The sequence below is a fragment of the Segatella intestinalis genome, assembly GCF_029348455.1.
GTDB lineage: Bacteria > Bacteroidota > Bacteroidia > Bacteroidales > Bacteroidaceae > Prevotella.
Window position 1 is genome coordinate 115,343 of record NZ_JARJVV010000009.1, and the last position, 42,146, is coordinate 157,488.

Here is a 42,146-nt window from a genome sequence, read left to right on the forward strand (position 1 = left end):
CGATGGCACTCTCGGGCACGGTAACAACATTCAAGGCCTTGGCCAGAACTATCTCTGCATTGGCACTATAGCCAGAGCGAATCTTGCCACCCTTGACAGAACGAACAGCAGCCTTCACCTCAAACTGGTTGGCACCATTGTTCTCTACAGCCTTAGGAGAAATATACTCCAAGTCGGCATCAAACTTAAGATCCTGCATGGCACCAATGGTAATCTTCATCGGCATTCCTATAACAAGATTTCCCACCTCTGTCTCGTCGATGTTGCCACGGAAGATAAGGTCGTTCATATTTGCCACACTGGCTATGGTAGTACCGTCATTGAAGGTATTGGAAAGAATGACCGAGTTGCCCACCTTGACAGGAATATCGAGAATAATACCCGAGATAGTGGAACGTATGAGGGTAGAAGAGGCATTGGCATTACTCTTCGACAAACCATCACGTACAACTTCGAGAGCATCTTCGGCAGCCACCTTTTCCTCGCGTGCCTGCTTGAGAGCCTGCTTTACCTTGTCGAACTCGTCGGCGCTTACCAACTGCTTCTTATACAGGTTGTCCTCACGTCCGAAGTCTACCTGTGCCTGCTTCAGATTGATTTCAGCCAGGCGCACACGAGCCTGAGCGCTGCTAAGCTGTCCCATATCGGGAATCACCTTTACCTTGGCTATCACCTCGCCAGCCTGCACATAGTCGCCAGCCTCCTTGCAAATCTCGGTAATAATACCGCTTATCTGTGGCTTTACGCTTACCTCGTTGCGTGGTTCTATCTTACCTGTTATGACGGTGGTTTTCAACACATCACCCATCTTAGGTACAAACTCGCTATACTCGGTAGCTTTGGGTTGAGATTTCTGATACAGGAAGACGAATGTTCCTACAAAAATCAAGGCGACAATGGCCGCTACAATCAGTTTGGAATACTTTTTCATATCGTTGTTTTTTTATATTTTCATGATGTAACTTATTGAACTTTAGCTGGATAGTTTATTCATCACGCATAGCATCTACGGGTTTGATACTCATGGCTCGCCAGGCGGGTGCCAGTCCTGCCAAACCTCCAAGGAGACTGATGAGCAGGGCAGAGAAGATGGCCGTCCAGAAGTTGACCTGGAAGTGGGCTGCCAAAATACCGTCTGTGGTATTGGCCAATTCTATCAGCTGCAGGATTGCCACACCGAAGATAATGCCACTCATACCTGCTACAAGGGTCAGGATAATACTCTCCGAGATGATTTGTGACAGTATCATCCTGGGAGTGGCGCCGATGGCACGCCGGATTCCTATCTCGGTGGTGCGTTCCTTTACCGTTACCATCATGATGTTGCTCACACCGATAGCTCCGGCCAACAGGGTGCCTATGCCTACCAACCAGATGAGGAAGTTGACTCCATTAAACAGGTTGTCGAGCATCTGGAAGAGTACCTCGGTATTGAACACCATGAGTCCTTTTTCGTCAGTAGGATCAATGGAGTGGGCACGTGCAATGGTTTCGCGCATACGCTGCGACAACTTGCTCATCACAACACCTTTATTGCCCGTTACGGCTATGATATCGACAGCTGTACCACGATTATAGGCTGTACGCAAGACAGACAGGGGTAGGGTGATAGTCTCGTCGGCCTGTCCTCCAAGGTTCACTCCATTGCCCGAACGGTAGTCTACTCCCACTACGGTATAGTAGGTGGAATCCACCCTGACCGTCTTGCCACATGGGTCGCCGCCACCTGGGAAGAGATTCTTATAGATCTGTTTTCCAATGACACATACCTTGCGCTGCTGGCGCACATCCATATCGTTGATGTATCTGCCATAAAACATCTTTGGAACAGAGACTTTTGCATAATCAGAATTGACGCCCTGTGCGCTGCCACTGAAACTCTTGTCGGCAAAGACAACATTTTTTCTTCCTCCGAAGAGGAGCGGGGTGATGACATCGAGTTCAGGCATCCGCTGGCGCAGTCGTTCCAGGTCTTTTTCCTCCATCTGCCAGGAACGTCCTTTATTGAATCCTTTATAAGGTTTGGTGGTATTCTGTGCCCATATTACTGCGGTATTGGTGGCAAATCCAGAGAAGTTAGCTTGCAGCAACTCCTTCAGTCCCTGTCCACCTCCCATCAGGACAATGAGCATGAACACACCCCAGAACACACCGAAACCTGTCAAGAGACTACGGCTCTTGTTTCTCGTGATGGTGTCGAGAATCTCCTTATATGTATCTAAATCGAAACGCATATATTAAAGGTGTAAGCCTAATTAAAAATTAAACACTTCACATTAAACATTAAATGACTATTCCGCTCTCAACGCCTCTATAGGACGTATTTTAGCTGCCTTGATAGCAGGTATGAGTCCGGCAATGGTTCCTGCTATCACGATGGTGATGGTGGCTCCGATACAAGTACCTATACCCACTGTGGGGTTGACAAACATGGCTGCTTTGAAAAGTCCCGTATCTACGGTAGTATGACCTATGGTTTTGTCCATCAGCTCATTGGCTGCCACGCCACACACCATACCTATATATCCAAAGAACGAAGTGATGATGATACTCTCGGTGATGATGAGCTTCAATATTGACCAAGGTTTGGCTCCTATGGCCTTGCGCACACCAAATTCGCGGGTCCGTTCCTTTACGGTGATGAGCATAATGTTGCTCACGCCCACGATGCCGCTCAGTAGGGTAAAGAGTCCTATTATCCAGAGGGCAGACTGGATGATGGCGATACCCTGATTCATCTGTATATTGTCCAAATAGCGGTTCCACAGCCATAGACTTCGCTCGTCATCAGGAGCTGCCTGATGGTTCTTGTTGATGCTGGCACGATAATTTTTCTCAAAGGCCTGATTGTCTTCCTCACTCTTCATATTCTTGAGTGTAAACTCAATGTCGCCAGCCTTGTCGCCCTTGGCATAAATGGTCTTGACGGTATAGAAAGAGGTGAATGCCTCGTTATTCTGTCGCGTCTCATCGTCCTTGTAGATTCCTACCACCTTGAAGGAAAGGTCACCCAACTTGACATTCTTGCCTACAAGCAACCGATAGTCTTTTACCAGTTCCTTGGCCTGACTACGACTCATCACAACCACCTTTCTGCGCTGCTGCATATCTATTTGATTGATGAATCGCCCTTTCAGCATCTCTATTTTGTTGATTTTGGTATGGGAAGGATAAACACCTGTCAGCGTCTGGTCGGCTATATAGTTGTCGCCATAATTGATATTCACACTATATTGCTGCAGCTGTCCGCCCACATCGCCTACCTGATGTGCATAGACATGATCGGTGATGAGCATATCCTTGTCGTTGAGATCGATAGGTCTTCCTTCTTTCAGACCATTATAGGCCTTCGAAGTGTTCTGTCCATATACTACCATTGAGTTGGCCAGAAATCGGTCACTCTGCTGCAACTGGGCGTTGATGAGCCCATTGCCTGCTCCCAAGAGGAAGATGAGCATAAAGATGCCCCATGCCACGGCAAAGCCTGTAAGCGATGTACGAAGCTTGTTGCGCTTCGACGTACTCCATATCTCTGACAGGAGTGAGGAGTGAAAGGTGAAGGATGAAAATTTCATTTGCATTAATTATTTATAAGTTAGTAAAGCCGAAGAACTATACGAGGAAGTCATTAGAATTCTTCTCTCTTTACTCTTTACTCTTCGTTCTTCACTTACTTGACGTAGTCTTTCGACACAAGATGATGATCCCAGTTGTCCTCTATACTTCCTATGAGTCCATCCTTGATATGTATTACCTTGTCGGTCTCGTTGGCCACACCGCTTTCATGAGTCACCACCACAATGGTCATGCCTTCTTTCTGGTGCAGTTCCTTCAGCAGGTCCATCACCTCGACACTTGTCTTGGAATCGAGTGCACCGGTAGGTTCATCGGCAAGGATAATCTGTGGTTTGGTAATGAGGGCACGGGCTATGGCCACACGCTGCTTCTGTCCACCCGACATCTCGTTAGGGTAGTGGTTCGCCCATTGCGCCAAGCCTAACTTGTCGAGATACTGCATAGCCAACTCATGGCGCTTACGGCGACCCACTCCCTGGTAAAATAATGGCAATTCTACATTTTCTACTGCTGTCTTGAACGAGATGAGATTGAACGACTGAAAGATGAATCCTATCATTTTGTTGCGATATTCAGCAGCCCGAGTCTCGCTCAAGTCTTTGATAATCACATCATTCAGACGGTACTCACCCGAATCGTAATTATCGAGTATACCCAATATGTTGAGCAGGGTAGACTTTCCTGAACCCGATGCACCCATGATACTCACAAACTCGCCACGCTCTATGTCGAGACTGATACCTTTCAGCACATGCAGGGGCTGTGCACCCTGATAGGTCTTATTGACGTCTTTTAAGTGAATCATTGTCTTGAATGGTTTAATATTTATTTGAGCACTTTGAGTTGAGTAGTATCAATGTCGGTCGCTCCCTTGTCATTGATACTTATTTGCTTCGTTGTACCCGTTATATCCATATCGGTAGATCCAAACGAATTAACTTTGATGTGGTCACAATCGGCAGTAAGATGTGAGTCGAAACTGCCATAATTGGAAACCTCGAAGTCTCTTCCCTTAAGACCAAAACTGCCGTCAAATGAACCATAATTATTGATAAAGGCAGAACCTGTAATATGCATCATTTTATCAATATCGAAAGAACCATTATTGTTGATATGTACAGAACCTGCTATATTCATGTCGTTATTGATATCCAGTGAACCATAATTGTTGATTCGAAGAGAATCTGTAATCTGCATAGGATTATCAATATCTAAAGAACCATTATTGTCAATAGATACATAGCCAGCCCTCACTGTTCCCTTGTCGTAATCGAACGAACCTTGGTTGGAAATCGCCAAAGACTTACTCTGATTGATGTCGCCATAGAAATCTAAAGCTCCATTGTTGCTGATTTGGTCGATAGAGGGAGCACTGATATAAACTTTAAGACTATAAGAGGAAGTATTGTAGAAATGGGCATATCTGTTCATGATATTCAGTACTCCATCGGTAACCTCAAGTTTGGCCTGTGCTATACATTGCTCGGTGCCTTCCACTGAAACACTATAGGCAGCCGACTGCGTATAGTAAACATCAATACCTATCGCATTGCTGATGGCATGAAAGTTTTTTAAGGCGAACGACTGCTTGATGACTTTCTCGTTATCCAGATTTTTTACTTGTTGTGGAACATTCTGCTTGCCCACAAGATTGACACAACTGGTGAAACTCAGTGTAGCAAACAGTGCTGTTATTATCATTTTTGTTTTCATTTTCTTCATGTATTTATGGGGGTTAAAAAACTTCTATTGCAGCATTACATCTATCTCATCGAGTTTACTCTGCAAGGCTTCCTTCACCTCATCGAGTGAAATGTCGAGCAAAACCATTTGGCGGGCCAACTCGGGCAGGCGTTCTTTCATAAACTCCTGCTTGCGAGTCTTCTTGATCTGTCGCTTGGCTCCTGATGATACGAAATAGCCCAGCCCTCGTTTGTTGTAGATGATGCCTTCTGAAGCCAACTGGTCGTACGATTTGACTGTGGTATTGGTGTTTACCTCGAGCAAGACTGCATATTCACGCACACTTGGCACACGCTCGTCTTCTCGATATTTACCTGCCAGTATCTCGTCGCACAATCGTTCGGCTATCTGTATGTATATCGCCTTGTCGTTGCTGAAATCCATAGTTTGTTTTTTATTGTTTTACAATATGTTAAACCACTTGTTGTTGATAATCTGCATATGAGTGAAGAGCTTGTAGGCTGCCCAGTAATTGAATGCCGACAAAAGCAGAAGAACCATCACCATAAGCCATCCGAAAGTGTTAGGTTCCATGGATTGGACGAGATGACGCAGTACATCTGCATCCACGAAGGAAGATATCAATGCAGTCAGAAACATCAGAATGAAACTGGAGCAAATGGTCAGCAAGGTGGCAGACTTACGGAAAACAGTGCCTCCCAAAGTAAAGAAGGAATGGGTAAAGATCGTCAACGATAACAAAAACGTACCCACAGGGAAAGTCTGTCCCAACACGCTGGTGCCATTGCGCACTACAAAGTGGGAGCTATCGAAATTATTTTTCAAGAACAACTCTTCAAAAACCGTGCCTACGAGAGAACCCTGCATGCCTGGAGTAAGAAAGAGACTGAACACAAACTGAATGATGTCGGCTATTATCCACGAAGCGACAATCATCAAGGATGTTCCTAAAACGGTGTACAGCAAACGGGAAATAAACTTCTCCATATTGGTGGCTGGCAGCATCAAGAACAAAGAGCGGGAAGCCTTGGTCTTCATGTTAATGAAGATTCTTGACCCACAGAAAAAGAAAATAATGAAACTGATAAACATGAACAAACCAGAAACATTTCCCAAGTATAAGTCCTTCACATCATTATATGTAACATAACCATTGCTTCGCCAATTAAACTGATAAAAAATACAGATAAAGGAAAATACAAAAGCCAATCCCAGGGTGCTGCGCACATATTTCTTCCAGTTGGATAATGCGTCCCAACGCAAAACCATTGCCAAACGATGAAAATCTAAAACCTTATTCATAATATTGTCTTTTTTTGAACTTTTGCAAGTTCAGAAGTTATAGTAATTTGAAAATGAAAATAGAAACCTCACTCTTTATTTACAACTTGCCGTTGATGGCTGCATTGAAGAGAAGCTCGAGGTTCATCTGAGTCTCCCGGCTGCCAGCCTTTCGCTTGGCTATCACGGCATTGCCCTGAAGTGTAGGCTCTGCATAGAGCACTGTATCGTCCATTTCGGCAGGTGTGCGGTACTCGAAGGAATAGTCCTCACAAATATCTGCCACCGAGGCATCGAGCAAGAGATTATTCTGATTGAGAATAACAATGTGGTCGAGCAGCGATTCGATGTCATGAACCTGATGAGTAGAGATAATCAACATTCGCTCATCGGTCATATTGTTGGCTATCACCTTGCGGAACTGACTCTTCGATGGGATGTCAAGGCCATTGGTGGGCTCGTCCATGAAAAGGTATTTTGTACCTGTGGCAAGGGCAAAACTCATATAAGCCTTTTTCTTTTGTCCCATCGAGAGTTCGTTCAAATTAAGAGAGAGAGGTAATTCGAAATCCTGCAAACATCTGTCCAACACTTCCTGACTGAAGTTGGGATAGAAGGGACGGTTCATCTTCACATAGACATCGAGAGAAACATTGGGGAGAAAAAACTCCTCAGTCACTATAAAGATGTCACGAAGTACATCTGGGCGACGATCACAAGAAGATATTCCGTCGATAAGAATAGTGCCCTGCTGTTGACGCAGCAAACCACTGATCAGGTAAAGCAGAGTGCTCTTGCCTGTACCATTCTTACCTAAAAGTCCATAGATATTATTCTCCTTAAGAGTCATATTGAAATCGCTGAACACGTTTCTCTTGACTCCTTGATAATGGAAACTCAAATTGTTTACTTGTATCATAATCTAACTGTTTTAGTGTACTACTTTAATATTACACTGCAAAAGTATAACAAAAAGCAATAGCTTCCAAATTTTCGAGCAATTATTTTTTACTTTTAACACAACGTTAACTTTTCCACCTTATTTTATAAAGATAATAATATAAACATTCTCAAGTTCTGAACACTACGAAAGTTTAAATATCTGTCCCACACTGAGATGCAAAACAATAAGACACCTGTTGCCATCATGGTATCCATTTTTTTTAAAACTGATTCTATCAAAATGCCTACTTATGGCACAAATGTGCCCTACGTGGGGCACATTTGTGCTCTTTAAGGAACAATTTTACCACAAAGGAAAATAATATTACCAATTGAGCTTTCGCTGGGCTCAAAAATTATAGAAAATTAGAAACAACAGCTATTGTGGGAATATTTAATGTTTAATTTCAAGTTCACAAAGCTGTTGTCTAACTAACACAACTTCCGTAAATCAGAAAGTTGAGTTAGATATACTTCATCAAAATGTCCCAGACTGCTATGATATGACAGATACTACCAGCCAATACGAAGAAATGGAAGACAGAATGCATATACTTGCGCTTGTTGATACTATAGAACACAGCACCAGTAATATAACAAACGCCCTCGGCAACAATCCAAATGACCGTAGCAGGCGAAACAGAATCAATGAGAGGCTTGAAAGCAACCAACACGGAAAGTCCCATACCGACGAAACAAATGGTTTCCAAATTGCTGTGATCCTTCAGCCGGCAAAAACTCATGACAGTTCCGGCTATTGCACACGCCCAGATGAAACAGAACAGACTCCAGCCCCAATAACCCTGATCGCGCATAGCTATAAGCGTGATGGGAGAGTATGAACCTGCAATATGCCAATAGATGGCAGCATGATCCCATTTACGCAGTCGTTCTTTCCACTTGCTCCATGCCGAGAGAGCATGATACACAGTAGATGCAATATACGACATAAGCATGCCAAAGAGATAAAGTATCACTCCTGCCGTTGCCCAACCGTTGTGATTGGTAAAACACCAATACAGGAAAATAATACCTACTATGACTCCCAAAAGGATGCCACCCGCATGCGACCAGGAATTCCAAAGTTCCTCCTTATGACTGAAATGTATCTTGAGTTTCATATTTCTTTTATAGTACTAAAAAATAGTTAGCCGAATGCAAAGATAATGCCAATGAGCGCAATGAAAGCTTGCTTTCAAATTGCCGAGTGCAGCTTATCTTCTGCAAAGATAGCCCTATTATCCGTAACCGAAGACCATAGTGACGTTAAAAAAAAATAATGAGAACCTCCTCACTCGGAAATTCTCATTACGATGTAAATATAAATTGTATAAGTAAAAGATGATATCTGCGTTTCGCAACGCACCTTGTTTAAAACCAACGCAAAAGTAGTAAAAATTGTTTTTTAACAGGTGACTTTTTTGTCTTTTAGGGGGTAAAAATTATTTTTTGAACTAAAATGAACCAATTTTACCACTCATTTGCTTAAAAACACCAAGCCCTTGAGTGTGAAAAGACACTTTGTAAAAAAAACACCAGATACAATAATACATCTACAAAAAGTACTTAAAGCTAACAAAAACATCATTTAGAGACTTCATTCTGTATTTGTAAATTTAGAAATTAATGAAAATGAAAGAGGAAAAAGCGAACTTTTGAGTCAGTTCAGAGGTTTAAAAAATTAGAGGTTAAAGGTAGGAGAAGTTAAAGAAGTTTGAAAAATTATCACTCCCTTCGGTCGTTAGAAGTTATAGCCAACAGCTTTAAAACTACAGGCAATTTACAAAGCTGTTGCCCTTACAGGGCGCCTTGCCGATAAGCCATTATACCCAGGGCGCTGCCCTGGGCTAAGAGCTTTTGGGCCTTCAGCCCGTACTTAAAAACTTGAGTTATAAGCCCACTTGAAAAAGCCAATTTTACGAAAACCTATTCTTGATTATCAAATTGCAAAGACAAAAAATTCGATTTTCGACTTTTTCAAGTGGACTCAGTAAGATACTTGACTCAGATGAATATATGTTTATCTGAAAATATTAAGAAAGCGAGAGCATCTTCTCGATAGGCTTGACAGCATCGCGTGCGATCGCTTCATCAACCTCTACAGTAGGCCAATCATACTTCAGGGCATTATAAATCTTCTGAAGCGTGTTCATCTTCATATATTCGCACTCATTGCAGCTGCATCCTAATCCACCTTCGCTCACCTCGGGTGGCACAGGATAGAAAGTTACACCAGGACAGTTGCGCTCCAGCTCGTGAAGAATACCAGCCTCCGTGGCGATAATATACTCTTTGATTTCTGGATGCTTCTCGGCATATCGAAGCATTGTGGCAGTAGAACCCTTTACATCAGCTACAGCCAACACAGGAGCCTTGCACTCAAGATGAGCCATCACGACAGCCTCAGGATGCTCGCTCTTCAGCTTTATGATAGCCTCGACAGAGAATTTCTCATGCACATGACAGCCACCATTCCAGAGCAACATATTGCGGCCTGTAACACTATTGATATAATTGCCTAAGTTATAGTCGGGACCAAAGATAATCTTTTCATCTTGTGGAAAACTGTCAATCACCTTCTTGGCATTGCCACTCGTCACCACACAATCGGTAAGCGCCTTGACAGCAGCTGTCGTATTGACATAGCTCACCACCTTGTATCCAGGATGCTCAGCCTTATACTGCTTCAGGTCTTTGGCCTTGCAGCTGTCGGCAAGCGAACAACCAGCATTCAGGTCAGGACAAAGTACTGTCTTGTCAGGACTCAGCAGTTTGCAAGTTTCTGCCATAAAGTGCACACCGCACATCACCATTACCTTGGCATCAGTTTCTGCAGCCTTGCGTGCCAGCGCCAAAGAGTCGCCCACGAAATCGGCAATATCCTGAATATCGCCTACGGTATAGTAATGAGCCAGGATGATAGCATCTTTCTCCTTGCAGAGTCGGCGTATCTCCTGCTTCAAGTCTAAGGTTGCATCAACAGGTTCATCGACAAAACCTTTCTCTATCCATTCTTTTTTCACCATAACATTATTATTATTTTTATTTCTTTATTCTTCTTTTTTATAGGATATAGGAATGATGATATAACGTGGATAAGTGGATAAATATTTGGATGATTTCTTGCCAGTTTTATTATCCACACCCTGATAGTAAGTTATCAATACATCTGTTGCATTTCTTTTTCTTGGTTCTTAATGCTTTAGATGTTTTATCCACATTTTCCTATTTTGGTGCAAAGTTAATAAGTTTATATCTTTTTCCGTTCTAAAATTCCTAAAAACTTCATTAAAACTTAATAATAACTATGTGGATATCCTCATTCCGAGCGGGCTGGAATGTGATTGGTGGATATCTTGAAAGTTATGAATAAGTTATTGGATGGGTTTTCCATTCGTTTTTCCACAGGTTTGTGGATAAAAGTTATATACTATGTTCTGCTGTATTAAATACATAGCCTGTGCAAAATAATATTATTTTTTACCTGTAATAATGGTAGTTAAATAAAAAAATAGTATCTTTGCAGAGCAGATTTAAAAGATAATATTTTTTATAACTGCGGCTTTTCAGAATTGGATAGAACATTAATTCGTCAAGCATTGAGCGTTGCAGTTTCTATTTTTGAATATTGGTGTAATTATGACAAAAATAACTAAGTATATAATATTGATATTTTTATTAGCTTTACAAGTTGTCTATTTAATAGAAATTATAGAAAGGGTTAGTTTAAATAAATGGAGTGATATTTTCTTTCCATGTATTTTTTCTTTATCTATTTGGGATGCTTTCTATTTTTTTCTCAAAAAAGTAAAATAATAAAAGGGATATTTGCAGAGAGCATATATAAATACGCTCTCTACTTAATGTTTTATTTTTGTTTCAAAACAGTTTCTATTCTTTGAATGATATCTTCTGGCTTGATTTGGTTCATGCAAGCCATATCGCCTCGCATACATGGCTTATTGCCATAGATACTGCAAGGGCGGCAGGGTAAGTCTACCTGTACGGCATTGGTAGGATTTTGATTCCATCCCATGAAGCCGGCGTAGGGATGGGTTGCGCCCCATATACTTACCACGGGTGTGTGGACAAGTGATGCCAAGTGCATATTGGCGCTGTCCATGCTGACCATCACCTGCAGATGGCTCATGAGGATGAGTTCTTGCTGCAGACCCTTGAGCTGAGCCGACGCATTACATACTTCGGGCCATGTCTCTGCCCATCGGTTCATGACCTCAGTTTCCTTCTCTCCACCTCCGAAAAGAAATATTCTGCATTGTGGATAAGTGTGGATAACTCCCTGTATAACTCTTTCCATCAGATGCAATGGATATATCTTTCCCTCGTGTGCAGCAAAGGGAGCCAAGCCTATCCAGGGTTTTTCGTCGCTGTGGATATCTCTGTTTACTTCTGTGTTGGCCTTGTTCCACAGCATTTCTGGCAACAGGTTGAGGTCGCCTTTCTCTGAGCCAAAGATAGAAGTGAAATCCAGTTTGACAGGATAACCCAGTTTGGCAAGAACTTCAGCATAGTTTTCAAACGATGTGGGTTGCTGTACGAACTTCTTGTCGTTTTGTGATGTGAGCTGGCGTTTGCCCTTGCGGTGCTTGTCGATATGCGCCACCTTGAAGTTGTCGAGATTAAACCTCATGCGCAGATAGCTGGATCGCAGTACACTGTGCAGGTCGGCTATGGCTGTGAAATGCTTTGCCGAAAGACGACGATAGAGGGCATTGAGTCCCTTGATTCCATGATACTCATTTTTGATGTCGGCTTCCATGAAGCCTACATTAGGAGCTAAATTTTCGAAGAAAGGACGGGCAAACGGGCGGCTGAGCACAGTAATCCTGACGGCAGGATACTGGGTGGCAAGCGAATAAACCACAGGCACAGTCATGGCAACATCGCCCATGGCCGAAAATCGAATGATGAGAATATGCTCAGTCTTCATTTCGTTTATTTTTCTTAGTAATGGACTCTATTTGTTTCAAGTCAAGGGAAGACAAAGAAGAGAAGGAAACTGGGTGTCAATTGTTTCATAGCTTTCTTTTTAGGGGAAAAGATATGAAATACTGTGAATATTGCCGCTAAGTTTCCTTCTTCTGACTTTCCTGTTTTCGATTGTGCTATATATATAATAGGTGTAAACCTTATTATTTTTTGTTGTAGAGTACAGGATTGGTAGAAGGATCGTTGTACATCTTCATCTGTCTGTACACCTTCATATACTTTCTTCCAGCCTCGATATCTTCGAGCAACTGGTCGATGGCAGTACTGAGGTCAACCTGCTGTTCGAGCAGCACATCGAGTTTAGCCTGACATTTAGCCTTGTGTTCTGCAGAAGCCTCAGTACGTTCAGCCTGCTCACGCATGTGGTAAATCTTCAGGGCCAGGATGCTCAGACGGTCGACAGCCCATGCCGGACTCTCTGTGTTGATGCGTGCATCGGGCAACACTTTCACCTTGGCATACAACTCACGGAAGTATGAGTCGATCTGCTCAACGAGGTCGGTGCGGTCCTGGTTGCTCTTGTCGATGCGTCGTTTCAGGATCAAAGCCTCTGCAGGGTCAATCTGTGGGTCGCGGATGATATCCTCGAAATGCCACTGTACGGTATCAATCCAGCATTTCAGATACAAACGGTTCTCAATGGAGCCGTCTTCGTAAGGATTGTTGATAGGAGTATCAATGTTGTCCTTGATATGATAATCGGCAATAGCCTGATTGAAAATTTTGTTTGCTTTTTCTGTAAATGTCATGATGTTAAAAGATTAATTGATAATAATGCACAAAAGTAATTAAAAAAAAGCATATTACCAACAAAAAAGACAAAAAAGCACAAAAAAGGTGCACAGTTTATAGGTATATGTGCATCAATTAGCACTTTTTTCTATAAAATGTTTGTTTATTTGAAAAAAAAAGTGTTCCTTTGCACCCGATTTTTAATTAGAAATTAATTTATAAACATTTTAAAAGTTACAATTATGTCAGAAATTGAAAGCAAAGTAAAGGCTATTATCGTAGACAAACTCGGTGTTGATGAGGCAGAGGTTAAGCCAGAGGCAAGTTTCACAAACGACCTTGGTGCTGACTCTTTGGATACAGTAGAGTTGATCATGGAATTCGAGAAGGAGTTCAACATTTCTATTCCAGACGATAAGGCTGAGAAGATTGCAACTGTTGGTGATGCTATCGCTTACATCGAGGAGAACAGCAAGTAATTAGCAACTTCAATTATTATAAATGGAATTAAAGAGAGTTGTAGTAACAGGTCTCGGCGCCGTAACTCCAGTAGGTAATACTCCTGAGGAAACTTGGGAGAACCTCCTTGCAGGTAAGAGCGGCGCAGCTCCTATTACTCATTTCGATACAACCCTTTTCAAGACCAAGTTTGCTTGCGAGGTAAAGAACCTGAACATCAACGATTGGATTGACCGTAAGGAAGCCCGCAAGTTGGACCGTTACACTCAGTTGGCTCTTATTTCTGCCATGCAGGGTGTAAAGGATGCCGGTATCGATCTTGAGAAGGAAGACTTAAACAATGTAGGCGTTGTTTATGGTGTAGGTATCGGTGGTATCAAGACTTTCCAGGACGAGGTGACTTATTTTGGCACCCATCAGGAGAATGGTCCTAAGTTCAATCCATTCTTCATTCCTAAGATGATCGCTGATATCGCTTCAGGTCAGATTTCTATCCATTTCGGATTCCACGGACCTAACTACACTACTACATCCGCATGTGCTTCTTCAAGCAACGCATTGGCAGATGCTTTCAACCTGATTCGTCTGGGTAAGGCAAACATCATCGTCAGCGGTGGTGCCGAGGCTGCTATCTGCGAATGTGGTGTAGGCGGATTCAACGCTATGCATGCTTTGTCTACTCGTAATGATGACCCTGAGCATGCTTCACGTCCATTCAGCGCAAGCCGCGACGGATTTATCATGGGCGAGGGTGCCGGTTGCTTGGTTCTTGAGGAACTGGAGCACGCCAAGGCTCGTGGTGCGAAGATTTATGCAGAGATGGTAGGCGAAGGCGAGAGTGCCGATGCTTATCACATCACAGCTTCTCATCCTGAAGGTCTCGGTGCAAAACTCGTTATGGAGCGCGCCCTTGAGGATGCCAACTTGAAGCCAGAGGATATTGACTACATCAATGTTCATGGCACATCTACTCACGTAGGTGACATTTCAGAAGCTAAGGCTATCAAGAATGTCTTCGGCGAGTCAGCTTATAAGCTTAACATCAGTTCTACCAAGTCTATGACTGGTCACTTGTTGGGTGCTGCTGGTGCTGTAGAGGCTATGGTCTGCGTACTCAGTGTTAAGAACGACATCGTACCTCCTACCATCAACCATGAGGAAGATGATAAGGACGAAGAGCTCGATTATAACTTGAATTTCACCTTCAACAAAGCTCAGAAGCGTGAGGTTCGTGCTGCATTGAGCAATACCTTCGGTTTCGGTGGTCACAACTGCTGTGTAGTATTCAAGAAATATGCTGAATAATTTTATAGATAGAATAAAGCTCTCTTTCCGAAAGGATAAAGAGCTTTATTTTTCTTTGTATCAGATTTTAGGTTTTTATCCACACGAAATTAGCTATTACAAGATGGCGCTGATGCACAAGAGCATCATGCACCGCAACGCAAAGGGAAAACCCATGAACAATGAGCGACTGGAGTTTCTCGGTGATGCCGTGCTTGATGCTGTAGTGGGTGACATCGTATATAAGCATTTTCCCGGCAAGCGTGAGGGATTTCTTACTAATACCCGAAGCAAGCTGGTACAGCGCGATACGCTCAATAAGCTGGCACAGGAAATGGGCATCAATCAGCTCATTCTGTCGAGTGGCCACAGCTATTCGCACAATAGCTATATGGGAGGAAACGCCTTTGAGGCTCTTGTGGGAGCTGTCTATTTGGACAGAGGTTACAATGTCTGCATGGAGTTTATGCAGAAGCGTATTCTCTCACAGATGATCAACATCGACAAGGTGGCTTACAAGGAGGTCAACTTCAAGAGCAAACTCATAGAGTGGAGCCAGAAGAATCGTGTAAAGCTCGATTTCGTACAGGTGGAACAGGAAAAGGACAAGAACGGAAGTCCTGTATTCACCTACAAGGTGGTTATAGAAGGTATAGAGGGCGGAACAGGCAAGGGCTATTCCAAGAAGGAAAGTCAGCAGATTGCCTCCAAGCTTACTCTGGAACAACTTCGTAAGAAACCTCAGTATATTGACGCCGTCTTTGCTGCCAAGTCCAACCGTACCAAGATGGAGGAAGAACCTGTGCAGAGTGTGCCTGTTACTGAGGTAAAGAGTGACTTCATCATCACAAAAGAATCCGAAACAGAAGAAAAACAGGTAGATGTCTTCTGCGAAAAGGCGTACGAAGAGACTTCCCAGAAGGATACAGAACCTAAAGTAGAAGTGAAAGAAGAAGAGGAGTTCGATCTGAGCGATATTTCTTCCACTCCCAAGGAAATGTCTAAGGAAGACATCATTGCTGCTGCCGAAGCTGCTGCCTTTGAGGAAGAAGGAGAGAAATAAAAAGAGGATAGCAAGGCTATTATCGTTGTAGATTTCAGGCGACTTGTCATGATCCAAAATATACTCACTACAGGCATTGCCCGCTTATCAGCAATGGTTGTAGTGAGTATTTTTTTGCCTATATACTGCCATTTGTATTAAAAATAGTAAAAACTTTCTGTATATTAAAAGTTTAGGTTAATTTTGCAACTTAAAAGATATTAATATCACTTATGAGTTTAACAAAGATAGTCAGTAACGTCTTCAAACCTCGTCAAAAGGAGTTGGAGAAGTACTTGTATGATGCAGAACATCTGCAGCACAATGTACTCATGCACCTTTTAGAGAAAGGAAAAAATACAGAATACGGCGTTAAGCATCTACTAAACAATACCGATTCTTACGAGAAGTTTGCCAACAATATACCTGTCAACACCTACGAGGAGCTGAAAGGTGACATCGACCGTATGCGCCACGGCGAGCAGAATGTGTTGTGGCCAGGAACTGTGAAATGGTACGCCAAGTCGTCGGGAACCACCAACGACAAGAGTAAGTTCATTCCTGTGTCACGCGACGGATTGCATGGCATTCATTATGCAGGAGGCTTCGATGCGGTGGCCTATTATCTGAGAAATCATCCCGAAAGCAAGCTCTTCGATGGAAAGAGCCTTATTCTTGGTGGAAGTCATTCGCCCAACTATAATGTCTCGGGCAGTTTGGTGGGCGACTTGAGTGCCATCCTCATCGAGAATATCAATCCTTTGGCCAACTTGGTGAGAGTGCCCAAGAAGCAGACAGCCTTGTTGAGCGACTTCGAGGTAAAGCGCGACCGTATAGCCCGCGAGACGATGAATAAGAATGTGACCAATATCTCGGGAGTGCCCAGCTGGATGCTCAGTGTGCTGGTACGTGTTCTCGAACTTACGGGTAAAAAACATTTGGAGGAAGTGTGGCCCAACCTGGAAGTGTTCTTCCATGGCGGTATAGCCTTTACTCCTTATCGCAAACAATACGAGCAACTCATCACTTCGCCAGGCATGAACTATATGGAGACCTATAATGCCAGCGAGGGATTCTTCGGCTTGCAGGACGATCCATCCGACCCGGCCATGTCGCTCATGATCGATTATGATGTGTTCTATGAGTTTATACCTATGGACGAGTTTGGTACCGATCATCCTACGGTGGTTCCTCTTCAGGGCATCGAGGTGGGAAAGAATTACGCCATGGTTATCACTACCTCTTGTGGTTTGTGGCGTTATCTCATCGGCGATACAGTCATGTTTACCAGCAAGAATCCATACAAGTTCGTCATTACCGGACGTACCAAATACTTTATCAATGCCTTTGGTGAGGAACTCATCATGGACAATGCCGAAAAGGGATTGAAGTATGCCTGCGAGAAAACAGGAGCGCAGGTGGCAGAATATACAGCAGCTCCTGTCTTTATGGACAGTAATGCCAAGTGCCGCCACCAGTGGCTCATCGAGTTCTCCAAGGAGCCGGCAAGCCTTGACGAGTTTGCATCCTTGCTCGACAAGCATCTGCAGGAAATCAACAGCGACTATGAGGCCAAGCGTTTCCACGACGTCACACTTCAGCATTTGGAGATAGTGAAGGCCCGTCCTAACCTCTTCAACGACTGGCTCAAGAGCAAGGGTAAGTTGGGCGGACAGCACAAGGTGCCCCGACTGAGCAACAGCCGAAAGAATATCGACGAGATGCTCGAACTCAACAAACTATAATATGCGCAAAAAGGTAGATACACGAGAATAATGATGATAAACAAGATAGACAAATGGATTAAGACGCATAAGAAGGCAAGTGCTATGTATTTGCCCTTCTATGTCCTTGCCATTTTGTTTTTGGCTTCGTGTGCCAAGATGGGACAGCCTGATGGAGGATGGTTCGATGAGACACCGCCCAAGGTGATAGGTGCCAGTCCTGAGGACAAAGGAGTGAATGTGACATCAAAGAAAATAAACATTTACTTCGATGAATATGTCAAGATTGACAATCCTACCGAGAAAGTCGTCGTGTCGCCTCCTCAGATAGAAGTGCCCGAAATCAAGACGGCAGGCAAGAAGATTCAGGTATCGCTGGTCGACTCGCTGAAGCCCAATACCACGTACACGATAGACTTCTCTGATGCCATCAGCGACAATAATGAGAACAATCCTATGGGAAACTATACCTACAGTTTCTCCACAGGAGAGAAGATAGATACGATGGAGGTGTCGGGCTATGTGCTCGAATCAGAAAACTTGGAGCCCATCAAGGGCATTCTTGTAGGTCTGTACAGCGACACCGCCGATTCGGCTTTCCGTACCAAGCCCATGCTTCGTGTGAGCCGTACCGACAGCCGTGGCCGCTTCGTTATCAAGGGTGTGGCACCAGGCTCTTACCGCATCTATGCCCTTCAGGATATGGATGGCAACTATATGTTCAGTCAGAAGAGCGAGAAGATAGCCTTCTCTCACGACATCATCGTGCCATCTTTCAAGCCTGATACCCGTCAGGATACAACGTGGGTCGACTCTCTGCATATCAAGTCTATCGACCGGGTGGCGTATACTCATTTCCTGCCCGATGATATTGTGTTGAGAGCTTTCACAGAGTCACTTACCGACCGCTACTTCCTCAAGGCTGAGCGCAAGGATGCCAACAATTTCTCACTCTTCTTCAGCTATGGCGATTCTATCATGCCTTCGGTCAGAGGATTGAACTTTGATGCAGAAAACGCCTTCCTTATCGAGTCTTCTTTACAGCAGGACACACTTACCTATTGGCTTCGCGATACTGCCTTGGTCAATCAGGATACGCTGCAAATAGAACTGAGTTATCGTATGACCGACAGTACAGGTGTGCTTGTCTCACGTACCGATACCCTCGATGTACTCGCCAAGGAATCGTATGCCAAACGACAGAAACGACTCAACAAAGAGTTGGAAGAATGGACCAAGAAGCAGGAGAAGCGCAAGAAGAAAGGCGAACCCTACGACTCGGTCATGGCTCCCAAGCCTTTGGAGGTAAAGATAGGAGTGGCTTCACAGCTGGATCCCGACAAGAACATCAGTTTCTCGTTCCCTACACCTCTTGCCCATGCCGATACGGCAGGCATTCATCTTTATGCCAAGCACGACACATTGTGGTACAGAGCTCCTTTCGAGTTTGAGGATATGGGCAACCGAAACTATAAGCTGCGGGGCGAGTGGCGACCCGACATCGAATACAGTCTTGAGATAGATTCGGCTGCATTTGTCGATATCTACGGGCTGGCTTCCAAGCCTGTAAAGCAAGGCTTCAAGGTTTCTTCGCTCGACGAATACAGCACCTTGCTGGTCAACATAACAAGTCTTGAAAACGAGCACCTGCTGGTACAACTGCTCAACGGGCAAGACCAGGTGGTGAAGGAAACCAAGGCTGTCAACGGAGTGGCGGAGTTCTATTATCTCAAGCCCGAGAAATATTATCTGCGCCTGATAGTTGACCGCAATAATAATGGCAAATGGGATACTGGTGATTACGATAAAGACCAGCAGGCAGAAGAGGTGTATTACTATCCTGAGGTCATAGAGTGCAAGGCCAAATGGGACATTACCGAGAGTTGGAACCCTACGGAACGGCCTCTCGACCGACAGAAGCCTGGTGTCATTACCAAGCAGAAGCCAGACAAGGAGAAAAAAGTGAAAAATCAGAACGCTGATCGTGCTAAGAAATTAGGCATTCAGTATGTTCCTAAAATGTAAGAGATATGATGAAATTTCTTAAAAAATCAGTACTGACAGCTATCTTGCTGTTTATGGTCAGCACTACGGTGTCTGCCCAGTGTACATTCCGTAACACGGCATTCAAGTCGGGTGAGTACCTGGCCTACAACCTCTACTACAACTGGAAGTTTGTATGGGTTAAGGCTGGTACAGCCAGTATGTCAACCATCCAGACCACTTATAAGGGCAAACCCGCCTATCGTGGTTCGTTGGTGACACGTGGCAACAAGCGAGTAGACGATTTCTTTGTACTTCGCGACACCTTGCTTTGTTATAGCAGCACCGACCTTGCTCCGCTCTATTTCCGTAAGGGAGCCCGTGAAGGCAAGCGCTATACGGTAGATGAGGATTTTTACAGCTATGCCAACGGAAAATGTCATGTTCGTATGCATCGTCAGCGCCATGATGGTACTCATCACTGGAAAAATGCAGCTTACGAAGACTGCGTTTTCGATATGATGAACATCTTCCTGCGTGCCCGCAGTTTCGACCCTGCCAACTGGAAGAAGGGTTATGTGGTGAAGTTCCCTATTGTGGATGGAAACGGCCGTACACCTGCCCAGATCAAGTTTTTGGGCAAGGAAACCATCAAGGCCGACAATGGTTTGAAGTATCGCTGTCTGCGCTTGGCTTACATGGAGTTAGAAGACGGCAAGTACAAGAGAATAGTCGATTTCTATGTGACCGATGACGAGAACCACGTGCCAATACGTCTTGACATGTTCTTGAAGTTTGGCAGCGCCAAGGCTTTCCTCGTTGGTATGAAAGGAACAAGAAATCCCATCACTTCCAGAGTAAAGTGACAAACAAGACAGGTCAAGCTCAACAGCTTCACAGCTTGAGCTTGACCTTTTAAGAGAGATTTCTATTATTTGATTTTTATCGTTTGTATGGTTGTACTGCTTTTCCGATACATGGTTCAAGCCAAAGAGTATCGTAAAGAGTATGATGACGAATGATTTAGCCATAGTTGTATCGTTTCTTTTCTTTATTGTTTACGATGCAAAGATACGGCTATTGTTGTAAATGTTGTGTTATCAGATGGTTATCTTTAAGTTAACGTTTTTCTAATCATGCCTGGCGTGCCTCTCTGTTGATGAGTTGTGTCCCTGTAACTTGTTTTTTCTCCATCTTATTGCTTGTCTGAAACTTTAGGCAGGGCGATGGTAAACTCCGTCCACTTGTCTTTCTCGCTCTTCAGACTTATCTTTCCGCCATGGGCATGGATGACCTGGAACACATAGTTCAGGCCTATGCCAAATCCTTTTCGGGTCTTGTTGCCATTTTTCTCGTGTTCGGCAGCACGCTCAAAGCGATTGAATACCGATTTCTGTTCGCTCTTCGATATGCCTATTCCCTCGTCGTACACCTTAATATATATATAGTGGTTGTCCTCGAGGGTAGAAATGCGGATGTTGATCTTTTCTTTCGAGTATTTGGTGGCGTTGTCTATCAGGTTGCTGATAGCTTCCTTCAGATATTCCTCGTCTGCAGCCACAGTCGTTACCTTCAGCTGGGTGGCTATATGAATGGGCTTGGCCGACTTGGCTTTGTATTTCTCGGTCACATCCTCTATCATGGGCTCCAGTTTTACTACAGTCTTTTGAATATTCAACTTGCCATGTTCCAGTTTCGAGATGGTGAGCAGTCGGTTGATGAGTGCTAAGAGATGCTGTGCCTCGTCTTCTACGATGGTGAAATATTTCTCTTTTATTTCTGGCTTCTTCTCCAGCACACCGCTGTGCAGGTATTTCGTACCCATGATGATAGAGGTGAGGGGCGACTTCATGTCGTGAACCATGGCATACGAGAAATCCTCGCGCAGGAGGCGAACACGTTCCTGCTCGTTGATATAGTTTATCTGGTCGATAATACTCAGGATGATGACGATGGAAATAAGGATAGAGATGAGGAGCAGCACCCAGTTATGACTGAAGATGTAGATACTTCCGTTGGTGATAGTCATCTGGAAGCCTACGCTGTAGTCCAGTCTTACAGGCAGAATGTTGGTTTTCACTTCCTCCAGGAAGGGGAAAATATTGCTGTTGATATTTTTGCCTTCCATCACCTTTCCTGTTTTTATGTTCACCTTGTTGATGGCAATGCGGAAAGGCGACTTCTTTGCTTTGATTATGGAGTCGGCAATAATTGTTAAGGTATCGATGTTGGCATCTTGATGCGATTTTTTGTAGATGGCATCATAAAGGGATAGTGTAGAATTATAGATATTACTGTTAGCAACGGTATCTCCCGACTCAAAAAAAGAATCGCACCTATTTGTTTTATCCAACTCTAAGGCGATGGCTTCCTCCAATATCTCATCACATTCCTTTCCTAATTGTCTTGCGTTGATGTTATAGGTGTTCCACATCCAGAACATTTGGATAAGGAGAATGGCTATCAGGGCAGCGGTGCTGAGTATCTTGGTGCGGTTGGCATTCATATCATCTTCTCCTTTCTTCTTTATTCATCCAAGAGGTATTCGGTTTCTCTGCCTTCCTTCTTTGCTACTAAATAATTGCTGATGCTGCTTGCTGTCAATGTGGATCCAAAGCATCCCATGGCAGTACACAGAGGAATACTGGAAATATCGGTAGGAATCAGATTACAGATGATACAGGCCACAAATGTCACGATGGTGCTCCTTGTGGTTTTGTAGATATAAAAGAGGAGCGATGTCTGCACGATGCTCCATATCATCATCATGATAATCCATGTCAATGACTGGCCCAGGGTTGTGGCAATGAATGGTATGATGCTGAATACAAGAACGGTAAGGTAAGAAACCCATGTCTTCTTGCCGCATTTGATCAGTTCTTCGTATATCGCGCCGAAGATAATATAGGCTGAGATAAAAGAGCCTATAAGAATCATCGGAAGCATTCCTATATAGTCAAAAGGCATGATTTCCTTGTTGTATATTTTGATGTCCAACAAATTGAAGAGGGCGATAAACATCAAGGTAATTCCAAACAGGGGAAGGGTGTACCAGAACATAGCCTTCCACTTGTAGGCAGGATTCACTCTGCCCAGCGTAAACTTGGAAAACTTTGCCTTGCTGAAGGTGAACCATAATATAAGTATAGCAAGAATGCAGAAAACATAAATAATGGGAGTTCCTGCCTTGAGTAAGGAAGCCTGGTCGTTGGCATTTACCTCTTCCAGTTTTCCTGAGACAGCAAGGTAGATGCCTATCACTATACCACCAACAAACATGGTGCTACAGAATTCCGCTATCATTAATATATAGTAAAGTATCGACTTAAACATAATGCTTTATTTTTATTGTTGTTTTTTTCTCTGTATAATGTTTTTATGCAAAGGTCTTCATACCGATGCTTCGACAACGGGCTTGCAGTTATTCTACAATGAGTTTGAAGCCTACGCCCCGGATGGTCCTTAACTCTACACTTGGCTCGTCTTCGATGGCAGTGCGAATTTTCTTGATGAAAACATCAAGGCTTCTCGATGCAAAATAGTCTTTGTCTTCCACGTCCCAGAAACGACTCAGTACAGCGTCACGGCGCACCACTTCGTTCTTGTTCACTGCCAAGAGTTCCAAAATCTTTGCCTCACGTGCCGTAAGCATCTTCTCGCTGTGGTCCTCCTGGTTTTTCAGCGTGGCATGGTTGGCATCAAGGATATATTTGCCCAGTTTTACGAGCTGGCTGTTGTTCTTGCTGCGTTTGCCTTCCTTCAGTCGCATCAGGCTCTGTATGTGTGCATCCAGCTCTTCGGGTATGAAAGGCTTCTTCACATAGTTGTTGGCTCCGGCAGCATAGCCTGCCTTCAGGTCTTTGGGCGATGTAAGGCCAGTGGTAAAGAGGATGATGGTATCGCCATCTACCTCACGTATTTTCCTCACCATCTCCAGACCGTCCATGATAGGCATGTCTATATCCGAAACGATGACATCGGGCTGAAAGGTTTTCCATTCCTCCAGTCCTTGCCTGCCATTGACGGCAGTCTTCACCTCATATCCTTCGATGATATCTTCGAAGCAGCTTTTCTCCATATAGGCGAGGTTTTCGTCGTCTTCTACCAAGAGTAATTTGATGTCAGCCATAACTCTTCTTGTGTTTTAAAGATTATATTCTCTTACCCAATTTTCGCTGGGTTCCGTTCTCATGTGCAAAGATAGTTATTTTGTTGATAAGTTCCAAGTTTTCCACATTACTTAACCTAAAGATAACCCAAAGTCTTAGGCTCCAGAGAGATTGTTTATCCACAAATTTTAATTTGTCTAAATAGATGTCACTAATCTCAAAAAATCATTTATTTTTAACCGATTATCACGATAAAATTTTATATTTGTAGCATTAAATGGTTTTAGAATTATGGCAAAGAAAAATATAGACTTAGCAGTAGTCCTTCATGATGATTGCGACTACAAGGACTGGCTTGTGGAACTCAAGGAACGATTCTACAGCCATCGCCTCAAAGCGTCATGTGCCACCAATGGCTACTTGTTGGACTTCTATTGGAAGTTGGGACGAGACATTGAAGCTAAGCAATATACTAATACTTATGGCTCTGGATTTTACAAAAATCTCAGTCAGGATTTGAAGAACGAAATGCCAGGGGTGAAGGGATTCTCACCAACTAACTTGAAGTACATGAGCTACTTTTATAAGCTCTATGCACCATTACAGGCAAATTGTCCGCAGCTTGCGGACAATTTTATAGAGGACTTGTATATTGCAGATATTCAGCGAGTTGTAGCACAAAATGAAAATCGTCCGCAAACTGCGGACGATTTCAAATTGCTTTTTCTTATTCCTTGGGACCACCATCGTCGTATCATAGATAAGTGCAAGGGCAATATGGATAAGGCTTTGTTCTTTGTAAGAAAGACTTGGGAGAACAATTGGGGGCGTGACGTTCTGCTCAACTGGCTTGACACAGACCTTTATGAGCGTGACGGCAAGGCTATCACCAACTTCCAGGCTACGCTTCCTGCTGTACAAAGCGACTTGGCGCAACAGATAACCAAAGACCCTTATCAGTTGGACTTCCTTAACTTAAGGGAGAAATATGACGAGCATGACATTGAGGAAGAATTGGTGAACAATGTAACACGTTTTCTTTTGGAACTAGGAAAGGGATTCTCTTATATGGGCAGACAGTTTCGTTTGGAGGTAGGTCAGCAGGAGTTCTTCCCAGACTTGCTGTTTTACAATGCCCACCTCCATGCCTATGTGGTCATTGAGCTAAAAGCCCAGTCGTTCCATCCATCATTCTTGGGGCAACTAAGTTTCTATGTGTCAGCCATCAACCATCAGTTCAAGACCGACATCGACAACCCTACCATCGGTTTGCTCATCTGCAAGGACAAAGACAATGTGGTGGCAAAATACGCCTTGGATTCATACAAAGAACCAATGGGTATATCAGAATATCAACTGTCAAAGCTCTTCCCGAAAGATTTCAAATCTTCCATGCCGACTATAGAGGAATTGGAAAAAGGATTGAAAGATAATCGAGAATAACGAGCCAAGATGCTTAATTCTCTGATACTATACCATTGGGATTCTTTGTTTCCATATTCTTCTTTGATGCCCCTATCCGTTCTAATATAGACAAAGTTTCCCGTTATGGCATGCTTATCACGATATGGCTATATCCAATTTACTTATACCCTTTGTTGAGAATCATGTTTCGATTTTCAGAGAAATTAAAGGTCACTTGGCTTTATTATATTAGTCCGATTGTACCAATAGTGGTATTTTGGCTATTTTACTCTATCTGTACTATAAGTACTCCAATGTCTTAGGCTCCAGAGAGACTGTTAAACCACTGACAATCTCTCCTGAGCCAAAATGTACATGGAGTGTATATTTTCACCTGTTATACGGAAAAGACAGAGAGACAGGATTAACAGAACGGAAGGTATCCCTGCTTGCTTCTCCAAGGACATTCTGCAGAGCAGATGGCCAAGCCCAAACCAAAAAGTGAAATTAAATTCGTTCTCAATGAACTTTTAACACTTAATATGTTGAACAACTCAAAAAAAATGCTTAATTTTGCATTTATAATAGTTATTCTTTAAATCGTTGTTTTATTGTTGTTTAGCGATTACAAAGATACAACTTTTTATTGAGAAACTGTTATTCTTACCCCATTAATTGGGGTGGAAAACTTTAGATATTTAATATCTTTGCAATCGGATAGGGTGCATTCCCTTTCCACTGATTTTTGAGATTTAAGAAGCGTTATGCTTATCGAAGTACTGGAAACCTAGGAAATTTCCCGACATACTCTAAGATAGCATAGTGGTTCTCACGCATAGCGTGGGCTGCTATTGTTGCATCTATGAGTATGGGCTTTCCTAGGGCCTCCGGTATTTGAGATGTGGGCATTGCAGTTCACGCTTCTCTGTTTAACAAAAAGACCTAATAGGACTGAAAGGCCAAGAAAAGGGAGTATCTAATGAAGTATTTGAAGATAATCCTAGCGGTATTATTGTTATTGTGTTTACTAGATATGCCTTATGGTTTTTACATATTAATAAGGTATATGTCAACTGTTGTGTTTGGTTATATGGCGTATTCTTATTATCAAAACAATAAAAAGGAATTTGCTGTAGCAAGTGGGGCATTGGCTATATTGTTTCAGCCCTTTGTTAAATTAGCTTTGGGAAGGGGTGTGTGGAATTTTGTAGATATTATAGTAGCTATAGGGTTAATTATAACAGTTTTACTAACTAATCAAGAAAAATAACATGAAAAGTTTAAATAAGAATAAATATACTCTTGCTTGTGTGATTTGTTTGCTAATTGCAATAATATCCATAATCTATGTATCCAATATTGTACCGACCTTGAAGGTTGAGTTGACATTAAAGGAACATAATGAGAAGTTCTTTGTTAATTTTGACAAAGAACAATTTTCTGTGTTGAAGAGCTCGCATTATTTTGACAAAAAAGAAACTAAGGATAATTCTGAGCAACTGAAAGAAATTGGACCAATACCAGAGGGAAAGTTTGTTTCTTCTTTTGATGGAAAAGGAGAGGGAAAATATGGGTATTGGAAACCTTATTTGGCAATGGGGAGTAGAGCTGTTTATTATACAGAAAAAGTTCCTCAGAGATATTTGAGTGGAGAGATTATAAGAGATTATTATGGACGTATAGAATATGAGGAAGTAGAAAAGGTGAAATATGTCAATGAGCCATATTGGGATAGTCGCTATACCACAATTCCTTATGAATATACATATACTTTTTCTGTTATAGACTTGTCAGACTCGATTTCATCAAATGCTTCTGATAGTATTTATTCAATTTGTACTAAACAGTTTGCAAAACAATTAACTTCATATAAAAACTGGAATTTCTCACCAAATCAAGTGAAATGTAGAAGAAATGCAAATTGGGCTAAATTTTATATGTCAGTTCTTCCTAAAAATAAAGTTGCGGTCGTTTTTCAGTCTAAAGACGAAAAAGGAGTCTCTGTAATACGTTCAGTGTATTTTGCAAATAGAAAGGCTTATGTGTTGGATGTGCATAGTCCGTATGAATTGATAGAAAATGCTAATGCAATAATGGAAACCTTTACAACCTTCTATCTTCAAGATTACAATGATATGGTTAGTATGAGGTTATTATTGACCATATTGGGCTGCATTGCGTTTGTGGTATTTGGACTTATCTGTTTATTGACACCAAAAATTGTTTTACGAAATAGAGAAACTGTCCTCCCAAAGCAAGCTAAATACTTGATTCGTTATGCACGTGTCATGTGGCTTGTGAATATTATTTGTGTTTTTGCGGATGTTTACCCTATTTTTACAGGTGAACTTCGTCAAGATAGTTATTGGTGGAATATATTCTTGCTGTTCTTATGCGCAGTTGGGATGAATATATTCACTAATATGTATGTCGTAAATAAGGCGAAAGCTGAAAATGAGTTTGATTATTTGATTCCCAAATGGCTAAAATTTTATTTAATCAAAAGGCATGTAACTGATGCGGAATATAAAAGCGTTGTAGTCTTTTTGCTATATCCATTTTTTATATTGGGTAACTTGCCATTTGGACTTTATGTCTTGGGGTATATATTGCCAGTTGCTATTCTGTCAGTCATATTGATGGAAGTACGTATTTTCTCTAAGTGGACTCATGAAGATACAAATGGTAATAATTCTAATGAGGTTGAAGAATTAGGAGTGTTCAAAGATTATTATTTACTACTGGATATAAATAGGGATGCTTCTGAGATGGATATTGACATTGCTTTTAATAAAGCAATGGCTAAATATAACTCAAGAACAGACGCTAAATTGTACAGTGAAGTTTATAAGCGTAATATACAGGAGGCTTATCGTGTATTGAGTTCAACTAATCGATTAAAGCCTGAATATGATAAAGAATTTGATGCTTATCGTAAATCAAATATGATAAATTATCAATTCTTAGATGTTAATACTCAAAAGGATATAGCAATTATACAAGGAGAAATACATAATGCCAATTCGAATGCAAGTCATTCAAAGAGAAAAGGCAAGGTTCATAATATTATACTTGTGGCATTGTTATCTGTAGTATTGGCAGCTATTATATTTGTATTGTTGCATTTCGGCTCACATAGTTCACGTTATTTGACAAACACAGAGCCTGATGCTCCTCTTATTATGCCTTCAGAAGATTTTTCTGGCATTGGTGGTTCTTTCGACCCAAGGGATGATGACGATTTTGGACAATGATTGAACAGAATAAATAGCAAGTTATGAGACGGATATTGATTTTACTCGGTTTTGTATTAGGTGTCCTTTCGGCTCATGCTGAAAGTAAATCTTATACGATTAATGATATGTTTACTATTTCTGTAGATTCCAAGTTGGAACTCAGAGATAAGAAGGGCTTGTATGAGCAGAAAACAAAGAATAATAACCTTCCCGTAACCAGTGACGAGGTTATAGTTTTTCAACAAACAGGTTTGAATAACGATACAAAAGCTGCTTATCAAAAGTATGCAAGAATTATGATTCAGACAGAAATTAGTAATGAAGGAGATTATTCCTACTATGATGGCTCTCATGAACTATCAGACAATGATGTCGAGTATTTTAATCGCCTTGCCTATCAAGAATTGGCACCCCAAATGCATATGACCATTAAGCCAAGTACAAAAGGCTTCTTTTTTGATAATGAAAATTATTGTATAATGACTTCTTACCAAAGAAGTGGCGTTTATGGTAATGTGGATGTTTGTATCTATTATTTCTTTAATGATAACCAAAGTGCAAAAGTCTTATGTAGTTATAAGGATAGTGAGAAGACATATTGGCAAAAGGTGATGGAAGATGCTGTAGAATCATTTAAATGGATAAATGGAGAATCGCTGAGTGGAGATGCTGAGTTCGTAGATACGACGGAGAATCTCCCTACTTATGGTAAGATTAGTTATGATATACCTTCTAATGAAAAACCTATAAACGATACTCTTGTTGTGGTAGTGTTGACAATAGCTGCGGTATTTGTTTATGTTTGGTTACTAAACACAAATAAGTTGAATTACAAAATGAAATGGGTCATATTTTGTTTGCTTCTTATTGTGTTTGGATTAGTAATTTTGATTATTACGAGGATTAATGATGCTTATGTGTCTAAACTTCCTCCTTTAAATGACCCTGAGTTGGAGTTGGCAGTAAAGGGCGTGAATGAACAGCTTCCTTTAGAAATATCTGATGGAGTTGTGATGAAAAGTCTGGAACTAAAGGATTCTGCTGTGGTAAGTACAATGGAAATAGATGAAACTAAATATCCATTTGAAGATTTTTTGCAGAATAAAGACTTGAAAAAGCGTTTGATGATGGCAAATATCGCAAAAAGTTCTCCTTTTAAGTCCTGTAGCTATGCTGATTTTGCAAATAAGGGATATTCTGCAAAAACGATAATCAAAGGAATTCAGTCACATAGGGAAATAGTGTTAGTAGCAACACCTGAGGAAATTAAAAATGCATCTAAAACGTCTTCTACTCAAAGAGAACAATTGGATTTGTATTTGAATAGTATCAAGGGAAGTCTTCCAAATAAAGTTGACGATGGACTAATTTTTTCAGATGTGGATATAAAGGGAAAACTGTTTGTTATGTTTTATACCATAGATGAAAAAATGTATGATATGAAAGAAGTTGATAAAAATAAGAATAAATTTAAAAATAATGTAGAAAAAGATCTCAAGACAGAAGGTGAGTTGATAAAGTTAGCTTCACTTCTTGTTCCTTTGGATATGTCCCTTAGAGTTAGTTATGTTGGTTCTCTTTCTAAAGAGCAAGTCAATGTTGACATACCATCTTCTTATTTAAAAGAAGTCGTTTTAGATAATCGACTTTCCAATCATTTCAAATAATATAAACATTTTTTAATATACGGTTATGACATTTTTCAATTCAATTAAAATGTGTTACATGAAGTCTTTTGATTTTAAGGGAAGAGCTTCAAAGAGTGAGTATTGGTGGTTCTGGCTGGTTCAGGTCCCTATTACTTTTATAGCATTGGGGACTTGGAACTCCGAAAAGTTTGATATACTGTCTGGAGTGTTTTTAGGAATTACTATAGCCTCTATTCCTGCTAACCTTTCTTCTATGATACGTAGATTTCATGATGCGGGATTAAGTACTAAGCAATGTCTAAAGAAATTGTTTTATGCGGTAGCCCCATTCCTTTTTGCTGTCAATTTAATGACAAAGATCGATCCTTTTTCTTCTTTTGCTGTAGTACTCTTAATAGCATTATTATTTTCGGCAGTCTCATTTTTCCTGTTGTTCATCATATTGATAGGAGACAGTGTATATGAAGATGAAGAAGAGGAATAAGGGATAAAGTCGTTCGCAAGCCTTGCGATTTAAAAATCCAAGGCTTGCAGATACAATTTATCAAATTTTTGATTAATTTTGCTGCCAAAAATGATAGATGTAACTATATGGAAAATAATACAGGAAAAATTAAGGATATTATGCATTGGGGTTGGCGGAGCTGGCACCAATATAAGGGGCTTGTTGAATCGGACTAAAGAATATTTGATACGGACATGAAAGATTTTAAGTTTTTACTATTAGGTCTATCTCTTTTCTTTTTCAATATTTGTTTTGCCAGTTGTCGCAATCAAAAAGCTGAAAAAGTAGAGCAAGGGGATAGAATGGAAGTGGGAGAAGGGAAGAATGATAGCTTGTTGGAAATTCTTCGAGGACATGAATATGTCTATGGTGGTGAAAAGATGTCGATTGATTCTACTTTTTCCATTATGGATACGATGGCGTTTCCTTTTGATGAAAACTTAATAGTTGTAAATGGCAATAGAGATGAACTAGGACCGACTTTTAGTTTTATCATTGATACGGAAACTAAGAAGTCTATATTATTGCCATCTAATCGTGGCTGCATAGGCTTTACATCAGAGGAAGGCCTGCCTATTTGCTTATCTTTCAGACATCATGCTAATGGCGATCCTGGCAGATATTCTGTCGTTTCTGTTTATGATGAAAAAGGAAACCTCGTCAAGGAAATGTCGTTTGAAGATTATAAAAAAGATGAGGAGTTATGACTGTAATAGAATTGATAACCTGTATTCGGCAGCACAAGAAAGCAACTCTTGTAATTTTTGTGTTAGCATTGATAGTGGGAAAAATAGTATCTGTATCTATTGGCATGCACGGTGTTGGGACGTTTGATGGAGAGAAAAATGATATTTTGCGTAGGCGCAACTATTTGATAGGAAAACTGGTGACAACGCCGCAAATAGTAATGGAGGAGATGCCAGGTGGAATGAGTGCGCAGTTCCAAGGAGAATGGGCAATGTACTCTTGTTCTATGTTTGCAGCAGCATTGACAAATATAGCTAAGATTTACCCGAGACAAAAGGAGGTGTCGTTGGGGTATGTTGATAAACTCATAGGGATAGTTATGTCTTCAGAGATACGTGAGTATGATAGAAAAAGATGGTGGGGGGAAGATGCACTTGAGAGCCTTGATGGTGATCATAGCCATGTTTCTTATTTGAGTATTCTTGCTTGGATGATGGGAGAATATAAAGAATTAGGTGGAGACAATAAGTATGATGATTTATATGGTAAAATCTGTTGTACGCTTAATCGAAGAATGCTTGATGCTGAGGCTTTGAATCTTCCTACTTATCCTAATGAACCGATTTATGTTCCTGATATGTTGGTGGCCGTGGTAGCTTTGTCTCATTATGCAGAGTTGAATGATGGGAGGTATCAAGATACTGTGAATAGGTGGATAGAGAAAGCAAAAACTGATTGGTTGGATGCAAAGACAGGTTTATTGGTTTCTTTTTTGGACAATACGGGAGCATATCAGATTGGTGATATACCGGTGAAAGGGTCTTATTCGGCATTGAATTGTTATTATCTTTCGTTTATAGATAAGTCTTTTGCAAAAGAGCAATACGAGCGATTGAAACATTATTTTTATCAAAGTAGTCCAATTTCTGGCCTAAAGGAATATCATGATAGATTTTTTCTTTTTGGTATGGATGCCGATGTAGGTCCGATTATTGCAAATCTAAGTCCTTCAGGTACAGCGTTTATGGTAGGAAGTGCTACTTACTTTGGAGATTTTGATGTAAGAAGAAACCTTTTGAAGACTGCAGAGATTGCTGGCTCTACTTTCTACGGCTTTACAAAGAATCATTATCTTCTTGCCAACTTTGCCTTAGTAGGGGAGGCTGTTATGCTGGCTATGCGGACTAATGTGGAATAAATATTTTATACTTATGAGGAGACTAAAGAAAATATTAGATTCATGGAATGTACTTCGTCATAGAATGAGAAATCAAAATGAGGCGCAAGAGGTAAAGGCGAAACCGTCTTTTCCTACAACAGGCATTATCGGAGCTATAGCAGGCGATTGCTTTGGAGCAGCTTATGAGTTTAATCCTGTGAAAAGCATCTACTTCGACTTATATAAAGCACCTCGTTTTACAGATGACACGGTTATGACCTTAGCTGTCGCAAAATGGTTGACTATCGACCAAGAGCATACTCATGAGAAACTTGTGGAGTGTATGAAAGAGCTTGGAAGAAAGTATATGTTTGTTGGTTATGGGCAGAAATTCTTACGTTGGATTATCAGCAGAAAAACTGAGCCTTACAACAGCTTTGGTAACGGCTCTGCTATGCGAGTTAGTCCATGTGCGTTTTATGCCAAGACATTGGATGAGGCTTTGGAACTTGCCAAGATTTCAGCTGAGGTAACTCATAATCATCCTGAAGGTATCAAGGGAGCTCAAGCCATTGCTGCTTGCATATTCTTAGCTCGACAAGGGAAGAGTAAGAAGCAAATACGAAATTACATAGAAGAAAACTTTGAAGGGTACAATCTGCATCGAACTCTCGATGAGATTCGTCCTGATTATAATTTTTGGGAGATATGTCAGAAAAGTGTGCCAGAGTCAATCATCTCTTATCTAGAGGCTAATTCTTATACTGCGGCAATTCGTAATGCCATTTCTCTTGGTGGGGATGCCGATACGATGGCTTGCATGGCTGGCGGTATTGCTATAGCTACCAAAGGCATGGAAATGCCCGAGGACTTGGCTTACTATATTTACAATCATGTGCTTGACGATTATCTGCGTCAGGTGCTATATGAGTTTAATCAACTGAGCCCACTTTAAAAAGTAAAGCTTGTTTTAAATGTTTATTTCAGTAACTACTCAGTTCACCACAAGGGAAAGCCCCTGTGGTGAACTGAGTAGTTACAATGTAATGCTATTTTTCTTAAAAAAAATCTTAATGATGAGGCTACTATTCGCCAAAAAATACTATCTTTGAAACTGATAATATCTTGTTATTATCTATCGGTTTGTGCAAGAAACAAACAATATATTAGCAATATTGGATAACTATCTCCATGACAATCCCGATGAGATTGCCAAGGAGATGGCGAATGAGTTTAGAAGACGAAGGATAGAGAATAATATGACACGTGAACAAGTGGCGGATAAGTCGGGTGTGGCTGTCAGCAATATCACGCGTTTTGAACAGAAGGGTTTGATTTCGCTCAAAAACTTGATAGGTATCGCCATGGCTTTGGAATATACGTCAGAGATAAGGCATGTCTTCTCGCAACCTAAGTATTCGACGATGGAGGAACTGCAACAGATTAAGCGGAATGCTAACAAGAAAAAGCACATCGGCTATGAAAAGAATAGAATCTTTGATTGTTAAGTATCATCAAGAGACGGTCGGCACTTTGGCATTGAGTGTCGATGGAAAGGTGTGTACTTTTTAGTACGACAAGCAATGGCTTGCTACAGGTTTTAGCATATCTCCATAAAGTTTATAAAAAATATGATTTGCGATTTTTTCAAGTGAACTCAGTTCTTTTATAATTCGGTATCTATTTTCACTGTTGTTACGTTTGTATATCCTGCGGGAATGGCAGCATGTTGTCCCGTTAAGAATATTAGCGGAGCTGCAACAATGGTACCAGCAACGACAGCACCTGACGTATGATTTTTTCTGCTAAAATCAATTTCTCCTTCAAGTGGAACTTTTGTATTATTGTTCGCAACACAATACAACCATTCAACTTTTAATTTACCCTTTGTTCCTGCAATACCAGATTTCTTTGCAACGAGTACTTTTGCGTATGCCTTTGCCCCTTTTGATATTACAATGCTATCACCGACTTTTATATCTTCAGATACATCAAAAGCCACCAAATCTCCTACATTTACATTCTTGGCACGGATTTCCTTTTTGTTCTCAATGGAAATTAGAGAGCCAGCTTTCAGAACAGGCTTTTGGGCATATGTAAACGTGCTGCATAAACAGAGAAATACCAAAATATTTTTTTTCATATTTTTTTAAGTTTAAAATCATGAATAAAAGTTCCCCAAAAAAATATAGGGTAAAAAACAACGGTTTCTCAATAAAAAGTTGCGATCTTTGTAATCGCTAAACAACAATTTAAAGAGTAACTGTTATAGATGCAAAATTAAGCAATTTTTCTGAGTTGTCCACATATTAAGTGTTAAAAGTTCATTGAGAACGAATTTAATGTCACTTTTTACCTGGTTTGGGCTTGGTCACCTGTTCTGTAGAATGTCCTGGAGAAGCAAGCAGGCATTCCTGCCGTTCAGCTAATCCTGTCTCTCTGCCTTTTCCGTATAGCAGGTGAAAGCTATACTCCATGTACAAGAAGTCATAGGCAATTCTCTTTCTACTTGTTAAGATTATGTAATTTAGATTATGCAGTTTGCATAATTTAAAACAAATAATTATATTTGCATGCGGAAATTAAAACATAGAAGAATATGGAGAATCCTTTTATCATAACTGGATACATCAAGCCAAATTACTTCTGCTGCTTTTATTAAGAAACATAATCTTCGTTCAGCAAGTAGTGTACAGAGCGCCATCAAAAAACTGTTGGAATATCACTTGGTTTCTATCTCGCAAGCTACTTATTATATAGATGATCAATTGATGGGGTTGTGGCTGAAAATGTAACTGATGTGCGAAACTTGATTTTTTCTAAAAGTTTCTTAAAGATAGTATTACTTTTTATCAGAAAATACTATCTTTGAAACTGATCCGATGAGATTGCCAAGGAGATGGCGGAAAGCAAATGCCGAGAAATCTATGAGGAAGTGATAGGTGCATTGGGTATTGTCCCTTCAAAAGCAGGAAAAATGTGATGAAGTAATCAAAAACATTAGGATTTTATGACAAAGTAGGGTTTTTCTGCCTCATTTTTGATTTATCTGCCTCATTTGATATCAAAATGAGGCAGATAAATTCATTTTTGGGCAGATAATTGAGAAAATTATCGTAATTTTGCAACCGATAATATAAACCCAATAAATACAATAGGCATGCATCAATTCGATTACAAAGATACCCCCAAGAAGTTGCTGACACCTTCCATCGTCAGCCAAATTGCAGCACTTCACGAATACAAGGGCAAACAAGACCTCTATATTTCGATCCAAGTAGATACTCTTTCAGCCCTGTTAGAGATTGCAAAGATACAAAGTACCAAAGCATCCAATAGTATTGAGGGAATATACACCTCCGATGAACGCCTTCATGCCCTTGTCGTAGAGAAAACTGAACCACGAAATCGCTCAGAGGAAGAAATTGCTGGCTATCGAGAAGTACTCACTACCATCCATGAGAACTATGAGTACATTTCCATTCGCCCCAACAACCTATTGCAACTACATCGTGACCTTTACTCCTTCGGTGGAAAAGAAGTTGGTGGACGTTTCAAGAACACAGATAATATCATCGCAGAAACAGACCGAGAGGGGAAAGAGCATATCAGATTTAAGCCTGTTCCTGCATTCCAAACGCCAGAAGCGATAGAAGATCTCTGCCAGGTATTCAACGAAGCCTTGGACAAAAGTGAGTATGATGCCCTGTTGCTCATACCCATGTTCGTGCTCGACTTTCTTTCCATCCACCCTTTCAATGACGGCAATGGTCGCATGAGTCGCTTGCTCACACTTCTCTTGCTCTATCGTTGTGGGTACATTGTCGGCAAATACATCAGTATAGAAATGTTCATTGAGAAGTCGAAGGAAACCTATTATGAAGCCCTAAAAGCGAGTTCCATAGGATGGCATGAAAGCAAGAATGACTACCAACCCTTTACAAGTTACTACCTTGGTGTCATCTTGAAAGCTTACCAAGAGTTTCAAGACAGAGTAGAGCATCTACATGGTAAAACTCTTTCAAAAGCAGGTCGCATTAAGTCTATCTTCCAAAAGAGAATAGGTAAGATTACCAAGACCGACATTTCCGCCCTTTGCCCAGACATCAGTATCAGTACCATCGAACGAACATTAAAAGAAATGCTGGATGCTGGAGAAATCCAAAAAGTAGGGAAAGGAAGAGGTACAGGATATATTGTCAAATAAAAGATCCTGTCATAATTTATCGACCTCATTTTCGATTTATCTGCCTCATTTGATATCAAAATGAGGCAGATAAATTCATTTTTGGGCAGATAATTGAGAAAATAAACTGTGAGGACAGAGCCATTCTGTTCACTCGCATAGTTCGTGACTTGCTCGGACTAAAGTGCATCTTGATATATTATCCAGTGCATCTCGCCTCGGCCGTTTTTCGCACGCTATCGGCTGCTCCTATACCAACTAAGCCTTCATTACATCACTTGGCAGGAATACGCGCATACCCTTAGCACAATGAGTTGGAGACTCCTTTAAGAATAGCACAAGATGAACTTCCTGCCCTTTCTTAATAAAAGGCAAGTACTTAGCTTTCTGCGCCAAAACATCCATGAGCCTGTTGGCATCTTCATCGTGCGTCCATTTACATTCTCCTACCAAGATATGCTTCTTATCAATAGACTCCGCCACAACATCCAACTCAACCATCTTACCATCCTTATATTCTGGCGGAAATATCTTACCCCACCAACGAGACGCGACATTGTAGGCTAAGCCATCTATAATATTTCCACTAACATATTCACGACAAAGTAATTCCCAGCATTGACCTATAAATTGTGGAAGTTGAGCTTGAACCACTTGCATCACCATATCCATTCTTCCCAATTCCAAAATAGAACGATAAGGCACAATAAACTGATAGTGAAAACGTAAAAGAGAATCATTGATATGATAAATTCCCTTCTTGCTTTTCTTAGGACTCTCACCAAAAGGAACCTCTCGGCTAACATAGCCAAGTTCTCGCAACTTGCTTAAAGGTTCAGAAATCGTGCTACTGTCTTTACCTGCCCTCGTTGCAATTTCAGACAATTTTCTCTATGAAGGGCTTCATTCATTCGCTCTAATTCGGCCCCTCTATCTATGAGTTTCTTAAATTCTATAAGTTTAGCATTAGAAATATCTTGCACAAAGATAATCTTTTTCAAAGATATTTCTAAATGTCTGATAATTAGGGCGATATTTATTATTGAACTTTAACTAAACTTACTTGCTTGGGGAATTATCTTCGTTTGCATAACGAATAAAATATTTAAGAAATATGGGAAATGCGTCATAAGAAAAATTGCAGATTTCTTGGTCGTCTCAAGAAATAATCGTATTTTTGCTGCGGATTGCAGTTCTATGTTGAACTTGCGGTATATATTCAAAACAAGATCGGAGAATTTGCAAATAATTTCTTCTATCTGATGAACAAAACAGTATCTGTCACATGTATTCCCAATATCAAATATCGGGAACCCTGCATTTATCAAGGTTTTGAAACTGTAATCTTTAAGCTTATAATTCAGATGAATTTGAGCGAAAGCCTTATCCCATATTCCTGCATTTATTCTTTTGACACCATCGTCATAGATTTTATAGACTTCATAATCGTCCTCTTTAGGAAACACAGGAGATATAGTTTTCTCTTCGATATTATTTACAATGTAGAGTTCATCATCGTTTCTATCGACAACACCTTTATGAACAAACCATCCAACTATTGTCGAATGATTTTTAACTATCAAATCATACAAATATTTATCTTTATTCATTTGCTATTGCGGTAAGTTTGATTATAGTTTTTACTATCTTGTAAAGATGATTACAGTGAAAGGTTTTCTTTCTTCGTGATGGCTCGCAAATGTGTATTTGCATTATGGAATAAGACAAACCTGGCATCGATTTCGGAATCAATAAATCGAGTATGTGGGCTATTTTGTTCTCCCATATTTATTTTGGAAAATAAGTATTCTCTTCCTTCTTGATTGATAAATTCCACAACAAGTTCATTGAAGGTCTTATCGTAGTGATCAATGTGGAGGTCATGAATATCGGTTATTTGATTTGAAGATATGGCACTTACAATTACCTCTCCAGATGCTATTCTCTTTTCGTATTCTTTTCTTAAAGGACTAATTATTGTTCTATCAATAGAATACCTACATGCTGCCTTTATATTGAAATCCATGTAGCTATCACTACTTGGAATTTTCTTCAAGCATCCACGAAAGCCTATATCAGTAGTTTGGTATGCCGTAACAAGGTATAAACACTTTGTATGATATGCTCCCGAATCACGCACTTCATATCTTACGACTTCTTCTCCATTCGTCTTTTCATACCAATCTGGATGATGAAGACGAAAAAATGAATTCAAAAGATTTGTTTCTTCCGAATTTGTGCTTTCTCCAATCTTGTGAGAACGTGGAATTGTCTCACAAGTTTTCTTCAAGTCGGTGTATGTCATAATTATAACCAAGGTATTCCGTAATTAACATCACAGTCATCAGTAACAAAGAAATTATCAGGATGCAAAATTATCTTTGCCTTCGCCAATCTTTCAAGATAGTCGCTACGAACTGCACTATTCTCTATTTCTTCCCTTCGGGCTTTGCTCATAGACAAGAATTCATCTTCTATTTCCAAGCCAAGGTACTTTCTGCCAAGCAAATTAGCTGCAATACCAGTTGTTGCACTTCCATTGAAGGGGTCAAGAATCCATGCCCCTGGTTGAGTACTGGCTTGAATCAATCTTGCCAAAACTCCCAGTGGCTTTTGGGTTGGATGCTTGCCGCATGATTTTTCCCAACGACCTATAGCAGGCAACTGCCATACATCAGTCATTTGTTTGTCACCATTAAGTTGCTTCATCAAAGCGTAATTGTAGTAGTGAGCAACCTTTTGCGACTTCCTTGCCCAGATGATGAACTCTGTAGAATATGTAAAATATCGGCATGAAATGTTTGGCGGGGGATTGGTCTTAGCCCATGTTATCACGTTCAGTATTTTGAAGCCCAACTTTAGAAGTTGTTGCTGTACACTGAAAATATTATGATGTGTTCCCGTAATCCATATAGTTGCATTATCCTTCATGTGGTCTCTGCAAGCAGAAAGCCACCTTAAATTAAATGCATCCATTTCTTCAGGAGTTGAAGGCTTATCCCAATCCCCTTTGTCAACACAAACGACTTGACCACTTTGACAAGATATGCCACCACCAGACAAAAAGTATGGCGGATCGGCAAACACCATATCAAAGCCGAACTTGAACTTTGACAAAGTTTCAACGCAATCACCTTGAATGAGGGTGAAGTCGTTGTTTGGGGATTTATAATATGACGCAATAGCCATAATTTATGGTGTAAGAATTCTATATCTTCCTGATTTTACTAAGCGAATGCTATTGTAATCTTCAACATCGGTGAACTCAAATTGCCAAATATAGAATATGTTTTCACCATTTATTACCCTCTTTTCAAAGAATACAGGATATACTGTTTTAGATGTATTCTCGCTCCATTGCCTAAAAGGATAATATAGTTGACGAATAATCACGTTGGTTGCAGAGAAATTCTTTGCTTCAATAAGAACTATGGACGTTTTTCCTTCATATCCTGCATCCACTTCGGTCTGAACACTCTCAGTGTCCAATTCGTTTGAATCAACACGGAATGAAAAGTGAGGAGTATATTTGCGACCACGTATTGTAAGAACAAGAGAAGGGTCATTCATAAATGTTCTAATCAAAGAATTCGCATAAGCGAAATCGAGGAATTGCATTTCAGAATCACCGACCATCGAACTTTCAAGCTCAAAATCAAGTTTGCTAACATAATTTTGGATTGCAGATTGAATATCTGGTACATCAACATACCCTTCGCCTTTTAGAATATAATATGAACCATTTTTCTTGGGCAATATGAATAAACCTTTTCTGACAAATACAGAAGGTCTATCAGACCTCGTATCTTGTTTGCACAAAATACGAGGCTCTTTATCTCCTGTAGCTGTGAATCCTTGACAGGATTTTTTAATTTGGTCAGCAGTCAGTTCGAACGGACCACTATCAAAATCGTGATTAGCAATGTCGTAATCACGGAATATTTTATTCCATGCTTTATCTGATGCCATCGAGGAAATCTTTTATATTAGTTAAATTGTAAATACTTGGAATGATATTATATGCTTCCTGTAATTTGTTACGCGCACTCTTCCATCCAATACCATCAGTAATCCAGACAAACTCAAAGCCTGGCACTGAATTGATCTTAGGAGCAATATCAGAATAAGAGCGTGCTACTTCATTCAGTTTTGAACCACCTCCACTGTAGAAATTTACTTCAATCAAGTAGGTTTTTGAAGTAGTTTTGATTACAAAATCAAATCTCTTTTCGTCATCGCCAAGGACATTCTGGAGGTTTGACCATTCCGTAGAATATACCTCCTGACGGTATTCTATTCCATTCTTGTCCAAAATGTTAGCCACCATACCTTCCATGACATGACCACTGCGATTCTTTCTTGCATTACTATCGAGACCTGTTTCGATTCCGAAAACATAATCTACCAAGTCATTTATCTTCTTTTGACGGAACAAATCTGCAAGACCTGTTCCTTCAAGATATTCCATCACGCCATCTATACTTGTAAAGAGCCTGTCGAGAATAATACATTGACAGCGGAATTGAGAACTGCTTTTTTCCCTTCGCTACGAACTGCAATCAGAATATCCATTACGCTGAATGCTGTACGGTCTCTATTCCATATAGTTTCAACACTCTTCCTTAAATCGGTAGTGCCAATCAAACTGTTAAGCATACATAAACTTAGTTTGATATTATCTAACATAAAGCTCTAAAGCAGCCAAAGGAGAATAAGAGAGGTTGGAACGTAAACAGTTGGGAATGAGCAGATTTGCACAAAGTTGCCAAATCGGCATAAAGCAAGCGAGTGAGGAATATTGAAGTAGTTCAGTTACTAAATCGTGAGCCACAGTTACCTATGCAAAGCAGGTAACAATACGGAAAGGCAACTTTGTGCATCAACGGATTTTATTGCGCTGATTCTCAATGTTTTGCGTATCAAGGAACGCTTACAAAATGATTATATTTGCACACTCAAAATGTAAGCGTTATGAAAATCGAAAAATTCAAGGTGTTGCTCTACCTAAAAAAGAGCGGAATGGACAAGAATGGAAAAGCTCCCATCATGGGACGCATCACGGTGAACAGGACTATGGCGCAGTTCTCCTGCAAGTTGTCTTGCACTCCATCGCTTTGGAATCCTCGTGCCAGCCGATTGGAGGGCAAGAGCAAGGAAGCCGTGGAGACCAACAAGGACATCGAGCAGTTGTTGCTTTCCATCCAAAAGGCATTCGATGTGCTTGTGGAAAAGAGAACGGACTTCGAGGCTAAGGATGTCAAGGAGGCCTTGCAGGGCAGCGTCAAGACACAGACCACCCTTCTCTCCTTCGTGGACGAGCATATCAGTGAACTCAGCACCCATGAGGGCATCGATATGTCGAAGAGCAGTGTCTGGACTTACAGAAAGATTCGCAAGAATCTCGCTGAGTTCATCGGGGAGAAGTATAGGTTGACTGATTTGGCTTTCGGACAGCTGACCGAGCCTTTCATCAG

The 42,146-nt window shown here is 40.9% G+C and carries 39 protein-coding genes and 1 pseudogene (1 of these 40 cut by a window edge); 18 read left to right on the plus strand and 22 right to left on the minus strand.

The features are described from left to right. The 12 genes from P3T48_RS07630 to P3T48_RS07685 form a co-directional block, all read right to left on the minus strand. A protein-coding gene (locus P3T48_RS07630) for an efflux RND transporter periplasmic adaptor subunit (protein ID WP_276506263.1) crosses the window boundary here: on the minus strand, positions 1-931 show its 5' portion. It extends 185 nt beyond the left edge of the window; 931 of the gene's 1,116 nt are visible here — the first part of the coding sequence; it begins with the start codon at positions 929-931; its stop codon lies off the left edge, out of view. Positions 932-986: 55 nt separating this feature from the next. Then, a complete protein-coding gene (locus P3T48_RS07635; protein WP_276506264.1) occupies positions 987-2,234 on the minus strand; it encodes an ABC transporter permease in 1,248 nt (415 codons plus the stop codon). A gap of 57 nt (positions 2,235-2,291) precedes the next feature. Continuing rightward, positions 2,292-3,575, minus strand: coding sequence for an ABC transporter permease (locus P3T48_RS07640; RefSeq protein ID WP_276506265.1), 1,284 nt, complete (start codon positions 3,573-3,575; stop codon positions 2,292-2,294). A gap of 95 nt (positions 3,576-3,670) precedes the next feature. Beyond that, a complete protein-coding gene (locus P3T48_RS07645) occupies positions 3,671-4,381 on the minus strand; it encodes an ABC transporter ATP-binding protein (protein ID WP_276506266.1) in 711 nt (236 codons plus the stop codon). 20 nt (positions 4,382-4,401) lie between these two features. After that, positions 4,402-5,277, minus strand: a complete 876-nt coding sequence (locus P3T48_RS07650; RefSeq protein ID WP_276506267.1) for a GIN domain-containing protein — start codon at positions 5,275-5,277, stop codon at positions 4,402-4,404. A gap of 45 nt (positions 5,278-5,322) precedes the next feature. Beyond that, the gene (locus tag P3T48_RS07655; RefSeq protein ID WP_276506268.1) at positions 5,323-5,703 is read right to left on the minus strand and encodes a GntR family transcriptional regulator; all 381 of its coding nucleotides are present in this window, start codon (positions 5,701-5,703) and stop codon (positions 5,323-5,325) included. An 18-nt stretch (positions 5,704-5,721) separates the two neighbouring features. After that, positions 5,722-6,582: a hypothetical protein gene (locus tag P3T48_RS07660; RefSeq protein ID WP_276506269.1), complete on the minus strand. Its 861-nt coding sequence runs from the start codon at positions 6,580-6,582 to the stop codon at positions 5,722-5,724. A 79-nt stretch (positions 6,583-6,661) separates the two neighbouring features. Continuing rightward, the gene (locus P3T48_RS07665; protein WP_276506270.1) at positions 6,662-7,480 is read right to left on the minus strand and encodes an ABC transporter ATP-binding protein; all 819 of its coding nucleotides are present in this window, start codon (positions 7,478-7,480) and stop codon (positions 6,662-6,664) included. A gap of 487 nt (positions 7,481-7,967) precedes the next feature. Next, complete coding sequence (gene trhA / locus P3T48_RS07670; protein WP_022252031.1) at positions 7,968-8,624, minus strand: PAQR family membrane homeostasis protein TrhA; 657 nt, start codon at positions 8,622-8,624, stop codon at positions 7,968-7,970. Positions 8,625-9,536: 912 nt separating this feature from the next. Further along, a complete protein-coding gene (gene nadA, locus P3T48_RS07675; protein ID WP_276506271.1) occupies positions 9,537-10,529 on the minus strand; it encodes a quinolinate synthase NadA in 993 nt (330 codons plus the stop codon). Positions 10,530-11,371: 842 nt separating this feature from the next. After that, entirely contained in the window at positions 11,372-12,454 is a 1,083-nt protein-coding gene (locus P3T48_RS07680; RefSeq protein ID WP_276506272.1) for a glycosyltransferase family 9 protein, read from the minus strand. Positions 12,455-12,656: 202 nt separating this feature from the next. Next, on the minus strand, positions 12,657-13,262 hold the full coding sequence (locus tag P3T48_RS07685) for a DUF4254 domain-containing protein (RefSeq protein ID WP_022252036.1): 606 nt from the start codon (positions 13,260-13,262) through the stop codon (positions 12,657-12,659). A gap of 225 nt (positions 13,263-13,487) precedes the next feature. On the opposite strand from P3T48_RS07685, the gene P3T48_RS07690 reads away from it, so the two are divergent. From P3T48_RS07690 to P3T48_RS07715, 6 genes are all read left to right on the plus strand, one after another. Next, on the plus strand, positions 13,488-13,724 hold the full coding sequence (locus tag P3T48_RS07690; protein WP_022252037.1) for an acyl carrier protein: 237 nt from the start codon (positions 13,488-13,490) through the stop codon (positions 13,722-13,724). A 22-nt stretch (positions 13,725-13,746) separates the two neighbouring features. Further along, the gene (fabF, locus tag P3T48_RS07695) at positions 13,747-15,009 is read left to right on the plus strand and encodes a beta-ketoacyl-ACP synthase II (RefSeq protein ID WP_022252038.1); all 1,263 of its coding nucleotides are present in this window, start codon (positions 13,747-13,749) and stop codon (positions 15,007-15,009) included. Next, the gene (gene rnc / locus P3T48_RS07700) at positions 14,999-16,051 is read left to right on the plus strand and encodes a ribonuclease III (RefSeq protein ID WP_276506273.1); all 1,053 of its coding nucleotides are present in this window, start codon (positions 14,999-15,001) and stop codon (positions 16,049-16,051) included. Before fabF ends, rnc begins: the two co-directional genes overlap by 11 nt. 212 nt (positions 16,052-16,263) lie before the next feature. Beyond that, complete coding sequence (locus tag P3T48_RS07705) at positions 16,264-17,775, plus strand: GH3 auxin-responsive promoter family protein (RefSeq protein ID WP_022252040.1); 1,512 nt, start codon at positions 16,264-16,266, stop codon at positions 17,773-17,775. Positions 17,776-17,805: 30 nt separating this feature from the next. Continuing rightward, positions 17,806-19,779: an Ig-like domain-containing domain gene (locus P3T48_RS07710; protein ID WP_443217179.1), complete on the plus strand. Its 1,974-nt coding sequence runs from the start codon at positions 17,806-17,808 to the stop codon at positions 19,777-19,779. Positions 19,780-19,787: 8 nt separating this feature from the next. Beyond that, entirely contained in the window at positions 19,788-20,603 is an 816-nt protein-coding gene (locus P3T48_RS07715) for a DUF3108 domain-containing protein (protein ID WP_276506297.1), read from the plus strand. Positions 20,604-20,932: 329 nt separating this feature from the next. Here P3T48_RS07715 and P3T48_RS07720 read toward each other — a convergent pair whose 3' ends face one another. The 3 genes from P3T48_RS07720 to P3T48_RS07730 form a co-directional block, all read right to left on the minus strand. Further along, a complete protein-coding gene (locus P3T48_RS07720) occupies positions 20,933-22,243 on the minus strand; it encodes a sensor histidine kinase (protein ID WP_276506274.1) in 1,311 nt (436 codons plus the stop codon). Positions 22,244-22,263: 20 nt separating this feature from the next. Beyond that, a complete protein-coding gene (locus tag P3T48_RS07725) occupies positions 22,264-23,070 on the minus strand; it encodes a hypothetical protein (RefSeq protein ID WP_276506275.1) in 807 nt (268 codons plus the stop codon). An 88-nt stretch (positions 23,071-23,158) separates the two neighbouring features. Further along, the gene (locus P3T48_RS07730) at positions 23,159-23,866 is read right to left on the minus strand and encodes a response regulator transcription factor (protein ID WP_022252046.1); all 708 of its coding nucleotides are present in this window, start codon (positions 23,864-23,866) and stop codon (positions 23,159-23,161) included. Positions 23,867-24,137: 271 nt separating this feature from the next. Here P3T48_RS07730 and P3T48_RS07735 point away from each other — a divergent pair, with 271 nt between their 5' ends. The 9 genes from P3T48_RS07735 (at position 24,138) to P3T48_RS07780 (ending at position 33,994) form a co-directional block, all read left to right on the plus strand. Next, the gene (locus P3T48_RS07735) at positions 24,138-25,289 is read left to right on the plus strand and encodes a PDDEXK nuclease domain-containing protein (RefSeq protein ID WP_276506276.1); all 1,152 of its coding nucleotides are present in this window, start codon (positions 24,138-24,140) and stop codon (positions 25,287-25,289) included. A 940-nt stretch (positions 25,290-26,229) separates the two neighbouring features. Beyond that, positions 26,230-26,520, plus strand: a complete 291-nt coding sequence (locus P3T48_RS07745) for a DUF6804 family protein (RefSeq protein ID WP_218455757.1) — start codon at positions 26,230-26,232, stop codon at positions 26,518-26,520. 1 nt (position 26,521) lies between these two features. Next, on the plus strand, positions 26,522-28,504 hold the full coding sequence (locus P3T48_RS07750; protein WP_276506277.1) for a J domain-containing protein: 1,983 nt from the start codon (positions 26,522-26,524) through the stop codon (positions 28,502-28,504). A 23-nt stretch (positions 28,505-28,527) separates the two neighbouring features. Further along, positions 28,528-30,153, plus strand: a complete 1,626-nt coding sequence (locus tag P3T48_RS07755; protein ID WP_276506278.1) for a hypothetical protein — start codon at positions 28,528-28,530, stop codon at positions 30,151-30,153. 25 nt (positions 30,154-30,178) lie between these two features. Further along, positions 30,179-30,619 carry a DUF805 domain-containing protein gene (locus tag P3T48_RS07760; RefSeq protein WP_276506279.1) on the plus strand — a complete coding sequence of 147 codons (441 nt, stop codon included), beginning with the start codon at positions 30,179-30,181 and terminating at the stop codon, positions 30,617-30,619. A gap of 215 nt (positions 30,620-30,834) precedes the next feature. After that, the gene (locus P3T48_RS07765; RefSeq protein WP_276506280.1) at positions 30,835-31,347 is read left to right on the plus strand and encodes a hypothetical protein; all 513 of its coding nucleotides are present in this window, start codon (positions 30,835-30,837) and stop codon (positions 31,345-31,347) included. Continuing rightward, on the plus strand, positions 31,344-32,525 hold the full coding sequence (locus P3T48_RS07770) for a hypothetical protein (protein WP_276506281.1): 1,182 nt from the start codon (positions 31,344-31,346) through the stop codon (positions 32,523-32,525). Before P3T48_RS07765 ends, P3T48_RS07770 begins: the two co-directional genes overlap by 4 nt. A 13-nt stretch (positions 32,526-32,538) precedes the next feature. Then, positions 32,539-33,441 (plus strand): ADP-ribosylglycohydrolase family protein, encoded by a 903-nt coding sequence (locus tag P3T48_RS07775; RefSeq protein WP_276506282.1) that lies wholly within the window; start codon positions 32,539-32,541, stop codon positions 33,439-33,441. 190 nt (positions 33,442-33,631) lie between these two features. Further along, positions 33,632-33,994, plus strand: a complete 363-nt coding sequence (locus P3T48_RS07780) for a helix-turn-helix domain-containing protein (protein ID WP_346429600.1) — start codon at positions 33,632-33,634, stop codon at positions 33,992-33,994. A 158-nt stretch (positions 33,995-34,152) separates the two neighbouring features. Here the strand turns inward: P3T48_RS07780 and P3T48_RS07785 are convergent, their stop codons facing one another. Beyond that, positions 34,153-34,629, minus strand: a complete 477-nt coding sequence (locus P3T48_RS07785; RefSeq protein ID WP_276506284.1) for a hypothetical protein — start codon at positions 34,627-34,629, stop codon at positions 34,153-34,155. A gap of 514 nt (positions 34,630-35,143) precedes the next feature. Here P3T48_RS07785 and P3T48_RS14455 point away from each other — a divergent pair. Both P3T48_RS14455 and P3T48_RS07790 read left to right on the plus strand, forming a co-directional pair. Continuing rightward, positions 35,144-35,281 (plus strand): hypothetical protein, encoded by a 138-nt coding sequence (locus P3T48_RS14455; protein ID WP_504182841.1) that lies wholly within the window; start codon positions 35,144-35,146, stop codon positions 35,279-35,281. 365 nt (positions 35,282-35,646) lie between these two features. Then, the gene (locus P3T48_RS07790; RefSeq protein WP_276506285.1) at positions 35,647-36,693 is read left to right on the plus strand and encodes a Fic family protein; all 1,047 of its coding nucleotides are present in this window, start codon (positions 35,647-35,649) and stop codon (positions 36,691-36,693) included. A gap of 237 nt (positions 36,694-36,930) precedes the next feature. Here the strand turns inward: P3T48_RS07790 and P3T48_RS07795 are convergent, their stop codons facing one another. The 6 genes and pseudogenes from P3T48_RS07795 to P3T48_RS07820 form a co-directional block, all read right to left on the minus strand. Next, positions 36,931-37,557, minus strand: coding sequence for a DUF234 domain-containing protein (locus P3T48_RS07795; protein ID WP_276506286.1), 627 nt, complete (start codon positions 37,555-37,557; stop codon positions 36,931-36,933). 164 nt (positions 37,558-37,721) lie between these two features. Beyond that, positions 37,722-38,282, minus strand: coding sequence for a hypothetical protein (locus P3T48_RS07800; RefSeq protein WP_276506287.1), 561 nt, complete (start codon positions 38,280-38,282; stop codon positions 37,722-37,724). 50 nt (positions 38,283-38,332) lie between these two features. Next, complete coding sequence (locus P3T48_RS07805; RefSeq protein WP_276506288.1) at positions 38,333-38,977, minus strand: hypothetical protein; 645 nt, start codon at positions 38,975-38,977, stop codon at positions 38,333-38,335. Between the two features lie 2 nt (positions 38,978-38,979). Further along, positions 38,980-39,861 carry a DNA-methyltransferase gene (locus P3T48_RS07810; RefSeq protein ID WP_276506289.1) on the minus strand — a complete coding sequence of 294 codons (882 nt, stop codon included), beginning with the start codon at positions 39,859-39,861 and terminating at the stop codon, positions 38,980-38,982. Between the two features lie 3 nt (positions 39,862-39,864). Beyond that, the gene (locus P3T48_RS07815; RefSeq protein WP_276506290.1) at positions 39,865-40,641 is read right to left on the minus strand and encodes a type II restriction enzyme; all 777 of its coding nucleotides are present in this window, start codon (positions 40,639-40,641) and stop codon (positions 39,865-39,867) included. Next, positions 40,628-41,355, minus strand: a pseudogene (locus P3T48_RS07820) (type II restriction endonuclease); the annotation flags it as partial. The pseudogene P3T48_RS07820 and the gene P3T48_RS07815, both read right to left, overlap by 14 nt. A gap of 288 nt (positions 41,356-41,643) precedes the next feature. Here P3T48_RS07820 and P3T48_RS07825 point away from each other — a divergent pair. Further along, positions 41,644-42,146: Arm DNA-binding domain-containing protein (locus P3T48_RS07825; RefSeq protein ID WP_276506291.1), on the plus strand; the 503-nt coding region annotated here is incomplete at its 3' end.

Coding starts and splice junctions, on each gene's coding strand:
- P3T48_RS07635 (WP_276506264.1), bottom strand. CDS start 2,234: ATGCGTTTCGATTTAGATACATATAAGGAGATTCTCGACACCATCACG.
- P3T48_RS07640 (WP_276506265.1), bottom strand. CDS start 3,575: ATGAAATTTTCATCCTTCACCTTTCACTCCTCACTCCTGTCAGAGATA.
- P3T48_RS07645 (WP_276506266.1), bottom strand. CDS start 4,381: ATGATTCACTTAAAAGACGTCAATAAGACCTATCAGGGTGCACAGCCC.
- P3T48_RS07650 (WP_276506267.1), bottom strand. CDS start 5,277: ATGATAATAACAGCACTGTTTGCTACACTGAGTTTCACCAGTTGTGTC.
- P3T48_RS07655 (WP_276506268.1), bottom strand. CDS start 5,703: ATGGATTTCAGCAACGACAAGGCGATATACATACAGATAGCCGAACGA.
- P3T48_RS07660 (WP_276506269.1), bottom strand. CDS start 6,582: ATGAATAAGGTTTTAGATTTTCATCGTTTGGCAATGGTTTTGCGTTGG.
- P3T48_RS07665 (WP_276506270.1), bottom strand. CDS start 7,480: ATGATACAAGTAAACAATTTGAGTTTCCATTATCAAGGAGTCAAGAGA.
- trhA (WP_022252031.1), bottom strand. CDS start 8,624: ATGAAACTCAAGATACATTTCAGTCATAAGGAGGAACTTTGGAATTCC.
- nadA (WP_276506271.1), bottom strand. CDS start 10,529: ATGGTGAAAAAAGAATGGATAGAGAAAGGTTTTGTCGATGAACCTGTT.
- P3T48_RS07680 (WP_276506272.1), bottom strand. CDS start 12,454: ATGAAGACTGAGCATATTCTCATCATTCGATTTTCGGCCATGGGCGAT.
- P3T48_RS07685 (WP_022252036.1), bottom strand. CDS start 13,262: ATGACATTTACAGAAAAAGCAAACAAAATTTTCAATCAGGCTATTGCC.
- P3T48_RS07690 (WP_022252037.1), top strand. CDS start 13,488: ATGTCAGAAATTGAAAGCAAAGTAAAGGCTATTATCGTAGACAAACTC.
- fabF (WP_022252038.1), top strand. CDS start 13,747: ATGGAATTAAAGAGAGTTGTAGTAACAGGTCTCGGCGCCGTAACTCCA.
- rnc (WP_276506273.1), top strand. CDS start 14,999: ATGCTGAATAATTTTATAGATAGAATAAAGCTCTCTTTCCGAAAGGAT.
- P3T48_RS07705 (WP_022252040.1), top strand. CDS start 16,264: ATGAGTTTAACAAAGATAGTCAGTAACGTCTTCAAACCTCGTCAAAAG.
- P3T48_RS07710 (WP_443217179.1), top strand. CDS start 17,806: ATGATGATAAACAAGATAGACAAATGGATTAAGACGCATAAGAAGGCA.
- P3T48_RS07715 (WP_276506297.1), top strand. CDS start 19,788: ATGAAATTTCTTAAAAAATCAGTACTGACAGCTATCTTGCTGTTTATG.
- P3T48_RS07720 (WP_276506274.1), bottom strand. CDS start 22,243: ATGAATGCCAACCGCACCAAGATACTCAGCACCGCTGCCCTGATAGCC.
- P3T48_RS07725 (WP_276506275.1), bottom strand. CDS start 23,070: ATGTTTAAGTCGATACTTTACTATATATTAATGATAGCGGAATTCTGT.
- P3T48_RS07730 (WP_022252046.1), bottom strand. CDS start 23,866: ATGGCTGACATCAAATTACTCTTGGTAGAAGACGACGAAAACCTCGCC.
- P3T48_RS07735 (WP_276506276.1), top strand. CDS start 24,138: ATGGCAAAGAAAAATATAGACTTAGCAGTAGTCCTTCATGATGATTGC.
- P3T48_RS07745 (WP_218455757.1), top strand. CDS start 26,230: ATGAAGTATTTGAAGATAATCCTAGCGGTATTATTGTTATTGTGTTTA.
- P3T48_RS07750 (WP_276506277.1), top strand. CDS start 26,522: ATGAAAAGTTTAAATAAGAATAAATATACTCTTGCTTGTGTGATTTGT.
- P3T48_RS07755 (WP_276506278.1), top strand. CDS start 28,528: ATGAGACGGATATTGATTTTACTCGGTTTTGTATTAGGTGTCCTTTCG.
- P3T48_RS07760 (WP_276506279.1), top strand. CDS start 30,179: ATGACATTTTTCAATTCAATTAAAATGTGTTACATGAAGTCTTTTGAT.
- P3T48_RS07765 (WP_276506280.1), top strand. CDS start 30,835: ATGAAAGATTTTAAGTTTTTACTATTAGGTCTATCTCTTTTCTTTTTC.
- P3T48_RS07770 (WP_276506281.1), top strand. CDS start 31,344: ATGACTGTAATAGAATTGATAACCTGTATTCGGCAGCACAAGAAAGCA.
- P3T48_RS07775 (WP_276506282.1), top strand. CDS start 32,539: ATGAGGAGACTAAAGAAAATATTAGATTCATGGAATGTACTTCGTCAT.
- P3T48_RS07785 (WP_276506284.1), bottom strand. CDS start 34,629: ATGAAAAAAAATATTTTGGTATTTCTCTGTTTATGCAGCACGTTTACA.
- P3T48_RS07790 (WP_276506285.1), top strand. CDS start 35,647: ATGCATCAATTCGATTACAAAGATACCCCCAAGAAGTTGCTGACACCT.
- P3T48_RS07800 (WP_276506287.1), bottom strand. CDS start 38,282: ATGAATAAAGATAAATATTTGTATGATTTGATAGTTAAAAATCATTCG.
- P3T48_RS07805 (WP_276506288.1), bottom strand. CDS start 38,977: ATGACATACACCGACTTGAAGAAAACTTGTGAGACAATTCCACGTTCT.
- P3T48_RS07810 (WP_276506289.1), bottom strand. CDS start 39,861: ATGGCTATTGCGTCATATTATAAATCCCCAAACAACGACTTCACCCTC.
- P3T48_RS07815 (WP_276506290.1), bottom strand. CDS start 40,641: ATGGCATCAGATAAAGCATGGAATAAAATATTCCGTGATTACGACATT.